This window comes from Sinorhizobium medicae, assembly GCF_007827695.1.
GTDB classification, from domain to species: domain Bacteria; phylum Pseudomonadota; class Alphaproteobacteria; order Rhizobiales; family Rhizobiaceae; genus Sinorhizobium; species Sinorhizobium medicae.
The window spans coordinates 452,052-509,722 of the sequence record NZ_VITA01000001.1 but is presented as its reverse complement, the minus strand read 5'-3'; the positions used below and the strand labels follow the sequence as shown (position 1 = coordinate 509,722).

General features: G+C 62.5%; 49 protein-coding genes and 1 pseudogene (2 of these 50 cut by a window edge). 25 read left to right on the top strand and 25 right to left on the bottom strand.

All coding sequences use genetic code 11. From position 1 onward, the window contains the following. Positions 1-171, bottom strand: partial view of a MerR family transcriptional regulator gene (locus tag FB009_RS02520; RefSeq protein ID WP_011969729.1) — the 5' end (the start) only. The gene continues 213 nt to the left of window position 1, outside the view; the window shows 171 of its 384 coding nt (coding positions 1-171); its start codon is at positions 169-171; its stop codon lies beyond the left edge, outside the window. A 77-nt stretch (positions 172-248) separates the two neighbouring features. Between FB009_RS02520 and FB009_RS02515 the strand changes: the two genes are divergently transcribed. Continuing rightward, entirely contained in the window at positions 249-1,064 is an 816-nt protein-coding gene (locus FB009_RS02515) for an aminotransferase class IV family protein (protein WP_011969730.1), read from the top strand. Between the two features lie 88 nt (positions 1,065-1,152). Here the strand turns inward: FB009_RS02515 and FB009_RS02510 are convergent, their stop codons facing one another. From FB009_RS02510 to FB009_RS02495, 4 genes are all read right to left on the bottom strand, one after another. Then, positions 1,153-2,658: a tripartite tricarboxylate transporter permease gene (locus FB009_RS02510; protein ID WP_011969731.1), complete on the bottom strand. Its 1,506-nt coding sequence runs from the start codon at positions 2,656-2,658 to the stop codon at positions 1,153-1,155. Between the two features lie 110 nt (positions 2,659-2,768). Further along, entirely contained in the window at positions 2,769-3,230 is a 462-nt protein-coding gene (locus FB009_RS02505; RefSeq protein WP_011969732.1) for a tripartite tricarboxylate transporter TctB family protein, read from the bottom strand. Positions 3,231-3,435: 205 nt separating this feature from the next. Beyond that, on the bottom strand, positions 3,436-4,413 hold the full coding sequence (locus tag FB009_RS02500; RefSeq protein ID WP_011969733.1) for a tripartite tricarboxylate transporter substrate binding protein BugD: 978 nt from the start codon (positions 4,411-4,413) through the stop codon (positions 3,436-3,438). A gap of 345 nt (positions 4,414-4,758) precedes the next feature. Next, a complete protein-coding gene (locus FB009_RS02495; RefSeq protein WP_011969734.1) occupies positions 4,759-5,541 on the bottom strand; it encodes a pseudouridine synthase in 783 nt (260 codons plus the stop codon). Positions 5,542-5,728: 187 nt separating this feature from the next. Between FB009_RS02495 and FB009_RS02490 the strand changes: the two genes are divergently transcribed. After that, complete coding sequence (locus FB009_RS02490) at positions 5,729-9,367, top strand: hydantoinase B/oxoprolinase family protein (RefSeq protein ID WP_011969735.1); 3,639 nt, start codon at positions 5,729-5,731, stop codon at positions 9,365-9,367. A gap of 30 nt (positions 9,368-9,397) precedes the next feature. On the opposite strand, the gene FB009_RS02485 is transcribed toward FB009_RS02490, so the two are convergent. Together FB009_RS02485 and FB009_RS02475 are read right to left on the bottom strand one after the other, a co-directional pair. Further along, positions 9,398-9,964 (bottom strand): dienelactone hydrolase family protein, encoded by a 567-nt coding sequence (locus tag FB009_RS02485; protein ID WP_011969736.1) that lies wholly within the window; start codon positions 9,962-9,964, stop codon positions 9,398-9,400. Positions 9,965-10,615: 651 nt separating this feature from the next. Further along, on the bottom strand, positions 10,616-11,083 hold the full coding sequence (locus FB009_RS02475; protein WP_018210094.1) for an Lrp/AsnC family transcriptional regulator: 468 nt from the start codon (positions 11,081-11,083) through the stop codon (positions 10,616-10,618). A gap of 120 nt (positions 11,084-11,203) precedes the next feature. Between FB009_RS02475 and FB009_RS02470 the strand changes: the two genes are divergently transcribed. The 8 genes from FB009_RS02470 (at position 11,204) to FB009_RS02430 (ending at position 21,545) form a co-directional block, all read left to right on the top strand. Beyond that, positions 11,204-13,282 (top strand): alpha-ketoacid dehydrogenase subunit alpha/beta, encoded by a 2,079-nt coding sequence (locus tag FB009_RS02470; RefSeq protein ID WP_011969739.1) that lies wholly within the window; start codon positions 11,204-11,206, stop codon positions 13,280-13,282. 3 nt (positions 13,283-13,285) lie between these two features. Further along, positions 13,286-14,446: a dihydrolipoamide acetyltransferase family protein gene (locus FB009_RS02465; RefSeq protein WP_011969740.1), complete on the top strand. Its 1,161-nt coding sequence runs from the start codon at positions 13,286-13,288 to the stop codon at positions 14,444-14,446. Positions 14,447-14,521: 75 nt separating this feature from the next. Continuing rightward, positions 14,522-15,544: an ABC transporter substrate-binding protein gene (locus FB009_RS02460; RefSeq protein WP_018210093.1), complete on the top strand. Its 1,023-nt coding sequence runs from the start codon at positions 14,522-14,524 to the stop codon at positions 15,542-15,544. 247 nt (positions 15,545-15,791) lie between these two features. Beyond that, on the top strand, positions 15,792-17,297 hold the full coding sequence (locus FB009_RS02450) for a sugar ABC transporter ATP-binding protein (protein WP_024311070.1): 1,506 nt from the start codon (positions 15,792-15,794) through the stop codon (positions 17,295-17,297). Next, positions 17,298-18,290: an ABC transporter permease gene (locus FB009_RS02445; protein WP_011969743.1), complete on the top strand. Its 993-nt coding sequence runs from the start codon at positions 17,298-17,300 to the stop codon at positions 18,288-18,290. Continuing rightward, positions 18,287-19,243 (top strand): ABC transporter permease, encoded by a 957-nt coding sequence (locus FB009_RS02440; protein ID WP_011969744.1) that lies wholly within the window; start codon positions 18,287-18,289, stop codon positions 19,241-19,243. Before FB009_RS02445 ends, FB009_RS02440 begins: the two co-directional genes overlap by 4 nt. Further along, the gene (locus FB009_RS02435) at positions 19,240-20,244 is read left to right on the top strand and encodes a LacI family DNA-binding transcriptional regulator (RefSeq protein WP_011969745.1); all 1,005 of its coding nucleotides are present in this window, start codon (positions 19,240-19,242) and stop codon (positions 20,242-20,244) included. Before FB009_RS02440 ends, FB009_RS02435 begins: the two co-directional genes overlap by 4 nt. A 56-nt stretch (positions 20,245-20,300) precedes the next feature. Further along, entirely contained in the window at positions 20,301-21,545 is a 1,245-nt protein-coding gene (locus FB009_RS02430; protein WP_127581277.1) for a Gfo/Idh/MocA family protein, read from the top strand. Here the strand turns inward: FB009_RS02430 and FB009_RS02425 are convergent. Beyond that, positions 21,512-22,762, bottom strand: coding sequence for an ROK family transcriptional regulator (locus FB009_RS02425; RefSeq protein WP_018210090.1), 1,251 nt, complete (start codon positions 22,760-22,762; stop codon positions 21,512-21,514). The two genes, FB009_RS02430 and FB009_RS02425, sit on opposite strands and share 34 nt — an antisense overlap. Before the next feature lie 349 nt (positions 22,763-23,111). Between FB009_RS02425 and FB009_RS02420 the strand changes: the two genes are divergently transcribed. The 6 genes from FB009_RS02420 to FB009_RS02395 all read left to right on the top strand — a co-directional run bounded on the left by FB009_RS02420 (position 23,112) and on the right by FB009_RS02395 (position 30,747). Continuing rightward, positions 23,112-24,125: a substrate-binding domain-containing protein gene (locus FB009_RS02420; RefSeq protein ID WP_145161422.1), complete on the top strand. Its 1,014-nt coding sequence runs from the start codon at positions 23,112-23,114 to the stop codon at positions 24,123-24,125. A gap of 93 nt (positions 24,126-24,218) precedes the next feature. Continuing rightward, positions 24,219-25,205, top strand: a complete 987-nt coding sequence (locus FB009_RS02415) for an ABC transporter permease (protein WP_033042412.1) — start codon at positions 24,219-24,221, stop codon at positions 25,203-25,205. Then, the gene (locus FB009_RS02410; protein ID WP_018210087.1) at positions 25,205-25,990 is read left to right on the top strand and encodes an ATP-binding cassette domain-containing protein; all 786 of its coding nucleotides are present in this window, start codon (positions 25,205-25,207) and stop codon (positions 25,988-25,990) included. Before FB009_RS02415 ends, FB009_RS02410 begins: the two co-directional genes overlap by 1 nt. Before the next feature lie 25 nt (positions 25,991-26,015). After that, positions 26,016-27,047, top strand: coding sequence for a beta/alpha barrel domain-containing protein (locus FB009_RS02405; RefSeq protein WP_018210086.1), 1,032 nt, complete (start codon positions 26,016-26,018; stop codon positions 27,045-27,047). Continuing rightward, complete coding sequence (locus tag FB009_RS02400) at positions 27,044-28,063, top strand: carbohydrate kinase family protein (RefSeq protein ID WP_018210085.1); 1,020 nt, start codon at positions 27,044-27,046, stop codon at positions 28,061-28,063. Before FB009_RS02405 ends, FB009_RS02400 begins: the two co-directional genes overlap by 4 nt. Before the next feature lie 140 nt (positions 28,064-28,203). Beyond that, a complete protein-coding gene (locus FB009_RS02395; protein ID WP_127581271.1) occupies positions 28,204-30,747 on the top strand; it encodes an NAD-dependent epimerase/dehydratase family protein in 2,544 nt (847 codons plus the stop codon). 31 nt (positions 30,748-30,778) lie between these two features. Here FB009_RS02395 and FB009_RS02390 read toward each other — a convergent pair whose 3' ends face one another. The 5 genes from FB009_RS02390 to FB009_RS02370 form a co-directional block, all read right to left on the bottom strand. Continuing rightward, the gene (locus tag FB009_RS02390) at positions 30,779-31,558 is read right to left on the bottom strand and encodes a ZIP family metal transporter (RefSeq protein ID WP_018210083.1); all 780 of its coding nucleotides are present in this window, start codon (positions 31,556-31,558) and stop codon (positions 30,779-30,781) included. A 33-nt stretch (positions 31,559-31,591) separates the two neighbouring features. Then, positions 31,592-32,659: an ATP-dependent DNA ligase gene (locus FB009_RS02385; RefSeq protein WP_024311066.1), complete on the bottom strand. Its 1,068-nt coding sequence runs from the start codon at positions 32,657-32,659 to the stop codon at positions 31,592-31,594. A gap of 25 nt (positions 32,660-32,684) precedes the next feature. Beyond that, positions 32,685-34,802: a catalase gene (gene katE / locus FB009_RS02380; RefSeq protein ID WP_024311065.1), complete on the bottom strand. Its 2,118-nt coding sequence runs from the start codon at positions 34,800-34,802 to the stop codon at positions 32,685-32,687. Positions 34,803-35,015: 213 nt separating this feature from the next. Continuing rightward, a complete protein-coding gene (locus FB009_RS02375) occupies positions 35,016-35,936 on the bottom strand; it encodes a pyridoxamine 5'-phosphate oxidase family protein (RefSeq protein WP_024311064.1) in 921 nt (306 codons plus the stop codon). Positions 35,937-36,125: 189 nt separating this feature from the next. Then, on the bottom strand, positions 36,126-36,737 hold the full coding sequence (locus FB009_RS02370; protein ID WP_024311063.1) for a glutathione S-transferase family protein: 612 nt from the start codon (positions 36,735-36,737) through the stop codon (positions 36,126-36,128). Between the two features lie 118 nt (positions 36,738-36,855). Between FB009_RS02370 and FB009_RS02365 the strand changes: the two genes are divergently transcribed. Next, positions 36,856-37,761, top strand: coding sequence for a LysR family transcriptional regulator (locus tag FB009_RS02365; RefSeq protein WP_127581268.1), 906 nt, complete (start codon positions 36,856-36,858; stop codon positions 37,759-37,761). A gap of 6 nt (positions 37,762-37,767) precedes the next feature. On the opposite strand, the gene FB009_RS02360 is transcribed toward FB009_RS02365, so the two are convergent. Next, positions 37,768-38,544 carry a pyrroline-5-carboxylate reductase gene (locus FB009_RS02360; RefSeq protein ID WP_024311061.1) on the bottom strand — a complete coding sequence of 259 codons (777 nt, stop codon included), beginning with the start codon at positions 38,542-38,544 and terminating at the stop codon, positions 37,768-37,770. Between the two features lie 401 nt (positions 38,545-38,945). Here FB009_RS02360 and FB009_RS02355 point away from each other — a divergent pair, with 401 nt between their 5' ends. Continuing rightward, on the top strand, positions 38,946-39,287 hold the full coding sequence (locus FB009_RS02355) for a hypothetical protein (protein ID WP_011969756.1): 342 nt from the start codon (positions 38,946-38,948) through the stop codon (positions 39,285-39,287). Positions 39,288-39,344: 57 nt separating this feature from the next. After that, positions 39,345-39,467 (top strand): hypothetical protein, encoded by a 123-nt coding sequence (locus FB009_RS33640; protein ID WP_024324659.1) that lies wholly within the window; start codon positions 39,345-39,347, stop codon positions 39,465-39,467. Positions 39,468-39,551: 84 nt separating this feature from the next. Here FB009_RS33640 and FB009_RS32625 read toward each other — a convergent pair whose 3' ends face one another. The 9 genes from FB009_RS32625 to FB009_RS02315 all read right to left on the bottom strand — a co-directional run bounded on the left by FB009_RS32625 (position 39,552) and on the right by FB009_RS02315 (position 48,694). Further along, positions 39,552-39,695: a hypothetical protein gene (locus FB009_RS32625; protein WP_018012354.1), complete on the bottom strand. Its 144-nt coding sequence runs from the start codon at positions 39,693-39,695 to the stop codon at positions 39,552-39,554. An 87-nt stretch (positions 39,696-39,782) separates the two neighbouring features. Further along, positions 39,783-39,947, bottom strand: coding sequence for a hypothetical protein (locus tag FB009_RS02350; RefSeq protein WP_011969757.1), 165 nt, complete (start codon positions 39,945-39,947; stop codon positions 39,783-39,785). Positions 39,948-40,019: 72 nt separating this feature from the next. Further along, on the bottom strand, positions 40,020-41,654 hold the full coding sequence (gene groL, locus FB009_RS02345) for a chaperonin GroEL (RefSeq protein ID WP_127580637.1): 1,635 nt from the start codon (positions 41,652-41,654) through the stop codon (positions 40,020-40,022). A 48-nt stretch (positions 41,655-41,702) separates the two neighbouring features. Further along, entirely contained in the window at positions 41,703-42,020 is a 318-nt protein-coding gene (locus FB009_RS02340) for a co-chaperone GroES (RefSeq protein WP_018012355.1), read from the bottom strand. A gap of 256 nt (positions 42,021-42,276) precedes the next feature. Next, a complete protein-coding gene (locus FB009_RS02335) occupies positions 42,277-43,350 on the bottom strand; it encodes an ABC transporter ATP-binding protein (protein ID WP_018012356.1) in 1,074 nt (357 codons plus the stop codon). After that, entirely contained in the window at positions 43,347-45,611 is a 2,265-nt protein-coding gene (locus FB009_RS02330) for a glycoside hydrolase family 2 protein (protein WP_024311059.1), read from the bottom strand. Before FB009_RS02330 ends, FB009_RS02335 begins: the two co-directional genes overlap by 4 nt. A gap of 8 nt (positions 45,612-45,619) precedes the next feature. Then, positions 45,620-46,438 carry a carbohydrate ABC transporter permease gene (locus tag FB009_RS02325; protein WP_018012358.1) on the bottom strand — a complete coding sequence of 273 codons (819 nt, stop codon included), beginning with the start codon at positions 46,436-46,438 and terminating at the stop codon, positions 45,620-45,622. After that, positions 46,435-47,334, bottom strand: coding sequence for a carbohydrate ABC transporter permease (locus FB009_RS02320; protein WP_011969762.1), 900 nt, complete (start codon positions 47,332-47,334; stop codon positions 46,435-46,437). The genes FB009_RS02325 and FB009_RS02320 overlap by 4 nt, the downstream gene beginning before the upstream one ends. Positions 47,335-47,419: 85 nt before the next feature. Then, positions 47,420-48,694, bottom strand: a complete 1,275-nt coding sequence (locus FB009_RS02315; protein ID WP_145161419.1) for an ABC transporter substrate-binding protein — start codon at positions 48,692-48,694, stop codon at positions 47,420-47,422. Positions 48,695-48,836: 142 nt separating this feature from the next. Here FB009_RS02315 and FB009_RS02310 point away from each other — a divergent pair. Further along, positions 48,837-48,944: pseudogene (locus FB009_RS02310) on the top strand (type II toxin-antitoxin system VapC family toxin); the annotation flags it as partial. Here the strand turns inward: FB009_RS02310 and FB009_RS02305 are convergent. Both FB009_RS02305 and FB009_RS02300 read right to left on the bottom strand, forming a co-directional pair. Further along, positions 48,927-50,006 carry a LacI family DNA-binding transcriptional regulator gene (locus tag FB009_RS02305; protein ID WP_011969764.1) on the bottom strand — a complete coding sequence of 360 codons (1,080 nt, stop codon included), beginning with the start codon at positions 50,004-50,006 and terminating at the stop codon, positions 48,927-48,929. The pseudogene FB009_RS02310 and the gene FB009_RS02305 overlap by 18 nt on opposite strands. 68 nt (positions 50,007-50,074) lie before the next feature. Next, positions 50,075-51,010, bottom strand: coding sequence for an AraC family transcriptional regulator (locus FB009_RS02300; RefSeq protein ID WP_011969765.1), 936 nt, complete (start codon positions 51,008-51,010; stop codon positions 50,075-50,077). A gap of 194 nt (positions 51,011-51,204) precedes the next feature. On the opposite strand from FB009_RS02300, the gene melA reads away from it, so the two are divergent. The 5 genes from melA to FB009_RS02275 form a co-directional block, all read left to right on the top strand. Continuing rightward, complete coding sequence (gene melA, locus FB009_RS02295; RefSeq protein WP_024311057.1) at positions 51,205-52,677, top strand: alpha-glucosidase/alpha-galactosidase; 1,473 nt, start codon at positions 51,205-51,207, stop codon at positions 52,675-52,677. 201 nt (positions 52,678-52,878) lie between these two features. Next, positions 52,879-54,960 (top strand): ABC transporter substrate-binding protein, encoded by a 2,082-nt coding sequence (locus tag FB009_RS02290; RefSeq protein ID WP_011969767.1) that lies wholly within the window; start codon positions 52,879-52,881, stop codon positions 54,958-54,960. Between the two features lie 116 nt (positions 54,961-55,076). Continuing rightward, positions 55,077-56,090, top strand: a complete 1,014-nt coding sequence (locus FB009_RS02285) for an ABC transporter permease (protein ID WP_024311056.1) — start codon at positions 55,077-55,079, stop codon at positions 56,088-56,090. Beyond that, on the top strand, positions 56,087-57,214 hold the full coding sequence (locus FB009_RS02280; RefSeq protein ID WP_011969769.1) for an ABC transporter permease: 1,128 nt from the start codon (positions 56,087-56,089) through the stop codon (positions 57,212-57,214). Before FB009_RS02285 ends, FB009_RS02280 begins: the two co-directional genes overlap by 4 nt. Before the next feature lie 11 nt (positions 57,215-57,225). Next, positions 57,226-57,671, top strand: partial view of an ABC transporter ATP-binding protein gene (locus tag FB009_RS02275; RefSeq protein WP_145161416.1) — the start only. 1,225 nt of this gene lie beyond the right edge of the window; 446 of the gene's 1,671 nt are visible here — the first part of the coding sequence; it begins with the start codon at positions 57,226-57,228; the stop codon falls past the right edge of the window.

Below are 57,671 nucleotides of genomic sequence, written 5' to 3'. Positions count from 1 at the left end.
CATTCCAGCGGCTCCAAGCAATCTGATCCGGTCCACGGTCCGTTCGTCGGCACGCCCGTATTCCCGGTAGCCTGCGGAAGTGCGATGCGGCGCAAGGAGACCTTCCGCCTCGTAGTAACGCAGCATCCGAATGCTCACGCCGGTCCGTCGCGACAGCTCACCGATTTTCATACGCCCCCTTGACCCTGACAGTGCTGTCAGACCTTAAACCTTGGGCTCTTTTGTGTGAACCCATCAGGAGCCCAGCCATGGCAGCCAGTGTGAACTCTTTCCAAATTGTCCTTGACGGCCGTAAGGCGGCCCCTGAGGAGCTGAACCCTTTGGTTTTCGCCGGCTTTGCCCATTTCACCGCCATGCAGGTTCGAGACGGCAAGGTCAGGGGAATGGATCTTCACCTGGCGCGCCTGCGGGCAGCCTCGGTGGATTTCTTCGGGGCGGCTCTCCCGGACGAAAGCCTGCGCTCTTTCATGAGGATCGCCATTGAGGACGGCTCTTGCGAGCAATCTCTGACGGTGACGATTTTTTCGCGAAGCGGCGAGTTCACATCGGCGGGTATCGGCAGCGAACCGGCTGCGCTCGTTCGAACGGGGCCGCCCTCGAAGGGGCCGATTGGCCCGCTGAGGCTTGCAGTGGTCAATTTCGAACGGCCGCTTCCCACTGTCAAACACGTCGGTGAGGCGGCCAAAACCTACTACCTGCATCAGGCGGTCCGGCAAGGTTTCGACGATGCGGCCTTCGTCGACCGGCGCGGCAGACTGAGCGAGGCGACGATCTGGAATCTCGTCTACTGGGACGGTGAAGCGGTCGTCTGGCCGGAAGCGGCGGTCCTGGCCGGCGTTACCATGGGGGTCGTCAGCCGGCAGCTGAAGAGGCTCGGCATCCCGCAACGACGGGAAGAGATCACTCTCGAAAACCTCAAACACTTGCAGGGGGCGGCCGTAATGAATTCCTGGACGCCCGGCGTACCGGTCACAACCATCGGCCAGGTGGTTCTGCCGGAGGCGAAGCCGTTCATAGAACTGCTGCACAAGGCCTATATAGCCGAACCGGCGCTTTCTATCTGACATCCTGATGCGGGGCGTGCCGACCGCTCAAGCTCCATATGCGCCGCGCTGCCACAGGTTTTCCGTGGCAGCGCTTCTCGACTACACCTCAATCCTCCTCGACGAAGACCTGTTCGCGCTTCTTCTTGACGCTCGGCAGGAAGACAATGACGAGCACGGCGGCGGCAAGGAGGAGTAGGGTTGCGCTGATCGGCCGGGTGACGAAGGTGGACGCGTCGCCGCGCGAAAGGATCATGGCGCGCCTGAGGTTTTCCTCGAGCAGCGGTCCGAGAACAAAGCCGAGGAGGAGCGGCGCCGGCTCGCAGCGCAGCTTGAGCAGCAGGTAGCCCACAAGGCCGAAGAAGGCGACGGCGTAGAGGTCGTAAACGTTGGAATTGACGCTGTAGACGCCGATCGAACAGAAGGCCATGATGATTGGGAAGAGCACGAAATAAGGGATTGTCAGGAGCTTCACCCAAAGGCCGATCAGCGGTAGGTTGAGGACCACCAGCATCAGATTGCCGATCCACATCGAGGCGATGATGCCCCAGAAGAGCGCGGGTTGCTCCGTCGCGACGTTCGGTCCCGGAACGATGCCCTGGATGATCATTGCACCGATCATCAGCGCCATGACGGGGTTTGCCGGAATGCCGAGGGTGAGCAGCGGAATGAACGAGGTCTGCGCACCGGCATTATTGGCGCTTTCCGGTCCGGCGACGCCGGCGACTGCGCCGCGGCCGAATTCCTCCGGACGGTCGGAGAGGCGCTTTTCCACCGTGTAGGACGCGAAGGCGGCGAGAATGGCGCCGCCCCCCGGGAGCACGCCGAGCGCCGAGCCGATCGCGGTGCCGCGCAGCACCGGTGCGACCATCTGCCTGAAGTCTTCCCGCGTCGGCATCAAGTCGGTTACCTTGGCCATAAGCACTTCGCGCGTTTTCTCGCTTTCCAGATTGCGGAGGATTTCGGCGATACCGAAGACGCCGACCGCCAGCGCCACGAAATTGAGTCCGTCGGAATATTCGCGGATGCCCAGGGTGAAGCGCGGCGTGCCGGTGTAGATGTCGGTTCCAACAAGGCCGAGAAGAAGACCGAGGGCCACCATGGCAAGCGCCTTGACAACCGATCCGTGCGCAAGCGCGATCGAGGAAACGAGGCCGACGATCATCAGCGAGAAATATTCAGCCGCGCCGAATTCGAGCGCGATCTCGGTCAGCGGCGGCGCGAAGAGCGCGACGAGGAATGTCGAGACGGTACCGGCGAAGAACGAACCGAGCGCCGCAATCGCCAGCGCCGCGCCGGCGCGGCCCTTGCGCGCCATCTGGTAGCCGTCAATGGCGGTCACGGCGGAAGACGACTCCCCGGGCATGTTGATCAGGATAGCGGTCGTCGAGCCGCCATATTGGGCGCCGTAATAAATCCCGGCGAGCATGATCAACGATGAGACCGGTTCAAGCTGGAAGGTGATCGGCAGCAGCATCGCGATGGTCGCCGTGGCTCCGATCCCGGGCAGCACGCCGATCAGGGTCCCGAGGAGTACGCCGATCAGGCAGAAGAAAAGGTTCGCCGGTGAGCCGGCGGTCGCGAAGCCGAGGGCAAGATTGCTGAAGAGTTCCATCGTCGCCTCTGAAGGACTTCCAGGAAAACTTGAAAACCGTTTTCCGACCGGAAGTGGGTAATTTTAAAAAGCCAGGTCGTTACCCTGTGTAAATAAAACAGGGAAACGGCCTAGAACCGGGTCCACGGGCCGAACCGCTCGAAGGGCAGGTTGAGGCCGTAGCTGAAGACGGCGACCGAAAAGATCGTCAGGCCGAGCGAAACGGCGATCGCCCAGAGCGGCTTCATCCGGCTGGAAGCAAAACAGGCGATCAGCGCCGTGACGAAGATTGCGGGGACGAAGCCGAGGCCGCGTACCGTGAGCCCGAAGAAGATCGGCGCCGGCAGGATGAAGAAGATCCCGCGAATGGCGATCGGTCCCATCGGCTCGCCCTTGACCCGGGCCGATTGCACCAGGATTGTCAGGCCGAGCAGGATCAGCACGGCGGATAGAACCAGCGGGAAATAACCGGGGCCCATGCGCAAGGCGGTGCCGAGTTCGAGTCCGAACGACTGCCACGCAAAGAAAATTCCAACCGCCGTCAGGATGCCGCCACACAGCGCATTGGTCGCGTCGAAGGAGATGGATTTCATTGTTTCCCCGTTATTTCCGCGAGCGCCGATTCCCTTCCCGAGGAACCGAGCCGCTGTTTTTTGGCGAACATCTTCGCATGTCCTGCTGACTGATGCATATCGCCCCAACACCGGGCAACCGAAGCATTGCCTGTTGACACCTGTCAACGCCCGCGCGGGCACATCCTTATGAACGCCCGCACGGGTGGAGATGGCTGACGTGCAATCAGTCGGCGTACTGGCCGGCCGCTTCGATCACCGGCTTCCAGCGGGCAATCTCGCTTTCCAGCTTCGCCTTCAGTGCCGCCGGCGTGGCGTCGGCGTCGCTTGACGGCTCGGTGCCGAGTTCGCCGAAGCGGGCAACCACGTTCTCGTCCTTGAGCGCTTTCTGCAGCGATTTCGACAGGCGGTCGGTCACTTCGGCAGGCGTGCCCTTCGGTGCATAGACGCCGTGCCAGATGCCGACCTGGAAGCCGGAAAGACCCGCTTCCTCGGCGGTCGGCAGGTCAGGGAAGATCTTGAGCCGCTCCGGCGAGGTCACGGCATAGGCCTTGATCGTGCCGCCCTGGATCTGCTTCGTCGTGTTCGTCGTCTGATCGCACATGATATCGACCTGGCCGCCGAGCAGGTCGGTCATCGCCGGGCCGGTGCCTTTGTAGGGCACGGTCGTCAGCGGCGTTTCGATCGCGCTCATGAACATCATGCCGCAAAGATGGGACGCGGCGCCGATGCCGGCATTGGCGACAGTCACCGTGTCCTTGTTGGCCTTGACGTGTTCGATCAGGCTCTTCAGGTCGGTCGGTTCGAAGTCCTTGCGGGCGACGATCGTCATCGGAACCTCGGTGACGAGGCCGACATATTCGAAGGCATTCAGCGTGTCATAGGCGAGCTTGCGATAGAGCGTGGCGCTGGTGGCCATGCCGATATGATGCAGAAGCAGCGTATAGCCGTCCGGCTCGGCCTGGGCGACGCGGCCGGCTCCCAGCGTCCCGCCGGCGCCGCCGACATTCTCGACGATGATCTGCTGACCGAGATCCTTGGACATGGACTCGGCGACCAGGCGGGCAACCGTATCGGTCGGGCCGCCGGCCGAGAACGGCACCACCATGGTGATCGTGCGCTCCGGATAGGTCTGGGCGCTCGCCGAAACGGCAAAAAGAGAAACGGCCGCGGCTGCGCTCAGAAGCGCGTTCAGAATTTTCATCTTTTCCTCCCGGATGAATAGTTCGACCCGCCGGCATGGTTCCTCCCGCCGGTTCTGGGTTCACCCATTAGCAATCTTGATTTTAACACAGACAACCGCGGTTCGAGGCGGTTTCATGTTTTTCCCGCGCGTGAACGTGCCAAATGGGTGGATTCGGAAACAAAGGAGCCCGCTCATGGGTGGATTTCCGCACATCGGCGCTTCGCACCACCAGCCTGCCCGCGGCGGAAGCCGTTCCGCTAGAGCGGGATGAGGAGAAGTGTGCGCGGTTTCCGCCCGCATCCCGCTTTGACTTATTGGCATCGATCACGTTCATGTTTCCAGGGTCCCTGAAAACATCGTGATCTAAAGGCCGGTTCGGCGCCTGAGATAGCGAATCTCCGCTTCCGCCAGCGGCCGGCTTGCCCCTTTCGGCAGGTCGCCGAGCCTTACCTCGCCGATCGCGACGCGCAGCAGGCGCAGGCATTCGAAGCCAAGTGCGTCGAGCATGCGGCGGATCTGGCGGTTGCGCCCCTCCGTGAGCTCCACCTCGATCCAGCTGTTCCTGTCGCCGCCCCGCAGGAGCGCGACCCGCGCGGCTCTCAGCAGTTCGCCGCCCTCCGTTACGCCCTCGACCATCCGCGCCGCCATGGCCTCGCCGAGGAAGCCACGCACCTGAACGTGGTACCGTTTGCCGAGATGGGTTTGCGGGTCGAGCAGGCGCTGCGCCAGCACCGTGTCGTTGGTGAAGAGGAGGAGCCCCTCGCTCGCTTTGTCCAGCCTGCCGACTGGTGAGAGAGACGGGGCGTCGACGGTTTCGAGACAGGTGAAGACGGTCGGCCGACCCTCCGGATCGTCGCGGGTGGTTACGAGCCCCCGCGGCTTGTTCAGCATCAGATAGACCTTCGGCTGCGCGGCGATGACGGTGCCGTCCACGGCAATCCTGTCCGCTTCGATATCGACCCAGTGAGCCAGATCGGTAACTCTCCTGCCGCCGACGCTGACACGTCCCTCGGCAATCAGCTTCTCGGCCTGGGTCCGAGTGCAATAGCCGAGCTTCGAGAGCGCGCGGGCGAGCGTCACGCGCTTTCCCGCTCGTTCTCTCCCGCCATCCACCCGCTTTCCTGCCGCTGGGCGGTGTTGCTTCACCGGTTCGGTCTCCTCGCTGTTGACCGTGCTTCATCTGACATAAATGGCAGTGCGAGGCCAGAGTTGCCTCTCACGATAGGGGTGAGTTGGCCGGACTGCTTCTTCCCTTGCCTGCCGATCGTCGGCGGCCCATAAAAAACGCCGACGCCGCGCCGGATCCGGCCGGCGAAGTGCGGAGGAACTGAATATGAGCTTGACGGGAACTTGGGATTTCTGGGTGGATCGCGGCGGCACCTTCACCGACGTCATCGGCCGCGATCCGTCGGGCGCCCTGCGCGCATTGAAGGTTCTTTCGGAAAACCCCGGTGCCTATCGCGATGCGGCGGTCCACGGCATCCGGCTGCATCTCGGCCTTGGCTCCGGCGAGCCGGTGCCGCACGGCCTCATCGGCGAGGTCAGGATGGGCACCACCGTGGCCACCAATGCGCTGCTGGAGCGCAAGGGCGAGCGGCTTGGGCTCGTCACGACGCGCGGGTTCCGCGATGCGCTCCGGATCGGCTATCAGGAACGCAAGAAGATTTTCGCGACCGAGATCATCAAGCCGGAGGCACTCTATTCTGGTGTCGTGGAGCTTGACGAACGAGTGCTTGCGGATGGCACGGTTGAGCTGCCGCTGGACGAGGCGGCGGCGCGGCGGGCGCTCGAAAGCTTGAAGGCGGATGGTTACGGTGCCGTCGCCATCGTCCTGCTGCACGCTTACAAATATCCCGCTCACGAGATGACGGTCGCCCACCTCGCGCGCTCGATCGGGTTCGAGCAGGTATCTGTCAGTCACGAGGTCTCGCCGCTCGTCAAATATGTCGGCCGCGGCGATACGACGGTGATCGATGCCTATCTTTCGCCCGTGCTCGGCCGGTACGTGGCACAGGTTTCGCAAGAACTCGACGTGGGCCGCTCCGGCGCCCGCGTCATGTTCATGATGTCGTCCGGCGGACTGACGGCGGCGGAGATGTTCCAGGGCAAGGACGCAATCCTTTCCGGGCCGGCGGGCGGCGTCGTCGGCCTTGCGCGCACGGGCGAGGCGGCCGGCTTCGACCGCGTCATCGGCTTCGACATGGGCGGAACGTCGACGGACGTCGCCCATTTTGACGGGGAGTACGAGCGCGCCTTCGAGACCGAGGTTGCCGGTGTGCGGGTGCGCGCGCCGATGATGCTGATCCACACGGTTGCTGCCGGCGGAGGCTCGATCCTCCATTTCGACGGGGGTCGCTTCCGCGTGGGCCCGGATTCGGCCGGCGCCAATCCAGGCCCCGCCTGCTACCGCAACGGCGGACCGCTCGCCGTCACCGACGCAAATGTCATGCTGGGCAAGTTGCTGCCCGAGCATTTTCCGGCGATCTTCGGACCGGAGCAGAACCAGCCCCTCGACGTCGAGACGGTGCGCGAGCGTTTCGCGGCCCTTGCGGCCGAGATCGGCGACGGGCGCAGCCCCGAAGATGTCGCTGACGGTTTCATCCGCATTGCGGTTGCGAACATGGTCGAGGCGATCAAGAAGATTTCGGTGAGCCGCGGCTATGACGTGACGCGTTATGCGCTCAACTGCTTTGGCGGTGCCGGCGGGCAGCACGCCTGCCTCGTGGCCGATGCGCTCGGCATGAAGAGCATACTCCTGCATCCGATGTCTGGTCTTCTTTCGGCTTACGGCATGGGCCTCGCCGATATCAGAGCCACGCGGCAGAAAGCACTGGGCGTCGCGCTGGACGAGGCGGCACCGCACGCGATTCTGGAGCTCGGTCACAAACTGCAATCGGAATGCCTGGTTGAACTGGAGGCGCAGGGGATCGCCCTGGAGCGGATCCGCACGCATTTGCGCGCCCATATTCGCTATGCCGGCACCGATACGGTTCTGCCGGTCGAAGCGGCCTTTCCCGATCAGGACGACCAGGCGCGGCTCCGCCGTGACTTCGAGCATTTACACAAGCGCCGCTTCGGTTTCATCGCCGAGAACAAGGCTCTGATGATCGATGCCGTCGAAGTCGAAACGGTGGGTGGCGGGGCTGCAGAAATGGAGGCGGAGGGCCTTGCCGCCACGGCCGGTGAGCTTGTTCCCGACCAGCGAATCCGTTTCTATTCGCAAGGCATGTTTCACGACGCGCCGGTGGCGCTGCGTTCGCAAGTCCAGCCCGGCCAGAAACTCGCCGGTCCTGCGATCATTATCGAGCCCAACCAGACGATCGTGGTCGAAGACGGCTGGCAGGCGGAGTTGACGACGAAGGACCACATCGTGCTGAGACGCGTCAAGGCGCTGCCCGAGCGTACCGCGATAGGCACGAAGGCAGATCCGGTCATGCTGGAAATCTTCAACAACCTCTTCATGTCCATCGCCGAGCAGATGGGCGTGACGCTGCAGAACACGGCTTATTCCGTCAACATCAAGGAGCGGCTCGATTTCTCCTGTGCTGTCTTCGACAGCGGGGGCAGTCTGGTCGCCAATGCGCCGCACATGCCGGTACATCTGGGCTCCATGGATGCCTCGGTTGCGACTGCCATCCGCGAAAACCCGGTGATCCATCCGGGCGACGTGTTCCTGATCAATGCACCCTACAATGGCGGCACGCATCTTCCTGACCTGACGGTTTGCACGCCGGTCTTCGACGATGCGGGCCGCGAGATCCGCTTCTGGGTCGCAAGCCGGGGCCATCATGCGGATATCGGAGGTATCTCGCCGGGCTCCATGTCGCCGCTCGCCACCGATATCGAAGAGGAGGGCGTCTATATCGACAATTTCAGGCTCATCGACCGCGGCCGATTCTGCGAGGAGGGACTCGAGAAGCTCCTGACCGGCGCGCGTTACCCGGTGCGCAATCTCCTTCAGAACGTCAACGATCTCAAAGCCCAGGTCGCGGCCAACGAGAAGGGTGTCGCGGAACTCAAAAAGATGATCGCGCAGTTCGGCGAGGACGTGGTCGAGGCCTATATGGGCCACGTTCAGGACAATGCGGCCGAAAGCGTGCGCCGCGTGATCGATCAGTTGCCGGATGGCGAATTCTGCTACGAGATGGACCAGGGTTGCCGCATCGTCGTGAAAATCTCCATCGATCGGGGGAGCCGCGAAGCAACGGTCGATTTCACCGGAACGTCGGAGCAGCGCGCCGACAATTTCAATGCGCCGGAGCCGGTGACGCGCGCCGCCGTGCTCTATGTCTTTCGGGTGCTGGTAGAGGCCGACATCCCGATGAATGCCGGCTGCCTGAGGCCCATCCGCATCGTCATCCCGGACGGCACCATGCTTTCGCCACGCTACCCGGCGGCGGTCGTCGCCGGCAATGTCGAGGTCAGCCAGGCGGTCACCAATTGTCTCTTCGGTGCGGTCGGGGCGCAGGCAGCCGCGCAGGGAACGATGAACAATCTGACGTTCGGCAATGCCGAGTACCAATATTACGAGACGATATGCTCCGGCGCGCCGGCCGGTCCCGGCTATGACGGCGCCGATGCGGTCCACACCCATATGACCAATTCACGTCTGACCGACCCGGAGATTCTCGAGACGCGCTTCCCGGTAGTTCTTGAAGATTTTCACATCCGCAAGGATTCCGGCGGGTGCGGCAAGTGGTCGGCCGGCGATGGCACCGAGCGAACGATCCGGGCGCGCCAGCGGCTCGACTTCGCGATCCTTTCCGGCCATCGGCGTGTCCGGCCCTTCGGGCTGAAGGGCGGAGAGCCGGGCGAACCGGGCCGCAACTATGTTCGCCGCAATGACGGTCGCATCGAAGAACTGCCTGGCTCGGCTCATACGGTGCTCGAAGCGGGCGAGGCCTTTACAGTGGTGACGCCGACGGGCGGCGGCTATGGGAAGGATGAGGGGCCGGAGGAAGGGCAGTTCTAGGCCAAAGCCGAGCCACACTTCGGCACCCGCTCAAAGCGCGGCGAGGCAACGTTCGACGCGGCTCCAGGTGAGGTGAGCGGCTTCGGAATCGTAGTCCGGAAGCGTGGCGTCGGTATAAAGGTGTCCGGCGCCGGCGTAGGTGAAAACCTCAAGATCGATCGGCGTCGTTTCGGCGGCGCTGCGCCAGGCGGTGACCTCATCTGCCGGCTCGAAGACATCCGGATCGGCGAGATGGACCTGCACCGGCACTCCAGGGCGTGCATTTGCCGGAATTTCGGCGATGCTGTGCAGGAAGAGAACGCCGGCTGTCTCAGGTCGCTTCGGCCAAAGGCTGGCAGCGACCGCAGCGCCCATCGAAAAGCCGCCGAGAACGGCATCGGCAGGCAGCCCGGCGACCGCCCGCTCGGCGCGCTCGCAAAGAGCGCGCCAACCGATTTCTTCCTTGATGGCAAAGCCCTCGTCAATCGAAGAGGCAACCCGGCCTTCATAGAGGTCGGGCGTGAAGACCTCGTGCCCTGCGACTGCCAACCGCTCGGCGACAGCCCGTTCGAACGGGCGCAGCCCGTATACGGAATGGAAGAGGATCACTGTCGCCATGGTCGTATCCTGTGGTCGGGAGGCGTCACTTGACCACGCCGGATTGCCGGCGGCAATAGGCAGTTCGTCACGCGCCGGAGCGGCGCGGCCCTTGCGAAATATGAATTGGGGGGTGGCGGCGCCCCCGAGGGAGGAGAAAGGGCGCCGCCTGTCGGTCGACTCGTCTGTTGTAGGGGAGGGAGCGATGAGTCGACCCTCTTCCACGTTCAGTCGCTTCGGGCAAAAGCGACCGCGTCTAACGCTTCGCCCGGCGGATGGTTCCGACATAATTGGCTGCTGTCGGGCTTTTCAGCCGCATTCCCTGCTTGTCTCGCAGGCGTTCATCAGCGCCGCGTTTGCGGTGCTTGTGACAAGCGGAGGAATAAGGATCGAGAATTATTACAGGAAAGGCCGGATTCGGCCGGCGCGTCTCAACCTGTTGGACCGATGACGTTCGTGATTTCAGATCGATTTGACCTGAGGTCGTCGTGATCCAGGCGAGGGTCGCAGAGCGATACAGATGGGGCTGGGGCGCGCCGCTCTGCGACCCTCGCGCGCCGGGATGGCAATTGGGGCTTGTCCATTGTCCCGGCGCGCAACCAACGAATAGGCGAGGGCAAAACGGCACGCAACCTTGATAGGACCTATGGCAGGCCGCATCGGACTAAGGTCCTACACCGGAACGGCGGTCGAGTATTTGACGCTCTTCAAGGCGAAATGAGACGAAGAATTGGCGACGGCCTCATGGGTGAGGATACCTCGCATCAGCAGGCGCTCATAGTCGGCGACGTCAGCGACGAGGACCCTTAAAAGATAGTCCCAGTCGCCCGACATGGAATAGCATTCGAGGACCTCCTCATGGCTTTCCACGAAGCGCTCGAAATTGCGCCGCGCCAGCGGATCATGAGACTTCATGCGCACCTGGCAGAACACGTTCAATCCGCGTCCGACCAGGTCGGGATCGACGAGGCTTACGGTCTTCACCAGAACGCCCGCCGTCTCCAGGGCTTTGATCCGCCGCCAGCAGGATGCCGGCGAAGCGCCGACCGCCTCGGCGATTGCCGCATGGCTGATGTCGCCCCGATCCTGGAGAATTCTTAGAATTTTTCGGTCGATAGGGTCGAGATTGAATGAATTCATCACAGTCGCCCCAAAAGCCGAAACGTTCTCATCAATCCTTAGCCAAAAAACGACGAGATTGAAACCGTTTTACGCTCCGAACAGCGTAGTCTCGTATCGAAGGAACTGGAGGAGATCCGGATGACGCAGGCCGCACTTAAAAAGGACCGGCGCAACGCACCGGACGAGAACATCGACTGGAAGCGTGTCGTGCAGCTTCTGCTTCTGTCACGCGAACTCGACGAGATGGAGGAACGACGCCTCGTCCCCGAGAAAAAGGTTCTCTACCAGTTTTCGGCGCGCGGCCATGACATGGCGCAGATTCTCCTGGGTCTGCAGCTGACGGGCAGGCACGATGCGGCTTGCGGCTATTACCGCTCGCGCCCGCTGCTGCTTGCACTGGGCGTCGATCCCGCCGACGCGCTCGGCTCGGCGATGGGACGCGCGGGAGGGTATTCAGATGGGCGCGATATCGGCGTGGTCTTCAACTATCCCAATCCGGATGGCGCCTCGGCGCTGCCAATGTGCGGCGGCGTCGGCAGCCAGTACACGCCGACCGCCGGCTGGGCGCAGGCGATTACCTATTTCAACCAGGTTCTCGGGAACGAGGAATACCGGGAGGACATTGCCGTCGTCCTGGGCGGCGACGGTTCGGTCGCCTCGAACGGGTTCTGGTCGGCGCTGACGATCGCGACGACGCAAGGCTTGCCGCTGCTCTTCTATATCGAAGACAACGGTTTCGGCATTTCCGTCCCCTCGAGCTTCCAGACGCCCGAGGGCAACATTGCCGGCAATCTCGCCGGCTGGAAGAACCTGACCGTCCTCGACGGCGACGGCTCGGACCCGGCAGAAGCAGCCCGGTTGACGAAAAGCGCGGTGGAACGCGTACGTGAAGGGCGGATGCCGGTGCTGCTCCGGCTTGAGGTACCCCGCCTCGAAGGGCACAGTTTCCAGGATACCCAGGCCTACAAGAGCGAGGAGCTCGTGAAGAGCGAATGGGCGCATGACCCGCTGCCGCGGCTAAGGGACCATCTTGTGCCCGCGATGTTGACCGCCGAGGAATGGAACGACGCGGCGCGAGCCGCGAAGAGAGAGGCGGAGCGGGCGCGCATCGAGGCTGAATCCAGGCCCGTCGCCGATCCCGAGACCGTCACCGGCAACGTCTTTTTCGAAGGGCGGATGCAGATCATGGGCGGGCAGCACTGTGCCGGCTACTGTCCGCCGGAAACGACGGAGAGGGCGACAAGCGCCGGTGAGCGGATCAACATGGTGACGGCGATTCGCCGCACGCTAGACCACGAGATGTCGGTGAACGAGCGGGTCGTCCTCTTTGGGGAGGACATCGGCGCGAAGGGCGGCGTTCACGCGGTGACCCTCGGCCTGCAGGAAAAATATGGTGTCGTGCGCGTCTTCGACACGTCGCTTTCCGAGGAGGGCATCATCGGCCGGGCGGTCGGGATGGCTCTTGCGGGCCTCGTGCCCGTCCCGGAAATCCAGTTCCGCAAATATGCCGAGCCTGCAATCGAGCAGCTGAACGACTGCGGCACGATCCGCTGGCGAACCAGCAATCGTTTCGCCGCGCCGATCATCGTGCGGATGGCCGGCGGCTTCTTCAAATGCGGCGATCCGTGGCACAGTCAGACGAATGAGGTCGCCTTCGTTCACCAGCCCGGCTGGAAGATCGCCGTTCCCTCCAATGCCGAGGATGCGGTGGGGCTGCTGCGCACCGCATTGCGGGGAAACGATCCGGTGATCTTTTTCGAACACCGGGCCATGCTCGATCATCCCTGGGCGCGGCGACCCTACCCCGGCGATGCTTTCGGCCTGCCTTTCGGCAAGGCGAAGTTTACGCGCGAAGGCGGCGACATCACCATCGTCACGTGGGGTGCCATGGTCCCGCGTTGCGAAGCGGCGGCAGAGGGTATCTCCGCCGACGTGATCGATCTGAGAAGCCTGATGCCCTGGGACAGCGAGGCGGTCATCGCCTCAGTACGCCGTACCCGCCGGTGCCTCATCGTCCACGAGGACCTCGGAACGGCAGGTTTCGGCGCGGAGATTGCCGCCGTCGTCGCCCAGGAAGCCTTCATCGATCTCGATGCGCCGATCTCGCGCTTGACCATGCCCGACATTCCGAGCCCCCATAATCCCGTCCTGCTCGACTGGGTCGTTCCCTCGCCGGAACGGATACGCAAGAAGATCAACGACCTTCTGGAGTTCTGAATCATGGTCGACCTCATCGACATTCAGGCTCCTTTGGAGCAGGAGGGGACGAAAGCGGTTGTTCGCAACTGGCTCAGGGAAATCGGCGAAAAGGTCAAATCGGGCGACCCGCTGGTCGAGCTTGAAACGGATAAGGTGACCCAGGAGGTGGCGGCTCCTGCCGACGGGGTGCTTCTCGAGATCCTGATGCGGAACGGCGACGATGCCAGGCCCGGCGCCGTTCTCGGCCGGATCGGCAGCGAGCTTGCCGGAGGCGAAGATGCGCCGCATTATTCCCCCGCCGTGCGACGGGCAGCGGAAGAATATGGCTTCGATCCTGCGACCATCACCGGCACCGGCCGGGATGGCCGTGTTACGCGCGGCGACATGGACAGGGCGTTCGCGGCGCGGCAGGCGGGCGGAGCATCGCCCGAGCCCCGGCCCGACGGCGGGAGAGGGGAGCCCGAATCCAGCCGGATACCGCATAGCAGCATGCGCGCCGCAATCGCCGAACATATGCTCAACTCCGTAATGACGGCGCCGCATGTGACGGCCGTATTCGAGGCAGATTTCTCGGCGGTGACGCGTCATCGGGACGAACACAGGAAGAAGCTTGCGGCACGGGGCGTCAATCTTTCCTACACTGCCTATGTTGTTCTGGCCTCGCTGGCGGCGATGCGCGCGGTTCCCGAGGTGAACAGCCGCTGGCACGAGGATGCGCTCGAAACATTCGATGACATCAATATCGGCGTTGGGATTTCCCTTGGTGGAAAGGGACTGGTCGTCCCTGTAATCCGCCGCGCGCAGAATCTGTCGCTGGCGGAGATTGCGGCCCGAATTCAGGACCTGACGACGCGCGCGCGTTCCAACGCGCTCTCCCCCGCAGACGTGACGGGCGGCACGTTCACCATTTCCAATCACGGAGTCTCCGGATCCCTGCTCGCGACGCCGATCATCATCAACCAGCCGCAATCGGCAATCCTCGGTGTCGGGAAACTCGACAAGCGGGTGGTCGTTCGCGAGGTGGACGGCATCGATACGATTCAGATCCGGCCGATGGCCTATGTGTCGCTGACGATTGACCATCGGGCACTGGACGGCCACCACACGAATGCGTGGCTAACGGAATTCGTCCGTGTCCTCGAGAGCTGGCCGGGTGAAGCAACGAAGAACGGCTTGGCCTGAAAATCCTCCTCAAACGGCGATTGAAATCGATTACATTTTCTGGCTTCATGTGCCGGCAGGATTTGGGAGGATCTTATGAGAAAATTTATCGCATTTGCGCTTGGCACCGTCGCTTCCATTGTGATCGCAGCATCCGCTCACGCCGAGACCATCAAAATCGGTCTTTCGAACGGCTGGGTCGGTAGCGAGTGGCGTACCCAGATGATCGACGAGGCGAAGGCCGCGGCGGCGAAATGGAAGGAGAAGGGGGTTGACGTCGAAGTGTCCGTTCAGAGCGCCAATGTCGACGTGCCCGGGCAGATCGCGCATATCCGCAACTTCATCGCTGAAGGTGTCAATGCCATCATCGTCAACCCTAATAGCCCGACCGCCTTCGATCCGATCTTCGCTCAGGCAAAGGAAGCCGGCATACTGGTGATCGCCACCGATGCGGAAGTCTCGTCACCGGATGCGATCTACGTCGGCATCGACCAGACCGCCTGGGGTGCCGCGGGCGGCAAGTGGCTTGCCGAGACGCTCGGCGGCAAGGGCAAGGTGGTCGCGATCAACGGGGTCGCAGGTCATCCGGCGAACGAGATGCGCGTTGCAGGCTACAAGAGCGTCTTCAAGGATCACCCCGACATCCAAGTCGTCAATGAGGTCAACGCCAATTGGGACCAGGCTCAGGGGCAGCAGGCAATGCAGAATATCCTTGCCACCTATCCCGACATCAATGGTGTGCTGGTTCAGGACGGCATGGCGGCGGGCGCCTGGAAATCGATCACGGATGCCGGCAAGACGGGCCAGATCGCCGCGACCGGCGAGATCCGCAAGGACTTCATCGACCTTTGGATCAAGCAAAAATTGAACTCCGGTGCGACCGTGAACCCGCCGGGCGTCATGGCGAGCGCACTCAACGTCGCCGTTCTGATGCTGCAGGGCAAGGAGCTGAAGGAGCCGGCGAAGGCCGGGCAATACGGCAATGCACTCTATCTGCCGATCCCCTTCATCGACTCCAAGAACCTAGAGGAAGCCGCCAAGCAACTCGAGGGCAAGCCCGGCTATTATTCCTATACGAGTTCGCTTTCGATCGAGGAGGCGGAAGCGCTGTTCAAATGAGGTCTTCGGCGCGCAAGGCCTACCGTGCGGCGCGTCCCGGTGGGCGAGCGGCATGCGTCGGTGACGTCATGGCTTTGACGCATTCATTCTGCCGAATCCCCGTGCCTGTCACAGGGATTCGGCAGCGCCGCGTTCGCGGCGCGGGAGAGTTCTTTCGCCCGAGGGACAGGGCGGGATTGCCGTGACGGGCACAGGAATGAGGATCGGAGGAGAGCCTCCCCAAACCGAAGCGAACGGACAAATCTCGATGTCAAAGTTGAAACTGAGCGGCGTGAGCAAAGCTTACGGCGCGACCTTGGCGCTACGCCGCGGCGACCTCGAGGTCATGGCGGGCGAGGTCCATGTCCTCATGGGCTCCAACGGCTCGGGAAAGAGCACGCTCTGCAAGATCATTGCGGGCAGCGTCCGGCCCGATAGCGGCAGGATCCTTGTCGACGACCAGCCTGTCACGATCACCGGACCGCGCTCGGCGCGGGCCCACGGCATCGGCATATTCTATCAGGAACTCAGTCTCGCTGCCCATCGATCCGTCGGGGAAAACATCTCGCTTGGCAGGTTGCCGGTCAAGGCAGGCGTCTTCGTCGACCGGTCGGAACTCCGGCAGCGCGCAGCGCGCTACATCGGCCTGTTCGACGGCGTTTCGGGCGAGGAGTTTTCCGCCGAGGCACTCGTTGGCAGTCTGCGTCCGGACCAGCGTCAACTCGTCGAGATCATGAAGGCGCTGGCCAGCGAGGCGCCGCTCCTCATCTTCGACGAACCGACATCGGCCCTCGACCGCGCGCAGGTGGAACGCTTCTTCGAAATCCTGCGGGACCTCAAGCGGCGCGGGCGCGGTATCGTCTTCATTTCGCACCGCATGGACGAGATCAAGGCGATCGGCGACCGGGTCACGATCATTCGTGACGGTGAGACCATCACCACCCTCAATCTGAACGATACCGACCCGGCAACGGTCATTCGGCTGATGGTCGGGGGTGCCGGCGATATGCCGGCGTCGCAATCCTCGGTGCCGGCGGTGGTCGATGCCGAGCGCGGCGCCGCCCTGACGGTGCGCAATCTTTCCGGCCGCGGCTTCAGCGATGTGAGTTTCGAGGTCGCCCGCGGGGAGATCCTGGGCTTCGGCGGCCTTCATGGCCAAGGCCAATCGGCGGTGCTCAGGGGGATCTTCGGCGCCGGAGCGGTCACCTCGGGCAAGATCCTGATAGGCGAGGAAAGCTTCGACGCGTCGGGCCCGCGTAAGGCGATCCGGTGCGGTTGCGCCTATGTCTCCGGCGACCGGGCTCGCGACGGCGTCATCAGCGGTCGTCCGATCATCGAGAACGTCACCCCGATTCATTACCTGCGCGACCGGCTGATGATCGCGCGACCGCGCAAGCTCCGGCACAAAGTGGCGCCGGCGCTGCAAAGCATGCAGACGAAGTTCGCCAGCCTGTTTCACCCGATCAGTTCGCTTTCAGGCGGCAATCAGCAGAAGGTGATCATTGCCCGCTGGCTGATAGACCGCCCGGATGTACTGCTGCTCGACGACCCCACCAAGGGCATCGATCTGTCGGCGAAAGCCGACCTTTTCGCGCTGATCCGGCAACTGGCGGCGGACGGCCTCGGCATCGTCCTCTATTCCTCGGAAGATGCGGAACTGCTGGGCAACGCCAATCGAATTCTCGTCTTCAACGGCGGATCGGTCAGCCGGGAGCTCACCGGCGCCGACCGCACCCGCTACAACCTGTACCAAGCCGCATACGAGGCCGCGTAAATGGCAGAGACCGCAACCGTCCCTTCATATCGGCGCGCCGGCGGCATAGGCAGGGTGCTGGAGCGCTATCCGTTCCTGCCGGCACTCGTCATTGTCGTCGCACTCCTTTTTCTGAACGGGTTTTTTTCGCCGAACAGCCTGTCCTTTAGGGCTCTCACCGGGTTGCTCAGCACCTATATGGCGCTGATCCTGCTTTCCATCGCGCAGACTTACGTCGTCTATGCCGGGGACATCGACCTTTCCGCCGGCGCGATCCTCTCGCTCGTCAATGTCGCGATCGTGGTCCTGATGGAGCGGTGGGGAGGGGGCGCCGGGGCGGTGCTCCTCGCACTCGCCATGGGTCTCCTGCTCGGCCTCGTCTGCGGGCTCGTGAACGGCCTCGTCGTTGCGGCCCTGCGGCTGCAGGCGATTGTCGCGACTTTCGCGACGAGTATCTTTTTCACCGGCCTCGCGCTCTACATCCTGCCCGTTGCCGGTACGCCGGCACCGGCGCTTTTCTGGCGCGCCTATGGTGGCCGGTTTTTCGGCGTGCCTTTCGTCTTCTACATATTGGCGGTCCTCGCGATCCTCCTGGCGGTGTTGAGCCGCACCCGACTTGTCACGCAGCTGCTTGCCGTCGGCGACGACCCGCAGGCGGCCTACCAGACGGGGCTGCCGGTGGTGGCGACGAGGGTCAAGGGCTATGTGCTCTGCGGCCTTTTCTCGGCCCTCGCGGCCTTCTGCATCACCGGCGATACAGCAAGCGGCGACCCGCTGGTCGGCGGCAAGATGACGCTTTACAGCGTCGCGGCGGTCGTACTCGGCGGCAGCGCGCTTTCAGGCGGCTGGGGCACCGTCGTCGGCTCGCTGCTCGGGGCGCTTACGATCGCGCTTGTCAACTCGGTCGTCTTCTTCATGGGCACGCCGTCCGAGTGGCAGAACTTCGTGCAGGGGCTCGCGATCCTTCTCGTCCTGATGGCCGGCGTCCTTGCCGGCAGAAGGGGGCGCTCATGAGCCGTATCAATTCGTTTCTCCGCCAGCCGATCGTCGTCGCGCTCGTCCTGATCGTGTTCCTCCTCTATCTCGGAGAAGCGCTGTCGCCTGGCTTTGCCACCGGAGGGCAGATATTGCGGCTGCTGATCGTCGCCTCGCTGCTCGGCATCATCGCGGCCGGCCAGAATGTCGTGATCCTCGGCGGACGCGAAGGCATCGATCTGTCGGTCGGCGGCGTCGTCTCGCTCTCGGCGATCATTGCCGGCAATGTCATGAACGGCGCCGATGGCGGCATCCTGCCGGCTGTTGGCGCCTGCCTGGCAGCGGGCGCGTTCTTCGGACTCCTGAACGGGCTCGGTGTCACGCTTCTCAGAATCCCGCCGCTCGTGATGACGCTTGGGATGCTTGGCGTGCTGCAGGGGCTTCTCGTGGTCATCCGGATGGGCATTCCCTCCGGCCAGGCCGCGCCCGCCCTCTCGCGCTTCGTCACGCAGCCGTTCGCCTACGGAATCCCCGGCATTATCTGGCTCTGGATCATGATCGGCATCGTCATGGCGCTCATGCTCAACCGCACCGTCTTCGGCCATCGCATCTATGCGATCGGCTCGAATGAGCACGCCGCCTATATGGCCGGCGTGCCGGTCGGCATCATCCGCATTGCTCTCTTTGTGATATCCGGCATGTTCGCCGCGATTGCCGGGCTCTGCCTGCTAGGCTATTCCGGCACATCCTTCGCCAATGTGGGCGAACAGTACATGCTCCCCTCGATCATTGCGGTCGTCTTCGGCGGAACGTCGCTTGCCGGCGGCAAGGGTGGCTATACCGGCACCATGGCCGGCGCCGTTCTGCTGGTTATCCTGCAAAGCATCCTCACGACGATCAATATCGAGGAGTCGGGACGGCAGATGGTGTTCGGTGCGACGCTGCTCCTTCTCATGATGTTCTACGGGCGCGGCCGTGCGATGCGCGCATGAAAAACCGGCCGAAGATCAAGGACATCGCGGAAAAGGCCGGGGTATCGGTGGCAACCGTCTCGCGCGCGCTTGCAGATTCCGCGCTGGTGACGGCCGAGACGCGCCAGCGCGTTCATGACCTGGCGCGCGAGCTCGATTATCGCCCGAATGTCAGCGCCCGCAACCTGCGTACGCGAAAGTCCATGGCGGTACTCATGGTCGTGCGCGACGTCGGCAATCCCTTTTATCTCGAAATCCTCAAGGGCGTCGAGGCGACGGCCCGCGAGGCGGGCTATGCCGTGCTGATGGGAAATACGGAGAACGACCCGGCCCGCGAGACCGAATATTTCGACATGCTGCGCGACGGACATGCCGACGGCATGATCCTGATGACCGGCAAGCTGCCGCCCTCGGGGGGCTGGACCCATCTTGCAGTGGTGGTCGCGCTGGAAATGATCGAGGGCTCGGGCCTGCCCCATGTTCAGGTCGACAACGTCGCCGCGGCACGCGGTGCCGTCGAGCACCTGATTTCGCTCGGGCACCGGCGGGTTGCCCATATCTCGGGGCCGGTTCCCGAGCCGATGAGCGTCTATCGCCGTGAGGGCTATCGCCTCGCCATGCGCGACGCCGGCCTGGAGATCCCCCGGGGGTACGAAGCGCGGGGTGACTTCCTCATCGAGAGCGGCGAGCGATGCTGCCGGTCGCTTTTCTCGCTTTCCGATCCGCCGACCGCACTCTTCGTCGCCAATGACGAAATGGCTTACGGGGCCGTCCATCAGCTCAGGAGGATGGGACGCGACGTTCCGCGCGACGTATCGGTCGTCGGCTTCGATGACCTCTATCTGAGCAAGGCCTTCTATCCGCCGCTGACGACAGTCGGACAGCCGCGGGCCGAGATCGGCCGCACCGCCATGGCGGTGCTTCTTGGAATACTGGCGGGCGACGGCGCTTATGGAATCCAGCCGATCGTGCTTCCCACGACCTTGAAGGTGCGGGGAAGCACGGCGCCTCCACGTTTCTGAAAACCAGTGCCGGCGAACACGCGGAACGTCGACGGCCGATTATCCGGGAGGGAAGAATGTCCACATTACCGAAACAGACCTTGCGTATCGGCTTCGTCGGCACGGGTTTCATTGCGCATTTTCACCTGAATTCGCTCATCGGCGTGCGCAATGTCGAGGTGACCGGCGTCTACAGCCGCAGTGCCGCAAACCGCGAGCGCTTCGTGGGCGAAGCCGAGGCGCTTGATCTCGGCAGGTGTCGCGCGCATGACAGCCTTGAATCGCTGTTCTCTGCCGCCGACATCGACGCGATCTGGATTCTCTCGCCGAACTACACGCGGCTCGACGTCATGCGGACACTCCACCGCGAGATAAAGGCGGGACGCAGCACGATTTTCGCTGTCGCCTGCGAGAAGCCGCTGGCGCGCACCGTGGCGGAGGCCCGGGAAATGCTGCACCTGGCTGAGGATGCCGGGCTCAACCACGGCTATCTCGAAAACCAGGTGTTCTGCACGCCGGTGCTGCGCGGCAAGGAGATCATATGGCGCCGCGCTGCCTCCACAACCGGCCGGCCCTATCTCGCGCGCGCCGCGGAAGAGCATGCAGGCCCGCACGAGCCCTGGTTCTGGCAGGGCGACAAGCAGGGCGGCGGAGTGCTTTCCGACATGATGTGCCACAGCGTCGAGGTGGCGCGCCATCTGCTCACGGCGCCCGGCGCACCGCGCAATTCGCTGAAGGTCAAGTCGGTGAACGGCACGGTTGCGAACCTCAAATGGACGCGGGCCGGCTATGCCGATCAGTTGCGCCGGCGCTTCGGCGAGGATGTCGACTACCGCCGGCGCCCGTCGGAGGATTTCGCGCGGGCGACCGTGACGCTCGAGGACGAGGAGGGCAATGAACTGATGATCGAGGCGACGACCTCCTGGGCCTATGTCGGCGCCGGCCTGCGCATCCAGCTCGAGCTTCTAGGGCCGGAATACGCACTGGAATACAACTCGCTCGGCACCGGGTTGAAAATCTTCCTGTCGCGGGCCGTACAAGGCTCCGAGGGCGAGGACCTGGTGGAAAAGCAGAATGCCGAGCAGGGCCTTATGCCGGTCCTGGAGGACGAGGCCGGGGTCTACGGCTATACGGACGAAAACCGCCACATGGTCGAAAGCTTCCGCAAGGGCGTGAAGCCGATCGAAACCTTTGACGACGGCCTCGCAGTTGTCGAGATCCTTATGGGCCTCTACCGGTCCGCCGAGATTGGTGCGGCGCTCCATTTTCCCGCGCCGGAGCTTGAAAACTATGTTCCGGTCGTGGCGCGCGTGGGAGCCTGAGGGTGCGTCGACGCGGCGGCCGCACCATATCGCGCGAGAAGCTCACCGGTCTTCGTCGGGGCGAAGATATCGTCCAACATAAGGTGGGCCGCACCGTACAGAGCGCTATCGTCGCGGATCGTGGATAGCTCTATCGAGAGGTTGCGCGTGGCGAGCGGCAGACAGCGCTGGTAGACGAGTTCGCGGATGCCGGACAGCAACAAATCGCCGCCGCGTGCAAGGGTACCGCCGACGACGATCAGGCTCGGATTTATGATGCTGACCACATCAGAAATGACCTCGCCGACCGTGCGCCCGGCAGCGCGCAGCAGCATCAGGGCCTCGGGTTTCCGCTGTTCGACGAGGTCGAGCACATCGCGGGCGGTTTCGGCGCGGAAGCCGCGGGAGGAGAGGTCGCGGGCGATCGCCCAGCCGGCGGCGCGCGCCTCCACGCAGCCGAACTTGCCGCAGCGGCAGAGCGGGGCGTCATCCGACAGGAACTGGATGTGGCCGATATCGCCGGCAGCCCCCTGGGCGCCTCGGAACAACCTTCCGCCGGCGATCATGCCGCTGCCGATGCCCGTACCGACCTTAACGAAGAGCATGTCCTCAACCGTGGGGACGCGACGCTTGTGCTCGCAGATCGTCATCAGGTTCACGTCGTTTTCGACATAGACCGGCACTGAAAACCCGACGTTGAGCCGGCCGATGATGTCGAATTCGTCCCAGCCGGGCAATACCGATGGGCCGACGACGCAGCCGCGCTTGAAATCCACCGGTGTCGGCAGGCTGAGACCGATGCCGAGGAGGAAACCGTGCGTCTTTTCGGCCCCTGCCGCCAGCGCGGCGAAGGCTTCGCCGATCTGTTTCAGCGTCGCATCAGGGCCGCTCGCCACGGAAATTGGCAGCGTCGTCTGGGAGAGGATCGCCGGCGTCAGGTCCATGGCGGCAAGATGGATATGCGTCTCGCCGACATTGGCGACCAGCAGAAAGCCGCTGGTGGCGTTGATCGCAAGCACACGCGTCGGGCGTCCGCCGCTGGGCAGGGTCTCTTCTGTTTCGCGTACCAGTCCGCTGGCGAGGAGCGCGTTCAGCCGCTGCGTCACGGTCGCCCGCGACAGGCCGGAGGCGGCCAGCAGCTCGGCGCGCGAGACGGCGCTGCCGGTCGCGATAAGGGAAAAGATACCTCCGGCGCCTTCCAGCGTCGGTCTGTCAGGCGCCTGTACCGGCCGTGCCATGCAAAACTCCCTTTTTTGGCCCGGTTTAGCGGCAAAGCGGCGTGCGATAAAGCGCGGAAGCCCATTCGGGTGATAACTTATGGGATAGACTATACATAAGTCGTCCCCCTTGTTGCCGCATCGCCCGGATGAAAGGTACTGCCTTCCAACAGCGCCTCCCTCCCGCCGCTTCATCACTTGGAAGGCCCTTTCGTCCGCGTCATTTTGTATAAAGATAGACATAACATGGCCGATATCGAGTTGACTTTATCTAAAATGGGTGAGTTAATCGCCGTGGCCTTTGAGGAGAGGTCATACACGTCGAAAGAGCCGGAGGGGTTCACGGCGTCTTTGGATTTGGGAGGATCTAATGCCACTTCACTACATTCGCGCGTCCGCGCGCTCAGCCGTCCTGCGGGGCAGCATCGCCGCCGGCGTGCTCGTTCTCGGCCTTGCCTTGGGCGCGGGATCCGCTGCCGCCAGCGAGGTAATCGTCGGCCTCGTCACGAAAACCGAGGTCAATCCATTCTTCGTCAAGATGCGCCAGGCGGCCGAAGCGCGCGCCAAGGAGAAGGGCGTCAAGCTGATCGCCCGCGCCGGCAAGTTCGACGGCGACAACGAAGGTCAGGTCGCCGCCATCGAGGACCTGATCAGCGCCGGTGCCAAGGGCATCCTGGTCACGCCGAACAATTCTTCCGGCATGCTCGACATCATCAAGAAGGCCCGTGATGCCGGCGTGCTGGTGATCGCGCTCGATACGGCGACCGATCCGGCCGATGCGGTCGACGCCACCTTCGCCACGGACAATTTCGAGGCCGGCGTGCAGCAGGGCGCCTATGCCCGCAAGGCGATGGGCGACACGAAGGCGGCCGTCGCAATGCTGGACGGCACGCCCGGCGGCACGGTCGATACGTTCCGCCACGACGGTTACCTGAAGGGCTTCGGGATAGCCGAGGGCGACCCTTCCATAGCAGGCGCCGCCATCACCAACGGCGCGCAGGACAAGGGCCAGATCGGCATGGAGAACCTGCTCTCCAAGAACGGCGAGATCAACGCCGTCTATACGATCAACGAGCCGGCGGCCGCCGGCGCCTATGCGGCGCTGAAAGCCTTCGGCAAGGAAGGCGAGGTGATGCTGACCTCGATCGACGGCGGCTGCGCCGGCGTGCGCGACGTCAAGGACGGCAGGATCGCCGCGACGGTCATGCAGTTCCCCTACAAGATGGCGACCATGGGCATCGACGCGGTGGTGGAATATGCGGCCACCGGCAAGAAGCCCAGCGGTTTCGTCAACACCGGTTCCGTCCTCATCACCGACAAGCCGGTCGACGGGCTGGATTCGAAAGATACCGCCTGGGGCCTTCAAAACTGCTGGGGCGACTGATCCGCCTCTCGCGGCGGGGTCGCGCGGCGCCTGCGCCGCAGCGGTCCCGCGGTCGAAGGGATGCGGAACAAGACCCTGACGCACGGGACGTCCATGAACACAGCAACCGTATATCCAGCCGAGGCGCCGCGAAGCCTGAAAGCCCGTATTCTGGGCAGCCCGTCGGCGGGACCGCTTCTGGTGCTTTTCGGATTTTGCGTGATCTTCGCGCTGACCAATCCCCGCTTTCTCGCCACCCACAATCTGTCGATCATCCTGCAGCAGACGGTCGTCATAGGCGCTCTGGCGATCGGCCAGACGCTGGTGATCCTGACCGCCGGGATCGACCTTGCCGTTGGCGCCATATGCGTGCTGGGCACGATCGTCGCGGGCAAGCTGGCCAATCTTGGCTATGATCCGGTTCTTTCCATGGGGATCGCCGTGCTCATCTGCACGGCCGCCGGCTTTGCCGCTGGCGGTCTTGTCAGCGGCCTCAGGCTACCGCCCTTCATCGTCACGCTCGGCATTCTCGGCATCCTGACCGCGGCGCTGCGGCTCATTTCCGAGGGGGGCGCCTTCCCGGTGCGTGATCCCTTCCTGGCCTGGACGGGCAATACGATGAAGCTGGGCGGCTTCGTGCTCACCTATGGCGTGCTGATCATGTTCATACTCTATGCGAGCGTCTGGTATTTGTTGAACCAGACGAAATGGGGCCGGCACGTCTATGCCATCGGCAACAATGTCGAGGCCGCCCGGCTGGTCGGCATCCCGGTGCGGCGCCACCTGCTTTCGGTTTATGTGCTGGCCGGCCTCATCTACGGCATTGCCGCCTGGCTCGCGCTCGGACGGATTCCAAATGCCGACCCGAATGCCATGCAGAGCGCCAATCTTGATTCGATCACCGCGGTGGTGATCGGTGGCACCAGTCTTTTCGGCGGCCGCGGCGGGCTCGTAGGGACATTGATCGGCGCGCTCATCGTCGGCGTTCTTCGCAACGGCCTGACGCTCGCTGGCATCGACCCGCTCTGGCAGGACCTCATAACCGGCATCCTCGTCATCATCGCCGTCGCGCTCGACCAGCTGTCCCGCAGGAGGCGTTGATGCCAGCAGGTTCCCGCATCGAAGAGCCTTCGGCCCGCGTGGTTCTCGAAGCACGCAACGTGGTGAAGACCTACGGCCACGTCACTGCGCTCGACGGCGTCGACTTCGAACTCAGGGCCGGCGAGATCCTTGCGGTCGTCGGCGACAACGGCGCCGGCAAGTCGACGCTCATCAAGACCCTGACCGGCGCCGTGCGCCCGACCAGCGGTGAAATCCTGCTCGATGGAGTGCCGGTCCACTTCAAGGGGCCTCTCGATGCACGCCATGCCGGCATCGAGACGGTCTATCAGGACCTCGCCGTTGCGCCTGCGCTCGATATCGCCGCCAATCTCTTTCTCGGCCGGGAGCTGCGCGCACCAGGCCTTCTCGGGAGCCTATTTCGCCGCCTCGACAAAAAAGGCATGCGCGAGGAAGCCCGCCGGGCCATGGGAGAACTCAAGTTTCGCCTGCCGGCGATCGACAATCCGGTGGAATCGCTCTCGGGGGGGCAAAGGCAGGGCGTGGCCGTGGCTCGCGCCGCGCTTTTCGCCCGCAGGCTGGTGATCATGGACGAGCCGACGGCGGCTCTTGGCGTGCGGGAGACAGGGCAGGTGCTGCAGCTGATACGCTCGATACGTGATCGCGGCCTGCCCGTCGTTCTGATCAGCCACAACATGCCCAACGTCTTCGACCTCGCCGACCGCATCCACATCATGCGCCTGGGCCGGCGTGCCGCCGTCGTCACCCCAAAGACCCATTCCATGAACGACGTCGTTGCCATCATGACCGGCGCAGCGACTGCCTGACCCTTGTCCCGAAAGGAGTGAGACCATGTATCGCCTCGACCGGAAGCTCGCGCGCATCCGCGCCGGCCAATACACCCGCAGCGACTTCATCATCGCCGACGCCAAGGACGGCGACATGGGTCCCTCGATAACCTCCTGCGGTCCCAAGCGGGAGAAGGACGGCAGCTGGTCACGCCACTATACCCGATCCGAATTTCTCGAAAATATCCGCGCCGTCGTCGAGCAGGACATCGTAGATATCATGCTCACCTCCGCTTCCAATATGGAGGCGCTGACCAAGATGGGCGTCTATCGCGACAGTGCCGTCAAGCCTGCTATCCGCGCCAATGATACCACGGACATCTGGGTATGCCGCGGTGCGACCTATGTGAAGGAGGCCTCGCGTCCCTTCCGCACCGCCTCCCTCGCGCGCGTTATGACCGGGTCCATCGATCCCGCGCCCGGCGCGCCGATCACCGGCACCGATCTCGGCCTCTATTCCATCACCTTCAATAACGATCTTGACCGCGACTACGAGGCACTCGAAGCCTTCCGCGCCTTCCGCGAGGATGCGGCGCGTAACGGGTTCAAGTATTTCCTTGAGGTCTTCAATCCCAACGTCGCCTGCGGCATCGACCCGGAAGTGCTGCCCCATTATGTCAACGACGTGATGATGCGCTGTCTTGCGGGCGTCACCAGGGAAGACCGGCCGCAGTTTCTGAAGATCGCGTTCAACGGCGCCAGGGCGATGGAGGAACTCGCCTCCTACGATCCGAGCGTCATCGTCGGCGTGCTCGGCGGCGGCGCCGGCACGACGCGCGATTGCTTCGAACTGCTCCACCAGGCCGAACGCTTCGGCGCGCGCGTGGCGCTGTTCGGGCGCAAGATCAACCTTGCCGAGGACCCGCTGTCGATAGTGCGGTTGCTTCGCGAGGTGGCCTCCGGCACCGTCTCGCCCTCAGAGGCGGTGAAGGCCTATCATGCGGGTCTTGCCAAGGAAGGCATCACGCCGCTGCGCGATCTCGCCGCCGACAACGTCGTCACGGAAGCCGTGCTCAAACCGGAAGAGAGCAGATGAGCGGCGGCCGGCGGGGGATTCTCACGGGCGGAACCTGGTGCGCGGACTATAACCGCACCGTCAGCCACTGGCCGGGCGAGGACGGCCTTGCCGAACTCTTCGAGGAAGAACGCCACGGCGGGGGATCGGGCTGCAACCTGGCGCTCGACATCAAGCATCTGGACCCGGCGATTCCCGTCGAGACGATCGGCCTCGTCGGCGATGACGACGATGGCCGCTACCTGAGGGCGACGGCAGCTGCCGCCGGCATTGACACGAGTCAGATGATGGTGACGGCGGCCGCAGCCACCCAGTTCTGCGACGCCTATGTCTCGCTGAGTTCCCACCGGCGCACCCACATCTTTCACGCGGGAAGCGGCGCACTGCTGACGCCGGATCATTTCGACTTTTCTTCAACGCGCATGCGGTATCTGCATCTCGGCCTGCCGGGCGTGCATCGCATTCTCGATGCTCCCTGGCATGACGAGGCGAATGGCTGGGTGGTGGTGCTCAAGAAGGCGCGTGCCGCAGGCCTCGAAACCAACCTGGAGCTGGCGAGCGTCGACCGCGCTCTGATGGCGCGGCTTGTCGCCCCCTGCCTGCCGCATCTCGATTTCCTGATCGTCAACGACTTGGAGATCGGGGCGATCGCCGGAGTTGAAACAATCGTGCGCGATGCGCCCGACCAGGCGGCCTGCATGCGCGCAGCGCGTGCCGTGCTGGAGCGCGGCGCGCTGAAACTGGTTGCCGTGCATTGCCCCGCCTTTGCCATCGCCGTCACCCGCTGGGGGGAAGGCGTGGTTCTGCCGTCCGTCGCCATCCCCAAGCAGGAGATCAAGGGCGCGAACGGGGCCGGCGACGCGTTCGCCGCCGGGATGCTCTACGGCATCCATGAAGGCTGGAGCGTTGGACAGTCTCTGCGGCTCGCCCATGCAACGGCGGCCGCATCGCTGCGCAGCATCTCGACTACAGGCGCGGTCTTGCCTTGGAGGGATTGCCTGGCACTCGCGGACAAGTGGGATTCCCGCGACTACTGAGGGTGCGTTGAGCCGATCTGGTGTTATCTTCGGGCGCCACTGCAGCACGGGATCAGAAACTCTGCTCCTGAACACGGCGAAGCCGTGACCCGTGACGACACGACGGGGAACCTTCCCGTCGGAAGGCGGTTTGCTCCGGCATGGCGAAGGATGCAGATCAGCCGACCATACTCATCACCGGATCGAGCGGGTTCCTGGGCCAGGCGATCGCGCACCGTCTCAGGGATCGATATCGGGTGATAGGGCTTGACCTGTCCGCTCCGAAGCGGGGGTCCGAGACCGAGGAGACCATCAAACTCGACATCACCTCCGACACGAGCGTCAGGGAGGCGATCGAGACGGCGCGCAAGCGCAGCGGCGGGCGCATCGCTTCCGTCATTCACCTCGCCGCCTATTATGACACGACCGGCAAGGACAACCCGAAATACGATGCCGTCAATGTCGACGGAACGCGCCGGCTGCTGAAGGCGCTGCAGGACCTTCCCACCGAGCAGTTCATTTATGCGAGCACGTTGCTGGTTCAGGCGCCGAGCCCCGCCAAGGGCACGCGGATCGATGAGAATTCGCCGCTCGACCCCGCCTGGGCCTATCCGAAGTCGAAGGCGGAGACCGAGGCGGTAATCGCGAAGGAGCGCGGGGCGATCAGGACAGTGATCCTCCGTCTCGCCGGGGTCTATGACGAGGACTGCCGCGCCGCCTTCATTGCCCAGCAGATCGCCCGCATTTTCGAGCGCCTCCCGACCGCCTATCTGTTCAGCGGCGATCTCGAGGCAGGCCAGCCGTATCTGCACAAGGACGATCTGGTCGAGGCTTTCGTGCGCGCGGTCGACCGCCGCGACGAATTGCCGGATGATTGCGTGTTCCTTATCGGCGAGGAAGAAACGTTCTCCTACGGCGAATTGCAAAAGCGCATCGGCCGGCTGGTTCACGGCGAGGACTGGCGCACGCTCTCCCTGCCCAAGAGCCTGGCCAAGCCAGGCGCATGGATGCAGACCGAGGTGCTCGACCAGGATTCCGAGATCAAGCCCTGGATGATCGAGAACTCGGACGATCACTACGAGATCGACATCTCCCGCGCCCGCAGCAGGCTCGGCTGGCAACCGATGCATAGTCTCGGCGCGATATTGCCGGAGATGATACGGCGGCTCAAGCAAGACCCGACCGACTGGTACGCTAAGAACAAGCTGGAGCCTTCCGTGGTGGCGGCTTCGGAACCCGAGATCGAACGGGCTGAGAAAAGGCTGGCGCAGCCGCTCGAGCGCGGCAAAGCTGAAGTCCAAGCTGCCGTCGATGAACACAGGCTGCGCACGCTCTGGGCGCCGCTGGCAAACGTTGCGCTCGGCCTGTGGCTTGTCGCCTCGCCGATGACGCTCGGCCTCTTCGATCCCGTGAGCGTGCCGGTGCCGCCAGCCCTCGGACACGAGGTCGCCGAACCCGTTATCCGCAATTCGCGTCTTGCGACCAGCGAGATCCTGTCCGGCCTCCTCGTCGCTGTATTCGCGCTATCAGGAATGTACCGGCGCTGGTCCTACCTGCAATGGATCACGGCCGCGCTCGGCGTCTGGATCATGCTCGCGCCGCTTGTCTTCTGGACGACGAGTGCTGCGGCCTATGCCATCGACACGCTTGCCGGCATGCTGATCGTCGCATTCGCGGTGATGATCCCGCCGACGCCGGGTATCGGGCTGCGAGCGCTGTCGGCCGACGACGACCGGCCGCTGGGCTGGAGCTATTCACCTTCCTCCTTCACCCAGCGCATGCCGATCGTCGCGCTCGCCTTTGTCGGCCTGTTCGTCTCGCGCTATCTCGCCGCCTATCAGATGGGCCATGTCGATGGACTCTGGGACCCGTTCTTCGGGCCGGACGATGCGCCGGTGCGCAATGGCAGCGAGGCAGTCGTGACGTCCTGGGTGTCCAAGGGCTTCCCGATCGCCGATGCGGGGCTCGGCGCCTTTGCCTATGCGCTGGATGTTCTCGCCGGCGCAATAGGGGACAGCCGCCGCTGGCGCACCATGCCCTGGATGGTGCTCCTGTTCGGCCTGCTGGTCATACCGCTCGGTGCCGTCAGCGTTTCCTTTATCATCATCCAGCCGCCGCTCATCGGCGCGCTGTGCACGCTCTGTATCATTCAGGCGGCCGTCACCGTCGTGCTGATCCCCTATTCGATCGACGAGGTGCTTGCCACGACGCAATATCTGTGGCGGGCGACCAAAGCCGGCGAACCCTTTTGGCGGACCTTCTGGAAGGGCGGTCCGGCGCTTTCGGAAGACCAGACCCCGTCACCAGACCTCAACCGTCCGGCATCCGAGCTGCTGAAGGAGTTCGTCACCGGCGGCGTCAACTTTCCGTGGACGCTTGTCGCGAGCGTTTTGCTGGGGGCAGCCCTGATGATCACCCCGGTGTTTTTCGGCACTTCCGCGCCGCTCTATCACAGCGACCATGTTCTCGGCTGTGTCGTCATTCTGGTGGCTGTCACCGCCATGGCCGAGGTCGTTCGTCCGGTGCGGTTCCTTAACGTGGTGCTCGGCGCCTGGGTGGCCGCATCGCCGTTGCTGCTCGATGGCGGCAGCGCGATCGGCACCTTGGCCGACGTCGCGATGGGCCTGGCGTTGATCGCACTCAGCCTGCCGCGCGGAACGCGCAGCGAAGAGCACTACGGCGGATGGGACAGGGCGATCGTCTGAACGGGCGGGCAGTGTTCAGGACGCGGTTCGGTCAGCTCATCTCGGCAAGGACCATGACGAGCAGGAAGCCGGCGGCGTTGGCAATCGCCGAGGATTGCTGGAACTGGTGCGATTCCGCCTCGGGTACGAGATCGGTAATCGTCAGATAGAACATCCCGCCTGCTCCCATCGCGAACAGAAAACCGGTGACCGGCTGCGCCAGCCCTTTCAACAGGAACCACCCTGCCATGGCGGAAAGGAAAAGGGAGAGGCCGATAAGGGAGGTCCATCCGAGTATCCGGCGCTTCGCGCTCTTCGGTTCCTCATCGAGCGTCAATTCGCCGATGCTCATGCCTTCGCTGAGATTGTCAATACAGATGGCGAGACCGACGATCAGTGCAACATTGGGCTCGAATGTCGCGCCAACGCCGATCGTCATGCCTTCGATCAGTTCTTCCGCGCTCGTTGCGCCGGCGAGCACCGCGACATTGCTGCCGCGCGGCCTGCGTCGCCGGTGCAGACGGTCGACCGCCTCTTTCTGGTCTGCTTCCGGACCGGCCATTTTCCAGCGATTGACGTAGAGATCGAGAATGTAGACCAGCGCGAGGCCCAGCAGAAATCCGGCGACCGCAAGCGCAAGACCGGCAAGCTTTACGGAGGTGGGCATCATTTCGAAGGCGAAAGTGCCCATGAGAACGCCGGCCGCAAAGCCGACGGCGACGGAGAGCACGAGGCTCGACGGCCTCAGCGCCATGGCGGCCATGCCCCCGAGCGGCGATGCGACGGCCGCCGCGGAGGCAACTCCCAAAATGATGAGGAGGTCATTGCACATGGCTGCCGGGCTCTGGTTTTCAACGCCGCTCTTTCAAGGCGGCGCGATCTGCTCGAACGTACATTGACGCGGGTCCTTGTCCGGACGCCAACGCATGAGTTTCGTGCCGTGGCGAAAGCGCCGATTGCCGACATGGTCGAACCGGACCTCGACGACCAGTTCCGGTCGGACCGGCTCCCATTGGCCGCTGCGCTCGCTGCTCCAGCGGCTGGGGCCACCCGGCGCTTTACCGGTGAAGCCGGGCGGCTCCCGCAAAGCCTCGAGCTGACGCGTCAGTGCATTCCGTTCCTTGTCCGAAATGGTCGCTGTAAAGCCCACATGGTTCAGCAGCCCCTCGGCGTCATAGAGACCAAGCAGGAGCGAACCGACGAGCGGACCGTTGCTCTCGTAGCGATAGCCGCCGACAACGCAATCCGCCGTCCTTAGGCGTTTGACCTTCACCATTGCCCGCTCGCCGCATTCGTAAGCGCCGTCCAGTCGCTTTGCGACGACACCATCGGTGGCGCCGGCCTCCCACGAGGTCAGCCAACGCCCTGCTTCCCGGCGGTCCAGCGTCGAAGGCGAGAGCTCGACCATGTTCGACAGGGCGTTCTCCTCGACGAAGGCTTCGAGGCGAGCGCGCCGTTCCCTCAGAGGCTTCCCGGTCAGCACCGCTCCGTCGGTGTCGGCCAGCATGTCGAAGAGAATCAGTTTGGCCGGCGTTTCAAGGGACAACTTCTCAACCCGGCTCGCCGCCGGATGCAGGCGCATCTGCAGGGCGTCGAAGGAGAGGCGCCCCTCGATCGCAATCACCAACTCGCCATCGAGAACGAACGTCTTCGGCCCCAACCGATGCAGCAGATCGAGAATCTCCGGGAAGAAGCGCCCGAGCGGCTTGCCGGATTTCGCCCTGATGTCGACGTCGCTGCCGGATTTGAACGCGAGACAGCGAAAGCCGTCCCACTTCGGCTCGTATTGCCATGGACCGCCGCCCGGCAGTTCGGCCGCGGAGCGGGCTTCCATCGGGGCCGTGCCGACGGGCAGGGGAAAGCCGCCCGTCTTCTCTGCCGCCTTGGACAGAGCGGCCTTCTTCGTCGGCTTTCCATCTGCGGGCGACGCCATCATGCACTCCGACGCAGCAATCGGCCTATTTCAGCTTAACCGAGGGCTCTCGTCCCCAGACGCGCAGCTTGCCAAGTTCCTTTAGGAAAGCGGCTGCACTCCCGGCGTCGGTGAGTTCGATCGTTCCCTCATCGAGCAATCCCGCTATGCCGGCCCTCTCGAGAAGGGGAACCGCGGCGCCGACATAGCCGATATATTTGCAATGGGCGAAGGCGTCGGCTACGAAATCGCGCGCGGTGGCGACGTCGATCAGCTCCGCGACGGCCTCTGCGGAGGCAAGCAGGACCACGGCGTCGTAGAGCACCGACGGGCCGCCGTCGAGCATCTGGTGGGCCGCTATCCGTTTGCCGTCTGAGGCGGTGAAGCCGCCGACTTTTGGTGCGATCAGTTCGAAAACCGCCTTCTCCTTATCGACCGCCTGCAGCAAGGCGTTGAGAAGGGCGGCATCCGCCCCGTCGGTCGCCAATATTCCGAGCTTGCGTCCTTCGAAACGCTTGGGCCCGCGCTGGATGATGCTGAGCGCCGGCGACGGATCGAGGTCCTGGCGGGTGGCAACGGCCGCGTCGGCGGGTTTCGGCATCCTCTCCATGCCGAGCGCGTGGCCGACTTTTTTTCCCAGCGTCTCGTCGATGTTGAGGAGATGCGCGACCATCCGCTCCCGGATCACCGGCGTCTCGACCTTGCTCAGTTCGAAGGTCAGCGCGTCGGCGATGTGCCGCTGCTCGGGTGGCGTCTGGCTGATGAAAAACTGCCTTGCCTGACTGTAATGGTCGGCGAAGCTTTCAGCGCGGATGCGGAGCTTCGGTCCCTGCTCCTCCGAAGCAAAGTGGCGGAAGCCTTTGATAGGCGACTCGCGCGGACCCTCGCCCCAGGAATTGGGCTGGTAGTTCGCGCGCCCGACCGGGTTGCGCATGGCCATGTGGCCGTCCTGCTGAAAGTTATGGAAGGGACATTTAGGCGCGTTGATCGGAAGGTGGGTGAAATTCGGGCTGCCGAGCCGCTTCAGCTGGGTGTCCAGATAGGAGAAGTTGCGTCCCTGCAGCAATGGATCGTCGCTGAAGTCGATGCCGGGCGGGACGTTCTGCGTCATGAAGGCGACCTGCTCGGTTTCGGCGAAGAAATTCTCCGGCATGCGATCGAGCACCAGCCGGCCGACAGGCTTCGTCGGCAGCACCTCCTCGGGGATGATCTTGGTTGGATCGAGGATGTCGAAATCGAACTTGTCGGCGAAGTCCTGATCGAAGAGCTGCACATGCAGGTCCCATTCCGGAAAGTTGCCGGACTGGACGGCTTGCCACATATCGCGCCGGTGGAAGTCCGGATCGGCGCCGTTGATCTTCACGGCCTCGTTCCAGACCACGGACTGCAGCCCGAGCTTCGGCTTCCAGTGGAACTTGACGAAGGTGGACTCGTCCTTGGCGTTGACGAAGCGGAAGGTGTGCACGCCGAACCCTTCCATGAACCGGAAGGATCGCGGAATCGCCCGGTCGGACATGACCCACATGATCATGTGCATGCTTTCCGGCGTCAGGCTGATGAAGTCCCAGAAATTATCATGGGCGGACTGCGCCTGCGGAAACTCCCGGTCCGGCTCGGGTTTCACCGAATGTATCACGTCGGGAAACTTGATCGCATCCTGAATGAAGAAGACCGGAATATTGTTGCCGACCAGGTCCCAATTGCCCTCCTTGGTGTAGATCTTGACCGCGAAGCCACGCACGTCGCGGGCGAGATCGAAGGAGCCCTTGCTTCCGGCGACCGTAGAGAACCGCACGAAGGCGGGGGTTCGCTCGCCCGGGCGCTGGAACAGGTCCGCCCGGGTGTAGGCGGCAAGCGACTCGTAGGTCTCGAAAAAGCCGTGAACGCCATAACCGCGAGCATGCACGACGCGCTCGGGGATTCGTTCATGGTCGAAGTGGAAGATCTTCTCGCGAAAATGAAAATCCTCGATGAGCGTGGGGCCACGTTTGCCGGCTCGCAGGCTGTTCTGATCGTCGGCGACAGGGCCGCCCTGCGCCGTCGTCAGAACGGGCGTGTCACCTTCGGCGATCTGGTGAAGCTCCCCACCATTGCCGCGTGTCGCTTTTTGGTCATGAATGGTGGCCGGTTTCGTATTGTTCGGCGCAGACGGTTTCTTGGCCATGGCAGCACTCCTTGGTCGAGGGCGGATGGGCACGAAACCTTGACGCGGAAGGTTGGTTCCGCTGCACGCGAAAATTACTCCGTCATCACTGCAGTTATCCTGAGCTGGTGATTGACGATGGGGAGCTGGCGGTAGCGGCAGGCGGGGCCTGATCGGATCGGTATGAAATCACGACCGTTCCAATCGTTGCGACGCGGGATGCCGGCACCTTCCTCATCCCGCTCTGACTGGATCGTAGCGGATCGCCAGCGCTTCGGCGCGCCAGACAATGCGGCGCGGACGGAAGCGCCAGTAGCGTTGAGCCCCATCGAGAGGCACGCCCCGAGGCGGACCGGAAACAAGCTCTGCCTCGCCGGTCATCTGCAGAAGGCCACCAGTTGCAAAATCCGGGAAAGTGAGTCCGGCGCGCGGATTGACCGCGATGTTGCCGAGCGTGTTGAAGAAGTTGTTGCCTGCGAAGTCCGGGATTGCCAGCCAGCCGTCGTCGCCGACATGCACGAATCCGGCTGGGCCCCCCCGATGGGAGACGTCGAGCTGCCGGCCGCCGCCGAGTTCGGCATAGGTTGCGACAAAGAATGTGTCTGCATTTTCCACCAGGGCAAGCGCGGCCTCATCGAGTTCGAAGCTGGAAACGGGCGGCAGCGCAGCTGGCTCGGACGGGTCGCGCACGAAATGGACCTGCCGGAGCTGGATGTATTTCGGACAGTTGCCGAAGCTCTGTTCCACGCCAAGGTCGAAGCCGCGGCTGTGCCGGCGCAGCTTGCCGTTCAGCCGATTGCGGCGGCGTGTGCCGAGATCGATGCCGAGGAGAGCGAGGGGGGCGCCGTCCTCCATCCCGGCATCGGCCGGGTCCGCCGGCTCCCGCGGAAGCTCGACCACCAGCCTTTTTGCGTCCGGCGCGTGGAGGAAACCGGGTTCCCCCGCCCTGAGCGTCGCCCAGGCATCGCCGTTGCCGTCCACCGAGCCCAGCACGACCATCGGCAGAAGCGGGTAGAATTCCCGGTGCTGCTCGACCAGGTGGTCGCGCAGAACGCGCCGCCCGACCTCTTCCATGCGCGCGTCCACACCCAACCGCTTCTGCAGGGCGACTTCGCCACCGTGCCAGGGTGATGGTGCGAGGATGATTGCCTCCATGTCGGTGTCTCCTTGGGGTGATATCTGGCGGTGCCTTGCTCAGCATGTCCGAACCGCAAAGCCGCGCGCCCGCTTCGAATGTCACTCTCGGTCAAGCCCGAGAATGACAACTGGAGAGAGGGCCGCGGTCTCCACCCGATCGCGCCGCATCAAATGGGTACCCGCGATGCGGAGGAAAGCGGAAGAGCTCTAAGCCGCGAGACCTGCCGGGGTCTTCTGGAACTCGACGAAGCCCGGCAATGCCTCGATGCGGGCGAGCCAGGAGCGGATTTCCGGATAGGGCTGAAGGTCCACATCCCCTTCCGGTGCGCGCGCCACATAGCTGTAGAGCGCGACATCGGCGATCGTCGGCCGCTCGGCGGCAATCCAGCTTCTGCCGCCGAGCTCCGACTCGATCAGCGCCAGGATCGCATGCGAACGGGGGATGACCTCTTCCTGCCGGTAAGGAGCCTTGAAAAGGGTGATCAGACGCGCCTGGGCCGGACCGTGGGCGATCTGGCCGGCAGCCACCGAAAGCCATCGCTGAACCGCGGCTGCCCCTCGTGCGTCCTCCGGCAGCCAGTCCGCGCGGCCCGCCTTTTTGGCGAGATAAACGAGAATGGCGTTGGAATCCGGGACGATCGTTCCGCCATCGTCAAGCACCGGCAGCTGACCGAAGGGATTGAGCTTCAGAAAAGGCTCCTGCTTGTGTTCTTTGCTGGCGAGATCGACGAGCACGAGTTCGTGCTCGATCCCCAGAAGCGAGAGGAACAGCCGGACGCGGTGCGCATGGCCGGAAAGTGGGTGATGATAGAGCTTCATCTGGATCTCCTGAATGAATGAGCGAACTGCAGGATGATTGTTAATCGTATAGTTGATAAGCTCCGTAGTATGCATTAGACCGTTTCACCAGGTGAAATAATCCTGCGGAGATGAGCGCATGGACCGCTGGCAGGCGATGCGGATTTTCGTGCAGGTGGTTGAAAGCGGCGGTTTCGCGCCGGCGGCGAAAGTGCTGCATATGAGCCCGCCATCCGTGACGCGGGCGGTGGCCCAGCTTGAGGGTCTGATCGGGACGCGGCTGCTGATCCGCACCACCCGTTCACTGAAGATGACCGCGGCGGGAGAAGGCTATCTGGCTGATTGCCGGCGTATTCTCGCTGAAATCGCCGAGGCGGAAGCGAATGCTGCGGGCAGCTTCACGGCGCCGGCCGGACTGCTGACGATAACGGCGCCCGTGCTCTTCGGCCGCATTCACGTGCTCCCCGTCATACTTGATTTTCTCGACGGGTATCCGGCGATGCAGGTGAAGACCGTCTTCGTCGACCGCGTGACCAATCTGGTGGACGAGGGTCTTGACGTGGCAATCCGGATCGCCTCACTCCCCGCCTCCGGCCTCGTCGCCCGTCGCATCGGTTCGGTTCGCCAGGTCCTTTGCGGCTCGCCGGACTATTTCGCCCGCTTCGGCGAACCCGGTAGCCCTCACGAGCTTGCCGGTCATCGCATCATCGGGCGCGAGGGCCTTTTCGGCCATTCGGAATGGCTCTTCGGTCGCGACAGCAGCATCCGCATTCCGATCAGCCCCCGACTCATCTGCAACACCAATGATGCGGTCCTATCCGCCGCAGTTGCGGGTTGGGGATTGTCGCGGTTTCAGTCCTACCAGGTGGCAGCCGATATAAGGGCAGGCCGGCTCAAGGTCGCGCTTGCGGACTACGAGCGTGAGCCGGTGCCGATCCATATCGTGCATGCGGAAGGCCGCATGGTCTCGGCGCGCGTGCGCGCCTTCGTGGATTTCGCCGCCGGCCGTTTTCTCCGCCATGCGGGGCTGAGCACGGAACTTTGAGGTCCGCTATCCGCCGCTTCCCCGCACCCGGAGCAGCACGCGCTCGAGCGCGTCCGTGAGGGCGCGGTGCCCGCCGCCGCGGTCGAAATCGATCAAGACCTGTTCGTTCAACCCACCGGGTGTCGAAAACGCGCGGGAGAGCACGTCGAGCGGCGTCTCGCCGTCCCTGACCGCCCTTTGCGCGAGACTTGCGAAGAGGGGCGCGAGATACGCACGCGCCTTATCCCGGCCGACGCCTTTCTCGGCAAACCAGCCGGTCGCCCGGTCGAGAATGCCGAGATAGGTCGCCATCAGGGCGCTTGCGACGGCAAGCAGGTCGTATTCCTCCTTGGTTTCGCATTCGACGGGCGTGCCGAGCGCTTCAAAGATCGCGGCAATATCGCGGCTGGGTGGAAAGATTGCCGTCACGCCCTCGCGCTCGGCGACGAAGGGCAGGGGGATCGCCTGGGTGAGGTCAACCTCCTCGTCTATCCAGCTAAGGAGCCTCGAGCGGTCGGTCGCGGCGATGACGCTGACGACCGTCTGACCTTTCCGGAATCGGAGCCTCGGAATCACCTCTTCCGCAATCTGCGGACGAACGGCCAGGAACAGCACGTCGGATGCGTCGACGGCCTCCTGATTGTCCCTCGCGATCCGCACGAGCGGGAAGCGGCCGGCCAGCCGGGCGGCGATTTCCGCGTTGCGTGGCGAGACGAGGATTTCGGCGATGCCGAGCCCCGAGCCGATCATACCGGTGACCATCGCTTCGGTGATGGCGCCGGTGCCGATGAAGCCGATATGCATTCAACCCTCCTTGATTCGTCGGACGATATTAATGCATGCCGCGCCAAGTGCTACGCCACGTCGCATCGAGCAAAGCAGGATATCCGGCGTCCTAAATGCGATGGAAGCTAGATACACGTTGATTGAGGCGGTACTGAACTCCGCGCACAGTAGAGGATATTTATTCATATATGTAGATTACATATAATATTGCACAAGAAAAACCGGGCGGAAGGTGGGCTATTTCAAGGAAATCGCACCGGAATTTTTTCCGAAAATATATAGAATCATAACCATAATAAATGCATATTTACATTTGTTACGTTAGGGAGCAGGATGTAAATCTTGATTGTAACTGTCTCATGATTAAAGCGTGGGCCTGCAACGATCCCGCTAATCAACCGATCAGAGGGGATAAACGCATGAATTTCGAACAGATTGTCGAGCGGTCAAAGCCATATGCGATCGGCCTTGTCGTAGGACTAATTGCTGCGCCCATCGTCGGGTTCAATGCGGGGTGGATCACAACCACCACGGCCAGTCAGAAGGCGGTGGAAACTGCCAGGGTGGATGCGCTCACGGGGATCTGCTCAAGCGCCGCAGGGCGAATGGCAACCGCCAGCAGCACGGATCTGGCCGCGCTCAAGGGCTATGACAATCGTGCGAAACGCGACGAGCTGGTCGCAGTCATCATGGCCGATTTTCAGGTTCCAGAGGATATCCTCGACAAGATCAGCACGAACTGCAGCCGCTCGCTTTCGTAAAGCACGGTGGACGCCGGGCCTTCCGGCGTCTCAACCAACGGCAATCAGGAGGTCGCCATGAGAAATCTCATTCCCGCTCGCCTCTATACCTACGATTTCACCCGCCTATACGTATTTCTCGCGTTCACTCTGGCGATTGCGGTGATTGTCTATGCCGCACTGTTCGGGCGCATTCTGTAGCCGACCGACCATCGAGCATCGGCTCAGAGTGTGCCGGTTCGCCAGTGAGTCTGGCGCCCGGCGCTCGATTTTGCTTCCTTGGGCTCAGCGTTTCTGCTTGCCACCCTGTGGGCTGCTCTTCGCGGCTTCCTTGATCTGGTTGGCGAAGCTCGTCTCTACCTTCACCGGCGACTTTTCCTGTTTCGGCTTCCGCGCCTCGCGGTTGCTTCTCACTTGTCCTTTAGCCATGGATTCGATCCTTTACGGCATTGAAATTGATGCAAGCCGGCCCGCAATGAGACGCGGGCCGAGCAGATTCAGACATCAAGCATGCGCTCAAATGAGACGGTCGTCATCAACCGTTTGAGGTGCACGCCGTGCGGGCTCTGCGCCGGGCTGCTTATTTTCTTCCTTCGCCGCTTCGCGCACTTGCTTGGCACTCTTGCTTTCGACTTCCTTCAGCGTTGGCTGAGGGTCGGGCTTTCTTTCGAAACGGATCATCGTTCATCCTCCTGGTTGACAGATTGGGAGCGCTCCAACAAACGCTTGGTGGCTTTCACCCCCGAGCTTCGATCAGTATCCTCTCCCGCCCATCGCGCCGTTTCCGGCATTTTGAGCGGCGTTTTTCTCTGGGATATCGGCGACCATGGCTTCGGCGGTGATCAGGAGTGCGGCAATCGAGCCGGCGTCCCGCAAGGCTGTCCGCACGACCTTGGCGGGATCGACGATCCCGGCCTTGATCATATCCACATAGGTTTCCGTCTGCGCATCGAAGCCCTGGTTCTGGTCGCTGCTGTCGACGAGTTTTCCGATGACGATCGAGCCTTCGACGCCGGCATTGTCGGCGATCTGCCGGATTGGTGCCTCCAGTGCCTTGCGCACGATCGCGATGCCTGCGGTAATCTCGGGGTTCTCGCCGGTGAGACTGGCAAGCGCCGATTTCGCACGCAACAACGCCACGCCGCCGCCGGCAACGATGCCTTCCTCGACTGCCGCGCGGGTGGCGTTCAGGGCATCGTCGATGCGGTCCTTCTTTTCCTTGACTTCAAGCTCGGTCGCGCCGCCGACGCGAATTACCGCGACGCCGCCGGTGAGCTTCGCCAGCCGCTCCTGCAGCTTCTCCTTGTCGTAGTCGGATGTCGTCTCTTCGATCTGCGCCTTGATCTGGCTGATGCATGCCTGGATGGAGGCCTTATCCCCGGAGCCGTCGATGATCGTGGTCGTGTCTTTCTCGATCAGCACCCGCCTGGCGCGGCCAAGCATATCGAGCGTAACGTTTTCGAGCTTGATGCCGATATCTTCGGAAATCATCTGGCCGGCGGTCAGAACGGCAATGTCCTGCAGTATGGCCTTGCGGCGGTCGCCGAAGCCCGGCGACTTCACGGCGGCGATCTTCAGACCTCCCCGCAACTTGTTGACGACGAGCGTCGTCAACGCTTCGCCTTCCACGTCTTCGGAGATGATGAGCAAAGGCTTGCCGCTCTGCACTACGGCCTCAAGGATCGGCAGCATGGTCTGCAGGTTGCCGAGCTTCTTCTCGTGAATGAGGATGTAGGGATCGTCCAGTTCCACGCGCATCTTCTCGGCATTGGTCACGAAGTACGGCGATAGATATCCGCGGTCGAACTGCATGCCTTCGACGACGTCGAGTTCGGTATCGGCGGTCCTGGCTTCTTCGACGGTAATGACACCCTCGTTGCCGACCTTCTCCATCGCCCCTGCGATCATCTCGCCGACGCTGGCGTCGCCATTGGCGGCGATCGTGCCGACCTGTGCTATCTCGCTCGACGAATTGACCTTCGTGGCGCGCAGCTTGATTTCCGCGAGGACCGCGGTAACGGCGAGGTCGATACCGCGCTTAAGATCCATCGGGTTCATGCCCGCCGCGACCAGCTTGGCGCCTTCGCGGAAGATGGACGCGGCAAGCACAGTCGCCGTCGTGGTGCCGTCGCCGGCAAGATCATTGGTCTTTGATGCCACTTCGCGCACCATCTGCGCGCCCATGTTCTCGAACTTGTCTTCAAGCTCGATTTCCTTGGCGACGGAGACGCCGTCCTTGGTGATTCGTGGTGCGCCATACGACCTGTCGATGACGACGTTGCGGCCCTTCGGGCCGAGCGTCACCTTGACGGCATTGTTGAGCAATTCCACGCCGCGAAGCAGGCGATCGCGGACTTCGGTGGAGAAGATGATTTCTTTGGCGGACATTGTCTTTGACCAGTTCGGGCTTGAGATATGGAAAAGGAATTCGGCGAGTCAGGCGACATTGGCGGCGGTCGCCATGGTCTTCTCGACGATGCCCATTATGTCGGCTTCCTTCATGATAAGCAGGTCTTCGCCAGCGATCTTGACCTCTGTTCCGGACCATTTGCCGAACAGGATCGTATCGCCGGCCTTGACGTCGAGCGGGATCAGCTTTCCGCTTTCGTCGCGGGAGCCGGGACCGACGGCGATCACTTCGCCCTGCTGGGGCTTTTCCTTGGCGGTGTCGGGAATGATGATCCCGCCCTTGGATTTGGTGTCACCTTCCGCGCGTCGGATGACGACGCGGTCGTGGAGAGGGCGGAATGTCATTGAAATCTTTCTGCGGCCCGCGCGTAGGGCGGCTGCAACTTTTAAATAGCATCGAAAGCACTCGATTGATAGGAGTGCCAGAAAATATTATTGGAAAATAAATAGTACGCCGAAATAATATTGGAGTGTTTTGCGACGACACTGACAGCACGACAATTGGCTCGTCGGATGTCCAGCGCGTTACGACATCGGCTGCGCAGCAAACGGCGTTCCAGCATATATTTCTTCCGCACGAAAGCATTGCATACCGCCTGCTCTACCGCAGCCGTTTTCCCTCTCCATCGAACACCAGCGCCGAGGCCGGATCGAAACGGGCAGCGAGGCGGTCGCCGGCCTTTAGTTCGCGGCCGTTCTTCGTTTCGACGACGATCAACGCGCCATTGCCATGGCGGGCATAGGCAAAGGTCTCGCCGCCGAGATGCTCCAGCATGTCGATGGTGAGATCGAGCACAGCCGGTCCGGCTTCATTGAAGTGCTCGGGCCGAAGGCCGATCGTCACCGGAGTATCCGGGGCTATCGCTTCGAGGCTTATCGGAATTTTCGAGCCTCCGTGGTCCGGCAGGCGCGCATAAGTCCGGCCTTCGACGATCTCGGTCGTTCCCTTCAGGAAATTCATCTTTGGCGAGCCAATGAAGCCGGCGACGAAGAGGTTGGCCGGATCATCATAGAGATTCAGGGGCGAGCCGATCTGCTCGACCACGCCGCCGCGCATGACGACGATCTTGTCGGCGAGCGTCATGGCCTCGACCTGATCGTGCGTCACGTAGACGATGGTGGTGGCGAGCTGCTTGTGCAGTCGCGCGATCTCGATGCGCATGTGCACGCGCAGTTCCGCATCCAGGTTCGAAAGCGGCTCGTCGAAGAGAAAGATCTTCGGATGGCGGACGATTGCCCGGCCGATCGCCACGCGCTGGCGCTGGCCGCCGGAAAGCTGCTTAGGCTTGCGGTCGAGCAGCGTCCCGAGTTCGAGGATATCGGCGGCTTCGTTCACCCGCTTCTCGATTTCGGCCTTGGGGACGCCGGCGAAGCGGAGCGCGAAGCCCATATTCTCGCGGACCGTCATGTGCGGATAGAGCGCATAGGACTGGAACACCATGGCGATACCGCGTTTGGACGGATCGACGTCGTTCATCCTGACCTCATCGATCGAAAGCTCGCCCGAAGTGATCTCCTCAAGGCCTGCGATCATCCGCAGAAGGGTCGACTTGCCGCAGCCGGACGGTCCGACGAAGACGACGAACTCGCCGGATTTTATGTCGAGATCGACGCCCTTGATGACCTCCAGGCCACCATAGGATTTACGAACCTGGCTGAGTTGGAGATTGCTCATGCGTTCCACTCTCCTTCCGCCATGGCGACGAGCTCGAGCTTCACCCCGCCGAGACGCGACGAAACCGCGGTAACGACGATGGCGCCGGCGGCTCCCGTCGACTCCAGCCAGAAGCCGGTGGAGCCGCCTTGGAAGACGAGGCGCGTAGGACCGACGACCCGCGCCGGACCATGCACCTCGATAGCCACGGCATCGTTCAGGAAGGGCAGGACGTTGCCGGCCTGGTCGAGCGCGCGCAGCATGATGCGGATGCTGTCGCGGCCTCCGGCGCGAAGCGTCTTTCCGTCCGCCTCGATCTCGAGTGTCGTCGGAACGGGGTCGGCGACCATGCGGCGACCGGCGACCGGCTTGCCGTCGATGAAGCCGGTAAATTCAGCGCTTTCCCACTTCATGCCCCAGACGCCGAGCTCGTCCTTGGTGAAGTGACGGTGATCGATCACGACGGGCGGGTGCGGCAAATGAGGATAGTTTTCTCGGTCCGGGCCGATACGCTTTACGAGCGAACCGTATTTCAGTTCCACCTCATCGCAATTCGTCAGCACGATCAGGGGGAGGACGCCACCTATATTGCGCTCGCCGCGCGCCCAGAAAGTGACGGGCTTCATCACCACTTCTTCGGACGGATCGCATTGGCTGGCATAGACATAGGCTGCGAATTTCGGTTCACGGAACATGTCCATGACGCCGTGATAGCAGATGCGGTCGCCGGAGCCGAAATCCTTATGAGTGTTGTAGTCGAACATGCACCAGCCGATCGCGCCGGAAATGCTCGGATCGCCATAGGCGGCGTTCAGCACCTCCAGATGCCGTCGCACGTGTTCGGCCTGCCGCTGCTCCTGATCGTAGATCTTTGTCGGATACATATGGCCGCCGAACTCGGTGATGAGATAGGGCACCTTACGGGAAAGCCCGGTGCATTCCTGCTGCGGGCGGAGCGCCGTGCGCGGGCGGTTCGAGCCCGGCAGTTCCTCGTTGCCGAGGATGAAGTCGTTCATCGTGTAGACATCTTCCAGAAACTCGCTGTCGGTGATGTAACGAACGCCGCCGGTCTGCCGCGTCGGATCGAGCTCGCGCGCAAGCCGGTTGGTCTTCGCGTAGAAGTCGTGGGAATCCTGTGACTCGTTGATGCGCACGCCCCAGATGACGATCGAGGGATGGTTCCAGTCACGCTCGATCATGCGGGCCACGTTCAGGATCGCCTCCTCTTTCCAGGCCTCGCCGCCTATATGCTGCCAGCCTGGAATTTCCTCGAAGACGAGCAGGCCGATTCGGTCGCAATGGTCGAGGAACCACTTCGACTGCGGGTAGTGCGACGTGCGGACGAGGTTGCAATGAAGGGTGTGCTTCATGATTTCCGCGTCGCGCTCCTGGGCGGTGCGCCCCATTGCGTAGCCGACATAGGGGAAGGACTGATGACGGTTGAGGCCGCGGATCTTCAGCAGACGGCCGTTGAGCCGAAAGCCTTCGTTCGTGAACTCCGCGGTGCGGAAACCGAAATGCGCGGCGACGCGGTCGGACCCTCGGCCGGTCCTGAGTTCGACTTCGACCTCATAGAGCACCGGATCGTCGATGTCCCAGAGGGAGAGGCCTTTGAGGCCGTCCATCTGGACGGTGACGCCACCACCAGCCGTCTCGCCAGCCACCTCTGCCAGCACATCGCCGGCGGCATCCTTGAGGAGTGCCGATACGGTCCCGGTGAAGGAAAGGCCTTGCGGATTGGCTAGGTCGCAACGGACGGAGACGGTCCTGGCATCGGAGAGCACGTCGCGGGTCTCGATCTTGATATTGGCGATCGAAACGGGATCCGTGATCTTGAGCCAGACGTCGCGATAGATACCTGCAAAGGTGAGATAATCGATCCGCCCGCCGAACGGCGGTATCTCCGGGTTCTCACTACCGTCGATCTTTACGGTGATGAGATTGTCGCCCTCCCGAAGCCTGCCGGTCAGGCGCGCCTCGATCGGCGTATAGCCGTCCTTGTGCGCGACGATCTCTTCGCCGTTAAGATACACGACCGCATCGGCCATCGCCGCGTCGAAGACGAGGGAGACTTCGCGGCCGGAGAAGTCGGGCCGCCAGGCGAGGACCTTCTGATAGGTGAAGGCGCGCTGGTAGCATGTCTCGTCAAAATAGTTGAACGGCAGTTCGATGGCGTTGTGCGGAAGGCTGATCGGCTGCCCCGCCTGGAGCGTACCGGCGTCCGCCGCAGTGAAGCCCGCGGAGAAGACCCACGAATCGTTGAAGGAAGTAACAGAGCGCATCATCGTTCCTATTTGACTGAGCCCAGCATGCCCTGGACGAACTGGCGTTGCATGAAGAAGAAGACGGCAAGCGTCGGCAGCGTTGCGAGGATCGTGCCAACCATGACGACGCCGTAATCGGGGTAGTAGGCGGAGGCGAGTGAGGAAATGACCAGCGTGATCGTCTTTGTCTCGTTCGTCTGGAGCACGATCAGTGGCCAGAGATAGTTGTTCCAGGCGGTCATGAAGACGATGACGAAGGCAGCCGCATAGGTCGATCGCATGACCGGCACGTAGATGAAGAGGAAAATCTGCCATTCCTTAAGCCCGTCCACCTTTGCCGCGTCGCGCAGTTCCGACGGGAAGGCCTTGGTGCTCTGCCGGAAATAGAAAATGACGAAGGCCGAACCGATCGAGGGCAGGACGACGGCGATATGCGTGTTGATGAGACCCGCCTTGCCCATGATGACGAAGAGCGGGATCATCAGCGCAGCGAAGGGGATCATCAGCGTGAGCAGCATCGCCCGATAGACGCGCTCGCGGCCTCGCGAGCGGAACATCTCGAAGCCGTAGCCGGCAAGCGAGGAGACCGCGAGCGTGAGCACGGTTGCAAGGATGGCGATCTTTGCGGAATTCCAGAAGACGAGCGGTACGTTCACCAGCGTGAAGAAATTGCCGACATTGGTTGCAAAGGCTGCGCCCGGCAGGAGCTTTCCCTTGATGATATCGATCGACGAATTGGTTGCTCCCAGCACCATCCAGATAAAGGGGAAGATGGACAGAAAGGCCATCAGGCCGAGAAAGCCATAGGTGGCGGCGCTTGCCGCGAAGCGTCCAATTCCGTTCATCTGTCGCGTTCCCTTGCTGCGAAGAACTGCACGAAGGCGAGGAGCGCGACGAGGACGACGATGACATAGGAGACCGTCGCCGCATAACCCAGGTTCGGCATGAATCGGAAGGTCAGATTGTAGATGTACAGCGACAGCGTGAGCGTGGCGTTCGACGGGCCGCCCTTGCCCTCCGTCAGATTGTAGACCTCGTCGAAAAGCTGCAGCGTGCCGATCGTCGAAATGATGGTGGTGAAGAGAATGACCGGCTTCAGGAGCGGGATGGTCAGGTGCGTGAAGCGGGCCCAGGCCGGCACACCGTCGATCCGCGCCACCTCGTAGATCGACTTGTCGATGTTTTGAAGGGCGGCGAGATAGAAGATCATGTTGTAGCCGGTCCAGCGCCACGTGATGGCCAGAATGACGAGCACCTTCGCCCAGAAGGGATGCGTCAGCCACGGAATGGGCGAGGCGACCAGACCGATCGCCTGGAGCGTCGAATTGACGATGCCGTCGGTTGCGAACATGCCCTTGAAGAGCACCGAATAGGCGACCAGTGAACTGACGCAGGGGAGGAAAATCGCCGTACGGAAAAGCCCCCGGCCGACGAGTCGGGGATTGTTGAGGAGAGACGCCAGGATCAGCGCGAGCAGGATCATGATGGGCACCTGCACGACGAAATAGGTCATCGTGTTGGTGAGTGCCTTGATGAAGACCGGGTCGTTCCACAGACGGACGATGTTTGCGAAGCCGGCGAATTTCATGGTCATGCCGCGGCCGGACTGGAACGACATCCAGAGCGACCATGCGATGGGATAGATCATGAAAAGGGCGATCAGCCCAAGGGCCGGTGCAACGAACAGCCAGCCATTGACGTCATAATACCGGCCGATGCCGGCACGGCGTACGAGTGCCATCGTCAACCTCACCAAGGGAGTAGCAGGGGATACTGGCCGTGACTGGATCAAGCCACGGCCGGGTTCGCGGAAGTCGCCCTCGCGATTACTGGATCTGGCCGGCGATCTCGGCCTCGATCGCCTTCAGCACTTCGTCGACGGGCGTTCCCTGGGTGACGGCTGGGAGCTGCGCGGTAACGGCGAGATCCGCCTCATTGGTGAAGATGCCGTAATTGACCGAGGGAACCTTCGCCAGCCATTCGGAGAAGTTCTGCCAGACCTTCTCGCCGCCGAAGAAGGGGTCTGCGGCCTCGTAGGCCGCGCCGCCGCGGGCAGCGAGCAGCGAGCCGACCGCGCCGCGATCCTGGAGTATCTTCTGATAGAAATCGATGTCCTTGGCATAGATCTCGTTCAGGAAATCGATCGCTTCTGCCTTCTCCTCGGAGCTTTCGAGCACGTACCAGCTGGAGCCGCCGAGATTGGAGGCATGCGTGGCGCCTTCGATAGAGAGCGCCGGTATGGGGGCGACGCCCCAGTTGCCGGACTGGTCCGGTTGCGCCTTGACGGTGCCGGTGATCCAGACGCCGGTGACGACGGTCGCGACATCGCCGGAGCTGAAGGTACCGACCCAGTCGGACCAGCCGTTGGCAGGCTTGTAGATATTGGCCTGCATGATCTTGCCGATGGTTTCGAGGGCTGCCTTCAGCGCCGCGTTGCCGGTGATGTTCGGCTTGCCTTCCTTGTGGAAATACCATTGCCCGGCCGACTGCATGATGATGCGGACGAGGCCGGCGTCGTTGGGATCGAGGCCCATCATCTTCTTGCCGGTCTTTGCCTCGACCTGCTTGCCGATCTCGATGAAACGATCCCAGGTGAGATCCTGCATGTCCTCCGGCTTGAAGCCTGCGGCTTCGAGATAATCCTTGCGGTAATAGAGCCCGGTGACGCCGGAATCGAAGGGCATTCCGTAGACTTCACCATCGAGGGTCATCAGCTCGACCTTGTAGGGGGCGAAACCGGAGTAATCGACGGTGCCGGAGAGCGGCGCAAAGGCGCCCGGAAAGGATTGCAGGTATTTCTGCGCGCCGTAATCCTCGATGAGAACGATGTCGGGAAGCGCGTCGGCGGTGCCGGAGGAAAGGCCGGTCTGCAGCTTCTGCTCGACGTCGAGCTTGGCGAAGTCGACGATGTTGAAGGTGACGTCTGGATGCGTCTTCGTGTAGCGGTCGCCCGCCTCCTTCATGATCGCGACGTTGAAGTTCGGGTCCCAGCACCAGATGGTGATTTCCTTGGCCTGCGCCGCAGACACGCCCAGAAAGCTCGCGCCTGCGAGAGCGAGAGCAGCGATACGCGGCAGATAGGCACGCGCCTGAATGTCCATTGTTTCCTCCCGAAAATGTGTTCCCTGAGACAGTCCTCTCTGTCTCGAGCGGGAAGTATTTCCCAAAACGCAAGGCGATGCAATATTTTCAGTAAATTTTTACCTGCCGCGGTTTTTTTCAAAGGGCTTACCGCCTTGGGTGGGGGCGTTCGCGGCAACAGCCAGAGTGAACGGAGGGCGCTTGGGAACGCGCAACCTGGCGGATTTTGCCACGACCGGGCTTGAGTTGATTTCACCCTGGGACTTCTGAGGCGGAACTTGCGGGCACCATATGCTCTGCCGGGTTTGCAGCCCCGGTTGGTGCCGGTGTGCTTGCGCGCCAGATGATTTCGGTACCAAAGACCACCTTCTTGGCGACCTCGCGGCCGGACAGGCGTTCGACCAGCAGGTCGACGGCGGTTTCGCCGATCAGTTCCGCCGGGATCTTAACCGTGGAAAGCGGCGGCCCGAGAAACTGCGCGACCGGAATGTCGTTGAAGCTTGCGACTGCGACATCATCAGGAATCCTGAGCCCCATCTCGTTGATCGCCCTATAGGCGCCGAGCGCCATATTGTCGTTGCAGGTGATGAGGATCTTCGGCGGATTGGGCTTCGACAGCATCGCCTTGGCAAGCCTGTAGCCGCTGTCCGGAGTCATCGGATCGACCAGGCACAATTCCGGATCAAAGAGCCCGGTTTTGGTCATCCAGTCGATATAGGTGTGGCAGCGACGCTCCGAATGAATGTTGTCCGGCCCGTAGAAAGCGTCGATCCAACCGATGAATCCGATGCGGCGATAGCCCATGGCATGCACCGCCTCCAGGAGCCGGATCATCGCCTGGGAGACGTCGCTGAGTACCGTGTCTTCCATGTCTCCGGCGGGCGCATAATCGGCAAACACGAGATGGCGGCTGTGGCGGCGCAGCCATTCGAGCTCGTCGCCGTAATAGTGACCGACGGCCACCACGCCCGAGGCGCCTTCAAGGATCGTCGCTTCAGGAGTGTTGCCGGTGAGAAAGACCTTGACCACATCGCTGTTCAGGGCCTGACAGCGGCTTTCGATGCCGAGCCGGACGCCGACATAATAGGGGTCGGCGAGTTCCTGGGCCGGGTCTAGGAAGTGCACGAGCGCGATCTTCAATCCGCTGCCGACTGCCTGAGCCGCGGCACGGTTGCGGTTGCGCGGCGTCGCATAGTTCAAAGCCTCGGCCGTTTCGATGATCGCCTGGCGTTTCCTGGTGGAAATGGACAGTGTCGGATCATAGTTGAGCACCCGGGAGACGGTTGCTGACGACACGCCGACGGCCGATGCGATTTCCTTGATTGTGACCATTCAGTTCCGTCCCGTCCGTCTGCCATACCGCGCTGGAGTATGTTTAGTAAATTTTTATTGTGGTTTTATCAACCGCGAGCGAGCTTGCTCACGGATGCGTCGACTCCGCCTGGGCGGCCTGTCGCAGGCACGCTCGCATACATGCCGGTGGTGCGGAACTCGGTCGGGCTCGCACCGAAAACGCGGCGGAAGACCTTGGCGAAATAGTTGGGATCTTCGAAGCCGGACAGGATGGCGACCTCCTTGACCGGCAGATCCGCGGTCTTGGTCAGCAGCTTCACTGCTCTTTGCAGGCGCTTCTGCAGCACGAATTCCGCCGGCGGCATGCCTTCGCTCGCGGCGAAGACGCGGGAGAAATGGGCACGGCTCAAACCTGAGATGCCCGCGAGTTCCTCGACGGGAAGCGGCTTGTCGAGGTTGCTTAGGATATGATCGATCACGTGCTGCATCTTGCGGTATTCGTCACTCAGGACCGGATGCGATCCGAAGACATCGTCATAGAGGGCCATCGCCGCCTCATAGGCGATCGCCGAGGCGCTCCCCGGGGTCTCGCCGCCGGTGATGAGGCGCAGGCTGCAGTCAGCCAGGTGTTCGATGGTTTCCGGCTGCAGCTTGAGCACCGGACCGGTGACGGCGAGAATCGCGCGGTGGATGCGCAGCGCCTCTTCGCCGTTCATGGAAATCCAGAAGAACTCCCATCGCCCGCCGTCCTCCAGCCAGTAGCGATGGTTGTGGGGGACGAGCAGGAGCAGCGTCTCACCCGGGCTCACGCGGAAGCTGCGGCTTTCGTAACGCAGATTGCCGGCCCCGCCGATCGTGTGCTGCAGGACGGTGAAGGGCGTCTGGCCGCGCTTGCGCCCGTCCCAATCGTAGCTCGCGTCAGTCCTGATCTCATAGCCGGTACTGGTCGGCATCGTATGCAGGCTTTGGCGTCCGCGCGGCAGAGAAACGGTCCGCATTGCCGGTCCACGATCCATCAGATGCCGCAGCACAGAATTACCCATGAAAGCACAATACCTCTCTAGTCGCGCATTCGATTATACACATAATGCCCACGGACGACGCAAGACATGCATGTATCGTGGCGTTGACGCGGGCTTGGAGAGAAGGACGCCTCATCGCTGGTTCAGACCGGATCAATGAACCGATTTTACCCTTTTAGCGCGATTGGCGCAGCCTGAGGAGGAATAGCAGGGCCATGGCAAGCTTCAAGATCGCCATTATCGGCGCCGGCAGCATCGGCTTCACCAAGAAGCTCTTCACGGACATTCTTTCCGTGCCGGAGCTTCGCGACGTCGAGTTTGCCCTGACGGATCTGAGCGAGCACAACCTCGCGATGATCAAGTCTATCCTCGACCGGATTGTGGAGGCCAACAAACTCCCCACCCGGGTGACGGCAACCACCGACCGCCGCAGGGCACTTGAGGGCGCGCGCTATATCATCAGCTGCGTGCGTGTCGGCGGCCTCGAAGCCTATGCCGACGATATCCGGATACCGTTGAAATATGGCGTCGATCAATGCGTCGGCGACACGATCTGTGCTGGCGGCATTCTTTATGGCCAGCGCAACATTCCGGTGATCCTCGATTTCTGCAAGGACATCCGCGAGGTGGCAGAGCCCGGCGCGAAGTTCCTGAACTATGCCAATCCGATGGCGATGAACAGCTGGGCGGCGATCGAATACGGCAAGGTCGACACGGTCGGGCTCTGCCATGGCGTCCAGCACGGAGCCGAGCAGATCGCGGAGATTCTCGGCGCCGGGGAGGGTGAGCTCGACTACATCTGCTCCGGCATCAACCACCAGACCTGGTTCGTGGATATTCGCCTTGGCGGCCGCAAAATCGGCAAGGACGAACTCGTCGCCGCCTTCGAAGCGCATCCGATTTTCTCGCAGCAGGAGAAGCTCCGCATCGACGTGTTGAAGCGTTTCGGCGTCTATTCAACCGAAAGCAACGGCCATCTTTCGGAATACCTCCCCTGGTACCGCAAGCGTCCCGACGAGATTTCGAGATGGATCGACATGTCGGATTGGATCCACGGCGAGACCGGCGGATATCTCCGCTATTCGACCGAGACCCGCAACTGGTTCGAAACGGAATACCCGCGCTTCCTCGAAGAGGCGAGCCGGCCGCTGGCGACGATCAAGCGCTCGAACGAACATGCAAGCCGCATTCTGGAAGCACTCGAGACGGGACGCGTCTATCGCGGCCACTTCAATGTCAAGAACAACGGCGTAATCACCAACCTCCCGGCGGATGCGATAATCGAGTCTCCGGGCTTCGTCGACCGCTTCGGCATAAATATGGTGGCGGGCATCACCTTGCCGGAGGCCTGCGCGGCCACCTGCATTGCCTCGATCAACGTCCAGCGCATGTCGGTTCATGCGGCAATCACGGGCGACATCGATCTCCTGAAGCTCGCCGTTCTGCACGACCCGCTGGTCGGCGCTATCTGCACGCCGGAGGAGGTCTGGCAAATGGTGGATGAAATGGTCGTCGCCCAGGCCGAATGGCTGCCGCAATATGCCCATGCGATCGACGCGGCCAAGGAAAGGCTCGCCCGCGCCACCGTCGCTACGCGGGAGTGGAAGGGTGCAGCGCGCCGCGAGGTGCGCTCGATCGAGGAAATCCGCGCGGAAAAGGAAGCGGCGAAGCTGCGTGCCGCCGGGTAGGTCTATCCCGGCCTGCGAGCTGCCTCTCATCCGGCCTGGCGCCACCTTCTTCCCGCATGCGGGGAGAGGGCTGGGGTGAGGGGCAATCGCAGCCACTGGGGCTCACCACTTGGCGTTGGAATGACTGCGCAATGAAGACATGCAGTAGGAGGAGCGCCAGCCGCCCCGGCGTGGCGAAGACAGGAGGGAGAACCTGGGACAATGAAAACACATCGATCGAATAGAACGGCGTACCTGCTGATCGGCATATCCGCATTTGCCGTGCAGGCCTTCGCATCAGAGCCTACGATCGTGCCCGAACAGCCGCCATTCCCGGCGCAGGGCAAAATCACCTATGTATCCCGCGAATCCATTCTCGAGTTCAAGGCGCTGCCCGAGTACAGGGAGCCCGAATGGGTCACGGAGAAATTCGTCAAGGCCGGCAAGCTGCCGCCGCTATCCGAGCGCCTGCCGAAAGAACCGATGGTCTTCAAAGCAGGCAACATGCCGGACGGAATGGGCGTCTATGGCGATGTCATGCGCCATGTGATCGGCGGCCGGCCGGAAGGCTGGAACTACAGTGCCGGCCAGACCCAGGGATGGGGCGGCATCGACATTGGAATGTTCGAGTGCCTGACCCGCACCGCACCGCTTTTCCAGGTCGAGGCGGACGACATGGAGCCGCTGCCGAACCTGGCGAAGAGCTGGGAATGGTCCGAGGACGGCCACAAGCTCACCATGCATCTGATCGAGGGCGCGAAATGGTCGGACGGCGATCCCTTCGACGCCGAAGACGTCATGTTCTATTGGGAGGACAATGTCCTCGATCCGAGCGTTTCGCCATTGAACGGCGCGACGCCCGAGACCTTCGGCGAGGGAACGACGCTGAAAGAGGTCGATAAATACACGGTCGAATGGACCTTCAAGGAGGCCTTCCCGCGTCAGCATCTTTTCGCAATGGCCTATGGCACCTTCTGCCCCGGCCCGTCGCACATCCTCAAGACCAAGCACCCGAAATATGCAGGCACGACCTATAACGAATACAAGAACGGCTTCCCGGCCGAATATCTGAATCTGCCGGTGATGGGCGGATGGGTACCAGTCGCCTACCGCCCGGATGATATCATCGTGCTGCGCCGCAACCCCTATTACTGGAAGGTCGACGAGGCCGGAAACCAGCTGCCCTACCTCAATGAGCTTCACTACAAGCTCTCGACCTGGGCCGACCGAGACGTGCAGGCAATCGCCGGATCGGGGGACTTCTCGAATCTGGAGCAGCCGGAAAACTTCGTTGAATCGCTGAAGCGAGCCGCCAATGAGAGCGCGCCGGCACGGCTTGCCTTCGGTCCGCGCGTCATCGGCTACAACATGCACATGAACTTCTCCGGCAATGGTTGGGGAGATCCCGATGAACGCGCCAAGGAGGTGCGTGAGCTGAATCGCAGCCTCGACTTCCGCAAGGCGGTCACCATGGCGGTCGACCGCAAGAAGCTGGGGGAAGCGCTGGTAAAAGGTCCCTTCACGGCGATCTATCCGGGCGGGCTTTCCTCCGGTACGAGCTTCTACGACCGGAACTCCACCATGTACTACCCCCACGATCTCGAAGGTGCGAAGGCCCTTCTTGAAAAGGTTGGACTGAAGGACACCGACGGCAACGGCTTCGTCAATTTTCCGGCCGACAAACTTGGCGGCCGCGACGTCGAAATCGTGTTGCTCGTCAATTCCGACTACAGCACCGACCGAAATCTTGCCGAAGGCATCGTCGGACAGATGGAAAAGCTCGGGCTCCGGATCGTTCTGAATGCGCTCGACGGCAAGCAGCGGGACGCGGCAAATTATGCGGGCCGCTTCGATTGGATGATTCATAGAAACACGGCGGAATTCGCTTCCGTTGTGCAGAACACGCCTCAGCTCGCCCCGACCGGCCCGCGCACCAGCTGGCATCACCGCGCTCCGGAAGGCGGCGAGGTCGACGCCTTGCCCCACGAGACGGAGCTCGTCGACATCGTCAACAAGTTCATCGCCAGCAACGACAATGACGAGCGCGCAGAGCTGATGAAGCAGTACCAGAAGGTGGCGACCACGAATGTCGATACCGTCGGCCTGACGGAATATCCGGGCGCGCTGATCATCAACAAGCGCTTCTCGAACATTCCTCCGGGCGCGCCGATCTTCATGTTCAACTGGGCGGAAGACACGATCATCCGCGAAAGGGTCTTCGTTGCCGCCGACAAGCAGGGCGATTTTGAGCTCTATCCCGAGCAGCTTCCCGGCAAGCCCGGCGAAAGCGGCCCGATCAACTGAAACTGAACCGCCCCTGCCGGCTCCGTAAAAGGAGGGGGCAGGGGTGCAAGCCCTTCAGGCCGCCGCGAGCCGGTGCAGGCATCGTCTCGCGGCACTCTAAGACAGAAGGAAACGGCATGTTCAGATTTCTGCTCGTCCGCATCGCCTCTGCCATTCCGGTGCTCCTCGTCTTGAGCGTGGTGACCTTCGGCATCATCCAGGCACCGCCCGGAGACTATAGCGACTACATCCGCTCGCAACTCATCAATCAGGGAGGCGCTTCTTTCGAGGAAGCCGACGCCCAGGCGCAAGCGTACCGCAAGGAGCACGGTCTCGATAGGCCGCTGCCTATCCAGTACGTCGACTGGATAACGGGCATCGTGACGCGCGGGGATTTCGGCCACAGCCTCTATTACAACAAGCCGGTCGCCGACGTCGTCGGCGAGCGTCTGCCGCGCACGCTGGCATTGGCGCTGGTCTGCCACATTCTTGCATCCGTGATCGGCATCGCCTTCGGTATCATCGCGGCGACGCGGCAATATTCCTGGATCGACAGCCTGCTTTCGACCATATCGTTCCTCGGAATGACGGTGCCGCGCTTCCTCATGGCGCTGATCATCGTCTATATTCTCGTCTTCCATTTCAATGTGAGCGAGATCAACAGCTTCCATTCGGCGCGCTACGGCGGGGCGCCCTGGTCCTGGGACAAATTCGTCGACCTGGTGAAGCATGTCTGGCCGGTCGTCGCGATCGCCACCTTCGGCGGGCTCGCTTACAACATGCGGGTGATGCGCGGCAATCTCCTCGATACGCTGAATGCGCAGTATGTCGAGACGGCGCGGGCCAAGGGACTGAGCGAGGGCGCGGTCGTCATGCGCCATGCGGTGCCGAATGCCCTTCATCCGCTGATCATGTATCAGGGCGTCGTGCTTCCTTACATGCTGACCGGGGAGATCGAGACTGCCATCATTTTCGCTTTGCCGACCGTCGGTCCGGCGATCGTGGGCTCCATGTGGGTAGGCGACGTCTATGTGACGGCGACTTTCATGCTGGTCCTTTCCGCAACGCTGATCGTCGGCAACATCATAGCCGACATGATGCTCGCCGCGCTCGATCCGCGCGTACGCATGCGTGGGGGGGCATACGCATGACCATCGAAGTAGGAAGTACGCTTCCGCTGGCCGTCGAACCCGAGGAAAAGCACCACCACGAGAGCTACTCCGCACTCGTATGGCGCCGATTGAAGCGCTCCTGGACCGGCCTGCTCGGCCTGATCCTCGTCTGCCTGCTGATCCTGATGGCCGTCTTTGCCGATTTCCTGTCGCCGGTGGATCCGAAGGTGACGGATGTCGCCTTCGCGCAGCCCCAGACGATCAGTTTCCGCGACAAGGACGGCAATTTCGTCTTTCCGCCGCGGAGCTATCCGGTGCGGGAGACGGAGGAACTCGATCCGATCACCTTCCAGCCGATCATCGGCCCCGACTACGAAAATCCACAGGTGCTGGGCTTCTTCGTCAAGGGCGCTCCGTACCGGCTCTTCGGGTTGATCCCGGCCGAGCGCCATCTCTTCGGCGCAGTCGACGGAACGCCGGTGCATCTGCTCGGCACCGACAAATTCGGCCGGGACGTACTGTCCCGTATTCTCTACGGATCGCGCATCTCGCTGATGATTGCGCTCACCGTTGTCTTCATCGTCACGGTGGTCGGCACGACGGTCGGCATGGTTTCCGGCTATTTCGGCGGTCGCTTCGACGCCTGGGTGCAGCGCTTCGTCGAACTCGTGCTCGCCTTTCCGCAATTGCCGCTTTATCTGGCGCTCGCCTCGCTGATTCCGGTTACAGCGCCGACCAACGTCTTCCTCGCCTTCGTCATCATCGTGATGTCGGCGCTCGGCTGGGCGCAGATGTCGCGCGAGGTGCGCGGCAAGACCCTGGCGCTTGCCCGGATCGAATATGTGCGGGCGGCGATCGCCATCGGCGCGACGGATCGGCGCATCATCTTCCAGCACATCTTCCCGAATGTGATGAGCCACGTCATCGTCGCCGTGACGCTCGCCATTCCGCAGGTGGTGCTGCTTGAATCCTTCCTCGGCTTCCTCGGCTTTGCGGTCAAGCCGCCGCTGATCTCCTGGGGGCTGATGTTGCAGGACACGGCCAATTATTCGGCGATCGGTTCCTATCCCTGGATCCTCTCGCCTGTCGCCTTCGTGCTCGTCACCGTCTTTGCCTTCAACGCGTTGGGCGACGGCTTGCGCGACGCAATCGACCCCTATTGAGGAGCACGCCGATGGCTACGATCGAAAGCATTGTCCCGGCACCGGAAGAACGGCGTGACCGCCACACGAAGGAAGCGAGACCGGTCATCGACGCCCGCCGGGTCGCCGTGAGCTTCAAGGACGAAAACGGTACGGTCGAGGCGGTGAAGGACGTCTCCTTCCAGCTCTATCGCGGAGAGACCGTGGCGATTGTCGGCGAATCCGGTTCCGGCAAGTCGGTGACGGCGCGCACCGTCATGGGACTCTTGTCGAAACGCGCTACGATCGCGCCGCAAGCGCGGATCGAATATGATGGCAAGGACGTGCTGAAATTTTCGAAGAGAGAACGCCGGGCGTTGCGCGGCGATCGCATTTCAATGATCTTTCAGGAGCCGATGAGCTCGTTGAACCCGGTCTATACGATCGGCAGTCAGATCGTCGAGGCGATCCGCGCCCATCGGCGCGTCGGCCGCCGCGC

Bases quoted from the DNA above. Each gene is read 5' to 3' on its own strand.
- FB009_RS32625 (WP_018012354.1), bottom strand. From the start codon at position 39,695: ATGGCTAAAGGACAAGTGAGAAGCAACCGCGAGGCGCGGAAGCCGAAA.
- FB009_RS02420 (WP_145161422.1), top strand. From the start codon at position 23,112: ATGCCACTTCACTACATTCGCGCGTCCGCGCGCTCAGCCGTCCTGCGG.
- FB009_RS02300 (WP_011969765.1), bottom strand. From the start codon at position 51,010: ATGGGTAATTCTGTGCTGCGGCATCTGATGGATCGTGGACCGGCAATG.
- FB009_RS02425 (WP_018210090.1), bottom strand. From the start codon at position 22,762: ATGGCACGGCCGGTACAGGCGCCTGACAGACCGACGCTGGAAGGCGCC.
- FB009_RS02415 (WP_033042412.1), top strand. From the start codon at position 24,219: ATGAACACAGCAACCGTATATCCAGCCGAGGCGCCGCGAAGCCTGAAA.
- FB009_RS02395 (WP_127581271.1), top strand. From the start codon at position 28,204: ATGGCGAAGGATGCAGATCAGCCGACCATACTCATCACCGGATCGAGC.
- FB009_RS02505 (WP_011969732.1), bottom strand. From the start codon at position 3,230: ATGAAATCCATCTCCTTCGACGCGACCAATGCGCTGTGTGGCGGCATC.
- FB009_RS02465 (WP_011969740.1), top strand. From the start codon at position 13,286: ATGGTCGACCTCATCGACATTCAGGCTCCTTTGGAGCAGGAGGGGACG.
- FB009_RS33640 (WP_024324659.1), top strand. From the start codon at position 39,345: ATGAGAAATCTCATTCCCGCTCGCCTCTATACCTACGATTTCACCCGC.
- FB009_RS02335 (WP_018012356.1), bottom strand. From the start codon at position 43,350: ATGAGCAATCTCCAACTCAGCCAGGTTCGTAAATCCTATGGTGGCCTG.
- FB009_RS02325 (WP_018012358.1), bottom strand. From the start codon at position 46,438: ATGAACGGAATTGGACGCTTCGCGGCAAGCGCCGCCACCTATGGCTTT.
- FB009_RS02430 (WP_127581277.1), top strand. From the start codon at position 20,301: ATGTCCACATTACCGAAACAGACCTTGCGTATCGGCTTCGTCGGCACG.
- FB009_RS02445 (WP_011969743.1), top strand. From the start codon at position 17,298: ATGGCAGAGACCGCAACCGTCCCTTCATATCGGCGCGCCGGCGGCATA.
- FB009_RS02315 (WP_145161419.1), bottom strand. From the start codon at position 48,694: ATGGACATTCAGGCGCGTGCCTATCTGCCGCGTATCGCTGCTCTCGCT.
- FB009_RS02305 (WP_011969764.1), bottom strand. From the start codon at position 50,006: ATGGTCACAATCAAGGAAATCGCATCGGCCGTCGGCGTGTCGTCAGCA.
- katE (WP_024311065.1), bottom strand. From the start codon at position 34,802: ATGGCCAAGAAACCGTCTGCGCCGAACAATACGAAACCGGCCACCATT.
- FB009_RS02450 (WP_024311070.1), top strand. From the start codon at position 15,792: ATGTCAAAGTTGAAACTGAGCGGCGTGAGCAAAGCTTACGGCGCGACC.
- FB009_RS02285 (WP_024311056.1), top strand. From the start codon at position 55,077: ATGTTCAGATTTCTGCTCGTCCGCATCGCCTCTGCCATTCCGGTGCTC.
- FB009_RS02500 (WP_011969733.1), bottom strand. From the start codon at position 4,413: ATGAAAATTCTGAACGCGCTTCTGAGCGCAGCCGCGGCCGTTTCTCTT.
- FB009_RS02515 (WP_011969730.1), top strand. From the start codon at position 249: ATGGCAGCCAGTGTGAACTCTTTCCAAATTGTCCTTGACGGCCGTAAG.
- FB009_RS02370 (WP_024311063.1), bottom strand. From the start codon at position 36,737: ATGAAGCTCTATCATCACCCACTTTCCGGCCATGCGCACCGCGTCCGG.
- FB009_RS02490 (WP_011969735.1), top strand. From the start codon at position 5,729: ATGAGCTTGACGGGAACTTGGGATTTCTGGGTGGATCGCGGCGGCACC.
- FB009_RS02460 (WP_018210093.1), top strand. From the start codon at position 14,522: ATGAGAAAATTTATCGCATTTGCGCTTGGCACCGTCGCTTCCATTGTG.
- FB009_RS02440 (WP_011969744.1), top strand. From the start codon at position 18,287: ATGAGCCGTATCAATTCGTTTCTCCGCCAGCCGATCGTCGTCGCGCTC.
- FB009_RS02510 (WP_011969731.1), bottom strand. From the start codon at position 2,658: ATGGAACTCTTCAGCAATCTTGCCCTCGGCTTCGCGACCGCCGGCTCA.
- FB009_RS02410 (WP_018210087.1), top strand. From the start codon at position 25,205: ATGCCAGCAGGTTCCCGCATCGAAGAGCCTTCGGCCCGCGTGGTTCTC.
- melA (WP_024311057.1), top strand. From the start codon at position 51,205: ATGGCAAGCTTCAAGATCGCCATTATCGGCGCCGGCAGCATCGGCTTC.
- FB009_RS02405 (WP_018210086.1), top strand. From the start codon at position 26,016: ATGTATCGCCTCGACCGGAAGCTCGCGCGCATCCGCGCCGGCCAATAC.
- FB009_RS02485 (WP_011969736.1), bottom strand. From the start codon at position 9,964: ATGGCGACAGTGATCCTCTTCCATTCCGTATACGGGCTGCGCCCGTTC.
- FB009_RS02350 (WP_011969757.1), bottom strand. From the start codon at position 39,947: ATGATCCGTTTCGAAAGAAAGCCCGACCCTCAGCCAACGCTGAAGGAA.
- FB009_RS02330 (WP_024311059.1), bottom strand. From the start codon at position 45,611: ATGCGCTCTGTTACTTCCTTCAACGATTCGTGGGTCTTCTCCGCGGGC.
- FB009_RS02280 (WP_011969769.1), top strand. From the start codon at position 56,087: ATGACCATCGAAGTAGGAAGTACGCTTCCGCTGGCCGTCGAACCCGAG.
- FB009_RS02385 (WP_024311066.1), bottom strand. From the start codon at position 32,659: ATGGCGTCGCCCGCAGATGGAAAGCCGACGAAGAAGGCCGCTCTGTCC.
- FB009_RS02360 (WP_024311061.1), bottom strand. From the start codon at position 38,544: ATGCATATCGGCTTCATCGGCACCGGCGCCATCACCGAAGCGATGGTC.
- FB009_RS02435 (WP_011969745.1), top strand. From the start codon at position 19,240: ATGAAAAACCGGCCGAAGATCAAGGACATCGCGGAAAAGGCCGGGGTA.
- FB009_RS02375 (WP_024311064.1), bottom strand. From the start codon at position 35,936: ATGGAGGCAATCATCCTCGCACCATCACCCTGGCACGGTGGCGAAGTC.
- FB009_RS02390 (WP_018210083.1), bottom strand. From the start codon at position 31,558: ATGTGCAATGACCTCCTCATCATTTTGGGAGTTGCCTCCGCGGCGGCC.
- FB009_RS02355 (WP_011969756.1), top strand. From the start codon at position 38,946: ATGAATTTCGAACAGATTGTCGAGCGGTCAAAGCCATATGCGATCGGC.
- groL (WP_127580637.1), bottom strand. From the start codon at position 41,654: ATGTCCGCCAAAGAAATCATCTTCTCCACCGAAGTCCGCGATCGCCTG.
- FB009_RS02400 (WP_018210085.1), top strand. From the start codon at position 27,044: ATGAGCGGCGGCCGGCGGGGGATTCTCACGGGCGGAACCTGGTGCGCG.
- FB009_RS02340 (WP_018012355.1), bottom strand. From the start codon at position 42,020: ATGACATTCCGCCCTCTCCACGACCGCGTCGTCATCCGACGCGCGGAA.
- FB009_RS02475 (WP_018210094.1), bottom strand. From the start codon at position 11,083: ATGAATTCATTCAATCTCGACCCTATCGACCGAAAAATTCTAAGAATT.
- FB009_RS02365 (WP_127581268.1), top strand. From the start codon at position 36,856: ATGGACCGCTGGCAGGCGATGCGGATTTTCGTGCAGGTGGTTGAAAGC.
- FB009_RS02290 (WP_011969767.1), top strand. From the start codon at position 52,879: ATGAAAACACATCGATCGAATAGAACGGCGTACCTGCTGATCGGCATA.
- FB009_RS02320 (WP_011969762.1), bottom strand. From the start codon at position 47,334: ATGGCACTCGTACGCCGTGCCGGCATCGGCCGGTATTATGACGTCAAT.
- FB009_RS02470 (WP_011969739.1), top strand. From the start codon at position 11,204: ATGACGCAGGCCGCACTTAAAAAGGACCGGCGCAACGCACCGGACGAG.